The organism is Dolichospermum compactum NIES-806 (genome assembly GCF_002368115.1).
Taxonomy (GTDB): Bacteria; Cyanobacteriota; Cyanobacteriia; order Cyanobacteriales; family Nostocaceae; genus Dolichospermum; species Dolichospermum compactum.
The window spans coordinates 4648875-4698843 of record NZ_AP018316.1 but is presented as its reverse complement, the minus strand read 5'-3'; the positions used below and the strand labels follow the sequence as shown (position 1 = coordinate 4698843).

At 37.1% G+C, this 49969-nt stretch carries 49 protein-coding genes and 4 pseudogenes; 22 read left to right on the top strand and 31 right to left on the bottom strand.

Features of this window, described 5'->3' with window-relative positions; genetic code table 11:
* From CA730_RS21890 to CA730_RS21880, 3 genes are all read left to right on the top strand, one after another.
* On the top strand, nucleotides 1–322 hold a 322-nt coding region (locus tag CA730_RS21890; protein WP_157750079.1), incomplete at its 5' end, for a tetratricopeptide repeat protein.
* Nucleotides 323–529: 207 nt separating this feature from the next.
* Nucleotides 530–1474, top strand: coding sequence for a DUF4351 domain-containing protein (locus CA730_RS21885; protein ID WP_096670528.1), 945 nt, complete (start codon nucleotides 530–532; stop codon nucleotides 1472–1474).
* 319 nt (nucleotides 1475–1793) lie between these two features.
* Nucleotides 1794–2336, top strand: coding sequence for a DUF2808 domain-containing protein (locus CA730_RS21880; protein WP_096670526.1), 543 nt, complete (start codon nucleotides 1794–1796; stop codon nucleotides 2334–2336).
* 46 nt (nucleotides 2337–2382) lie between these two features.
* Here CA730_RS21880 and CA730_RS21875 read toward each other — a convergent pair whose 3' ends face one another.
* From CA730_RS21875 to CA730_RS21840, 8 genes are all read right to left on the bottom strand, one after another.
* Nucleotides 2383–2913 (bottom strand): protein-tyrosine phosphatase family protein, encoded by a 531-nt coding sequence (locus tag CA730_RS21875; protein WP_096670524.1) that lies wholly within the window; start codon nucleotides 2911–2913, stop codon nucleotides 2383–2385.
* Nucleotides 2914–2957: 44 nt separating this feature from the next.
* Nucleotides 2958–3908 carry a HEAT repeat domain-containing protein gene (locus CA730_RS21870; RefSeq protein ID WP_096670522.1) on the bottom strand — a complete coding sequence of 317 codons (951 nt, stop codon included), beginning with the start codon at nucleotides 3906–3908 and terminating at the stop codon, nucleotides 2958–2960.
* 10 nt (nucleotides 3909–3918) lie between these two features.
* Nucleotides 3919–4146: a 4Fe-4S dicluster domain-containing protein gene (locus CA730_RS21865; protein ID WP_096671728.1), complete on the bottom strand. Its 228-nt coding sequence runs from the start codon at nucleotides 4144–4146 to the stop codon at nucleotides 3919–3921.
* A gap of 30 nt (nucleotides 4147–4176) precedes the next feature.
* On the bottom strand, nucleotides 4177–5313 hold the full coding sequence (metX, locus tag CA730_RS21860) for a homoserine O-acetyltransferase MetX (RefSeq protein WP_456236408.1): 1137 nt from the start codon (nucleotides 5311–5313) through the stop codon (nucleotides 4177–4179).
* Nucleotides 5310–6620: an O-acetylhomoserine aminocarboxypropyltransferase/cysteine synthase family protein gene (locus CA730_RS21855; protein ID WP_096670520.1), complete on the bottom strand. Its 1311-nt coding sequence runs from the start codon at nucleotides 6618–6620 to the stop codon at nucleotides 5310–5312. Before CA730_RS21855 ends, metX begins: the two co-directional genes overlap by 4 nt.
* A 124-nt stretch (nucleotides 6621–6744) precedes the next feature.
* The gene (locus CA730_RS21850; protein ID WP_269076486.1) at nucleotides 6745–7062 is read right to left on the bottom strand and encodes a dienelactone hydrolase family protein; all 318 of its coding nucleotides are present in this window, start codon (nucleotides 7060–7062) and stop codon (nucleotides 6745–6747) included.
* Nucleotides 7063–7175: 113 nt separating this feature from the next.
* Nucleotides 7176–8891 carry a fumarate reductase/succinate dehydrogenase flavoprotein subunit gene (locus CA730_RS21845; protein ID WP_096670518.1) on the bottom strand — a complete coding sequence of 572 codons (1716 nt, stop codon included), beginning with the start codon at nucleotides 8889–8891 and terminating at the stop codon, nucleotides 7176–7178.
* A gap of 130 nt (nucleotides 8892–9021) precedes the next feature.
* Nucleotides 9022–10104 carry a sulfonate ABC transporter substrate-binding protein gene (locus CA730_RS21840; protein ID WP_096670515.1) on the bottom strand — a complete coding sequence of 361 codons (1083 nt, stop codon included), beginning with the start codon at nucleotides 10102–10104 and terminating at the stop codon, nucleotides 9022–9024.
* 200 nt (nucleotides 10105–10304) lie between these two features.
* Between CA730_RS21840 and CA730_RS21835 the strand changes: the two genes are divergently transcribed.
* Both CA730_RS21835 and CA730_RS21830 read left to right on the top strand, forming a co-directional pair.
* The gene (locus CA730_RS21835; protein WP_096670513.1) at nucleotides 10305–11375 is read left to right on the top strand and encodes an Mrp/NBP35 family ATP-binding protein; all 1071 of its coding nucleotides are present in this window, start codon (nucleotides 10305–10307) and stop codon (nucleotides 11373–11375) included.
* A gap of 73 nt (nucleotides 11376–11448) precedes the next feature.
* A pseudogene (locus CA730_RS21830) lies at nucleotides 11449–11550 on the top strand (SDR family NAD(P)-dependent oxidoreductase); the annotation flags it as partial.
* 788 nt (nucleotides 11551–12338) lie between these two features.
* Here CA730_RS21830 and CA730_RS24715 read toward each other — a convergent pair.
* Nucleotides 12339–12497, bottom strand: coding sequence for a hypothetical protein (locus CA730_RS24715; RefSeq protein ID WP_157750041.1), 159 nt, complete (start codon nucleotides 12495–12497; stop codon nucleotides 12339–12341).
* Between the two features lie 6 nt (nucleotides 12498–12503).
* Between CA730_RS24715 and CA730_RS21825 the strand changes: the two genes are divergently transcribed.
* From CA730_RS21825 to CA730_RS21800, 6 genes and pseudogenes are all read left to right on the top strand, one after another.
* Nucleotides 12504–12770 (top strand): hypothetical protein, encoded by a 267-nt coding sequence (locus tag CA730_RS21825; RefSeq protein ID WP_096670509.1) that lies wholly within the window; start codon nucleotides 12504–12506, stop codon nucleotides 12768–12770.
* A gap of 384 nt (nucleotides 12771–13154) precedes the next feature.
* Complete coding sequence (locus CA730_RS21820) at nucleotides 13155–13556, top strand: hypothetical protein (RefSeq protein ID WP_231939907.1); 402 nt, start codon at nucleotides 13155–13157, stop codon at nucleotides 13554–13556.
* The gene (locus tag CA730_RS21815; RefSeq protein WP_231939906.1) at nucleotides 13447–13926 is read left to right on the top strand and encodes a cadmium resistance transporter; all 480 of its coding nucleotides are present in this window, start codon (nucleotides 13447–13449) and stop codon (nucleotides 13924–13926) included. Before CA730_RS21820 ends, CA730_RS21815 begins: the two co-directional genes overlap by 110 nt.
* 80 nt (nucleotides 13927–14006) lie before the next feature.
* Nucleotides 14007–14843, top strand: a complete 837-nt coding sequence (locus CA730_RS21810) for a sulfite exporter TauE/SafE family protein (RefSeq protein ID WP_096670505.1) — start codon at nucleotides 14007–14009, stop codon at nucleotides 14841–14843.
* 2 nt (nucleotides 14844–14845) lie between these two features.
* Nucleotides 14846–15388, top strand: coding sequence for a DUF1634 domain-containing protein (locus CA730_RS21805; RefSeq protein ID WP_096670503.1), 543 nt, complete (start codon nucleotides 14846–14848; stop codon nucleotides 15386–15388).
* Nucleotides 15389–15651: 263 nt separating this feature from the next.
* Nucleotides 15652–15966, top strand: a pseudogene (locus CA730_RS21800) (hypothetical protein); the annotation flags it as partial.
* Between the two features lie 317 nt (nucleotides 15967–16283).
* Here CA730_RS21800 and CA730_RS21795 read toward each other — a convergent pair.
* Nucleotides 16284–16769, bottom strand: a pseudogene (locus CA730_RS21795) (SPFH domain-containing protein).
* 125 nt (nucleotides 16770–16894) lie between these two features.
* Between CA730_RS21795 and CA730_RS24710 the strand changes: the two are divergent.
* A complete protein-coding gene (locus CA730_RS24710) occupies nucleotides 16895–17041 on the top strand; it encodes a hypothetical protein (RefSeq protein WP_157750040.1) in 147 nt (48 codons plus the stop codon).
* Between the two features lie 275 nt (nucleotides 17042–17316).
* On the opposite strand, the gene CA730_RS21790 is transcribed toward CA730_RS24710, so the two are convergent.
* From CA730_RS21790 to CA730_RS21745, 10 genes are all read right to left on the bottom strand, one after another.
* Nucleotides 17317–17553 carry a DUF7219 family protein gene (locus CA730_RS21790; RefSeq protein WP_096670501.1) on the bottom strand — a complete coding sequence of 79 codons (237 nt, stop codon included), beginning with the start codon at nucleotides 17551–17553 and terminating at the stop codon, nucleotides 17317–17319.
* Nucleotides 17554–17561: 8 nt separating this feature from the next.
* Complete coding sequence (ssuE, locus tag CA730_RS21785; RefSeq protein WP_096670499.1) at nucleotides 17562–18128, bottom strand: NADPH-dependent FMN reductase; 567 nt, start codon at nucleotides 18126–18128, stop codon at nucleotides 17562–17564.
* 34 nt (nucleotides 18129–18162) lie between these two features.
* Nucleotides 18163–19332: an FMNH2-dependent alkanesulfonate monooxygenase gene (gene ssuD / locus CA730_RS21780; RefSeq protein WP_096670497.1), complete on the bottom strand. Its 1170-nt coding sequence runs from the start codon at nucleotides 19330–19332 to the stop codon at nucleotides 18163–18165.
* Nucleotides 19333–19487: 155 nt separating this feature from the next.
* Complete coding sequence (gene ssuC, locus CA730_RS21775) at nucleotides 19488–20333, bottom strand: aliphatic sulfonate ABC transporter permease SsuC (RefSeq protein ID WP_096670495.1); 846 nt, start codon at nucleotides 20331–20333, stop codon at nucleotides 19488–19490.
* Between the two features lie 77 nt (nucleotides 20334–20410).
* A complete protein-coding gene (locus CA730_RS21770) occupies nucleotides 20411–21448 on the bottom strand; it encodes a sulfonate ABC transporter substrate-binding protein (RefSeq protein ID WP_096670493.1) in 1038 nt (345 codons plus the stop codon).
* A gap of 60 nt (nucleotides 21449–21508) precedes the next feature.
* Nucleotides 21509–22372 (bottom strand): TauD/TfdA dioxygenase family protein, encoded by an 864-nt coding sequence (locus CA730_RS21765; protein ID WP_096670492.1) that lies wholly within the window; start codon nucleotides 22370–22372, stop codon nucleotides 21509–21511.
* 96 nt (nucleotides 22373–22468) lie between these two features.
* On the bottom strand, nucleotides 22469–23584 hold the full coding sequence (locus CA730_RS21760; RefSeq protein ID WP_096671724.1) for an aliphatic sulfonate ABC transporter substrate-binding protein: 1116 nt from the start codon (nucleotides 23582–23584) through the stop codon (nucleotides 22469–22471).
* Nucleotides 23585–24012: 428 nt separating this feature from the next.
* The gene (locus CA730_RS21755) at nucleotides 24013–24831 is read right to left on the bottom strand and encodes an ATP-binding cassette domain-containing protein (protein WP_096670490.1); all 819 of its coding nucleotides are present in this window, start codon (nucleotides 24829–24831) and stop codon (nucleotides 24013–24015) included.
* A gap of 530 nt (nucleotides 24832–25361) precedes the next feature.
* Entirely contained in the window at nucleotides 25362–26183 is an 822-nt protein-coding gene (locus CA730_RS21750) for an NADPH-dependent oxidoreductase (RefSeq protein ID WP_096671722.1), read from the bottom strand.
* Between the two features lie 214 nt (nucleotides 26184–26397).
* Nucleotides 26398–28179 (bottom strand): iron uptake porin, encoded by a 1782-nt coding sequence (locus CA730_RS21745; protein ID WP_096670488.1) that lies wholly within the window; start codon nucleotides 28177–28179, stop codon nucleotides 26398–26400.
* A 451-nt stretch (nucleotides 28180–28630) separates the two neighbouring features.
* On the opposite strand from CA730_RS21745, the gene CA730_RS21740 reads away from it, so the two are divergent.
* The 10 genes from CA730_RS21740 (at nucleotide 28631) to chrA (ending at nucleotide 38730) form a co-directional block, all read left to right on the top strand.
* On the top strand, nucleotides 28631–29671 hold the full coding sequence (locus tag CA730_RS21740; protein WP_096670486.1) for an NADP(H)-dependent aldo-keto reductase: 1041 nt from the start codon (nucleotides 28631–28633) through the stop codon (nucleotides 29669–29671).
* Nucleotides 29672–29752: 81 nt separating this feature from the next.
* Complete coding sequence (locus tag CA730_RS21735) at nucleotides 29753–30739, top strand: threo-3-hydroxy-L-aspartate ammonia-lyase (RefSeq protein WP_096670484.1); 987 nt, start codon at nucleotides 29753–29755, stop codon at nucleotides 30737–30739.
* 157 nt (nucleotides 30740–30896) lie between these two features.
* A complete protein-coding gene (locus CA730_RS21730) occupies nucleotides 30897–31553 on the top strand; it encodes a class I SAM-dependent methyltransferase family protein (RefSeq protein WP_096670482.1) in 657 nt (218 codons plus the stop codon).
* A 3-nt stretch (nucleotides 31554–31556) separates the two neighbouring features.
* Complete coding sequence (locus CA730_RS21725) at nucleotides 31557–32768, top strand: glutathione S-transferase family protein (RefSeq protein ID WP_096670480.1); 1212 nt, start codon at nucleotides 31557–31559, stop codon at nucleotides 32766–32768.
* Nucleotides 32769–32799: 31 nt separating this feature from the next.
* Nucleotides 32800–33240, top strand: a complete 441-nt coding sequence (locus CA730_RS21720; protein ID WP_096670478.1) for a beta-lactamase hydrolase domain-containing protein — start codon at nucleotides 32800–32802, stop codon at nucleotides 33238–33240.
* Nucleotides 33241–33450: 210 nt separating this feature from the next.
* Entirely contained in the window at nucleotides 33451–34251 is an 801-nt protein-coding gene (locus CA730_RS21715) for an SDR family oxidoreductase (protein WP_096670476.1), read from the top strand.
* Nucleotides 34252–34352: 101 nt separating this feature from the next.
* Nucleotides 34353–35978 (top strand): FAD-dependent oxidoreductase, encoded by a 1626-nt coding sequence (locus tag CA730_RS21710; protein WP_096671720.1) that lies wholly within the window; start codon nucleotides 34353–34355, stop codon nucleotides 35976–35978.
* Between the two features lie 141 nt (nucleotides 35979–36119).
* Nucleotides 36120–36449, top strand: a complete 330-nt coding sequence (locus tag CA730_RS21705; protein ID WP_096670474.1) for a 4Fe-4S dicluster domain-containing protein — start codon at nucleotides 36120–36122, stop codon at nucleotides 36447–36449.
* Nucleotides 36450–36478: 29 nt separating this feature from the next.
* Nucleotides 36479–37426 carry a D-2-hydroxyacid dehydrogenase gene (locus CA730_RS21700; RefSeq protein ID WP_096670472.1) on the top strand — a complete coding sequence of 316 codons (948 nt, stop codon included), beginning with the start codon at nucleotides 36479–36481 and terminating at the stop codon, nucleotides 37424–37426.
* Nucleotides 37427–37503: 77 nt separating this feature from the next.
* Nucleotides 37504–38730, top strand: a complete 1227-nt coding sequence (gene chrA, locus CA730_RS21695) for a chromate efflux transporter (RefSeq protein ID WP_096670470.1) — start codon at nucleotides 37504–37506, stop codon at nucleotides 38728–38730.
* Here chrA and CA730_RS25815 read toward each other — a convergent pair.
* The 11 genes and pseudogenes from CA730_RS25815 to CA730_RS21650 all read right to left on the bottom strand — a co-directional run.
* Nucleotides 38695–39276: pseudogene (locus tag CA730_RS25815) on the bottom strand (PAS domain-containing protein); the annotation flags it as partial. The gene chrA and the pseudogene CA730_RS25815 sit on opposite strands and share 36 nt — an antisense overlap.
* 60 nt (nucleotides 39277–39336) lie before the next feature.
* Nucleotides 39337–39504 carry a hypothetical protein gene (locus CA730_RS24705; RefSeq protein ID WP_157750039.1) on the bottom strand — a complete coding sequence of 56 codons (168 nt, stop codon included), beginning with the start codon at nucleotides 39502–39504 and terminating at the stop codon, nucleotides 39337–39339.
* Between the two features lie 134 nt (nucleotides 39505–39638).
* Nucleotides 39639–40166, bottom strand: coding sequence for an MgtC/SapB family protein (locus CA730_RS21685; protein ID WP_096670466.1), 528 nt, complete (start codon nucleotides 40164–40166; stop codon nucleotides 39639–39641).
* A gap of 317 nt (nucleotides 40167–40483) precedes the next feature.
* Nucleotides 40484–41791 carry an MFS transporter gene (locus tag CA730_RS21680; RefSeq protein WP_096670464.1) on the bottom strand — a complete coding sequence of 436 codons (1308 nt, stop codon included), beginning with the start codon at nucleotides 41789–41791 and terminating at the stop codon, nucleotides 40484–40486.
* 28 nt (nucleotides 41792–41819) lie between these two features.
* A complete protein-coding gene (locus CA730_RS21675; protein ID WP_096670462.1) occupies nucleotides 41820–42569 on the bottom strand; it encodes an SDR family NAD(P)-dependent oxidoreductase in 750 nt (249 codons plus the stop codon).
* Between the two features lie 136 nt (nucleotides 42570–42705).
* Entirely contained in the window at nucleotides 42706–43581 is an 876-nt protein-coding gene (locus CA730_RS21670) for a bile acid:sodium symporter family protein (RefSeq protein WP_096670460.1), read from the bottom strand.
* A 128-nt stretch (nucleotides 43582–43709) separates the two neighbouring features.
* Nucleotides 43710–46049: an arylsulfatase gene (locus CA730_RS21665; protein ID WP_096670458.1), complete on the bottom strand. Its 2340-nt coding sequence runs from the start codon at nucleotides 46047–46049 to the stop codon at nucleotides 43710–43712.
* Nucleotides 46050–46214: 165 nt separating this feature from the next.
* Entirely contained in the window at nucleotides 46215–47198 is a 984-nt protein-coding gene (locus CA730_RS21660; RefSeq protein ID WP_096670456.1) for a formylglycine-generating enzyme family protein, read from the bottom strand.
* Nucleotides 47199–47298: 100 nt separating this feature from the next.
* The gene (locus CA730_RS25025) at nucleotides 47299–47454 is read right to left on the bottom strand and encodes a hypothetical protein (protein ID WP_172891226.1); all 156 of its coding nucleotides are present in this window, start codon (nucleotides 47452–47454) and stop codon (nucleotides 47299–47301) included.
* Nucleotides 47455–47579: 125 nt separating this feature from the next.
* Entirely contained in the window at nucleotides 47580–48539 is a 960-nt protein-coding gene (locus CA730_RS21655) for a sulfurtransferase (protein ID WP_231939905.1), read from the bottom strand.
* Nucleotides 48540–48632: 93 nt separating this feature from the next.
* Nucleotides 48633–49304, bottom strand: coding sequence for a glutathione S-transferase family protein (locus CA730_RS21650; protein WP_096670452.1), 672 nt, complete (start codon nucleotides 49302–49304; stop codon nucleotides 48633–48635).
* Nucleotides 49305–49969: the final 665 nt, after the last annotated feature.

The window sequence follows — 49969 nt, the reverse complement described above, 5'->3', positions numbered from 1 at the left end:
AGGAGATAAGCAAGGAGCAATAGATGATTACACTCAGGCTATCAATATTGATCCTAACTATGTCAATGCTTACTACAACCGAGGAGTTATCCGTTCTGAATTAGGAGATAAACAGGGTGCAATTGATGATTACACTCAGGCTATCAAGATTAATCCCAATTATGTAGATGCCTACTACGACCGGGGATTGATCCGTTATCAATTAGGAGATAAGCAGCGTGCAATTAAAGATTTCCAAACAGCCGCAAATATATATAAAAAAGAAGGTAAAGAAACAGACTATCAAGATACTATGGAGATAATCAAAGAAATTAACAAATAATAAATATAAGTTAAGCCAGGTAAGAAAGATCCCCGACTTCTGAATTAAATTTTTTGTAAATAATGAAGATCATTCAAAGAAGTCGGGGATCTAAAAGTGTTGAATACAACACCAAAAATTTTCAAACATCCTCTTACAGAAAATTCATAACTGCTATATAATAGAAGTCTAAATTATTTCCCAGATTTTACTCAAAATTAAAATTTAATGACTAGGTTTATACATGATAAATTCGCCAAAGACTATCTAGAAGAATTATTAAAAGATTACGGAGAAGTCAAAGCATCAGAAAAAGTCTCAGGAGAAATTAAAGAAATTGATGTTTTATTCACACCTGCTAAACAACAAACTTCTAAATTACAAATACTGGGGTTACTAGGAAGACTTGCCGAAAATCCTGCAATAATAGAACCATACCGCAATCCAGCTTCTAGCGATGAAATCTGCGACTGTATTCTCAAGTTATTAGAAGTCAAGGCTTCATTGCGACGAGAAGCCAAAGCCAATAAAATCAAACTTCAGGAGTCAGAAATTCCTAAATTGTGGATTTTAACCCCCACTATATCTGAAACTCGTTTATCTAGCTTTGGAACTATCCAAAAAGAAGATTGGTTATCGGGAGTACATTTTTTAGCAGATGCCATGCGTTCAGCAATTGTGGCAATACACCAACTACCACAAACACCGGAGACTTTATGGTTGAGGCTTTTGGGTAGGGGAAGCGTACAATCACAAGCAATTATCGAGTTGCAAGCGTTACCATTAGATCACCCTTACCAAAAAGCTACCCTGGAATTAGTTTACAACTTGCGCGAAAATTTGAGAGTAAATCAAGAACTAGAAACAGATGATAGGGAGTTAATTATGCGACTAGAACCACTTTATCAAAGAGATAGAGAACAAGCTAAAGAAGAAGGAAGACAAGAAGGAAGACAAGAAGGAAAGCAAGAAGGAAAGCAAGAAGGAAAGCAAGAAGGAGAAAAAAACTTAATACTGCGTCTACTACATCGTCGGATTGGGGAAATTGATGCGTTATTAATCGAGCGAATTACAGGATTATCAATTGAACAGTTAGAAAATTTAGGAGAGGCGTTATTAGACTTTTCTAGTGTTGCTGATTTAGAAGGTTGGTTAACCCAACACTCAATTTAATTCATTTTGATTATTAGGGAGTTAATCATGCAATTATAACCATTTTTCAAACAACCTATACTTGTCATAATCTAAAAACATTAAATCAGGTAGGTTGGGGAGCCATCGCCTTGGACGGGTTTCCCGGCTTGTGGCGAATGGCGTTTGACGTTCTTGTTACCCAATATTTACGGACGTTTGTTGGGTTGCGCTGTCGCTTAACCCAACCTACAAAAACTCTTAACCAAACACTATTGTAATTATTAATAAGTTCCACTTACTAAACTAAAAGGGTGTAATGCAATAGAAAAACCTATTTAAAATATCAAATCCTAAAAACATGAACAACTTTAAAACTCTGTGTAAAACCCTAGCTATTAGTACAGGAATCTTTTTGCTATCTGTTCCTGCTACTTATGGAATACCAGTAACAAAATTATTGACTGCGAAAACAACTTACAATCAAACAGGTTCTTGGGACGCAACTTATTATTTTACAATCAAATTACCAGAATCTCTGGCTAATTGGCAACTGCAACAGGTTGTTTTAACACAAATAGAAGGTGTAGAAAATATTAAATTAAATCAGAAAGACAGTTTTGCTTTCATAGAAGCAAGTGGACAAAAAGAAAAGCTAGGTATTACTCTAACTAAGAGTTTAACTCAACCACAAACTGTCATTGCTACTTTTGATAAACCAGTTTCTGCAAATCAAACAATTACTATCGGTTTAAAACCTTTTTATAATCCTACGAGTGAAGGTATTTATCTATTTCGAGTTCATGTTATTTCTTCTGGTGAAAAAACAAATAATTTAGTTGTGGGAACTGCTCGTTTGCAATTTTACAATGATTTTGATGATCACCTATTTTATCAATGGTAAAGTGTTTATAAATTGCTGATTTTTCAGACAAATTCAGCAATATTCATCAATTATTTAAGAATGCTAGACGACAATTATTCAGCAGCATATTCAATTCTCCTGCAACTTGTAACGGATTTTTACTTAACATTACAGCTTCATGAGGATTCCTCCCTGTTCTTATAACGGCAGAAATTGCATCTTGATTAGAAAATCCCCGCACACTAACTAACCACGCTGCTAATATATGTCCAGTCCGGCCAATTCCACCAGCACAATGCACAACTACTTTTTCATTTTGTTGATTTGCTGTGATTAAAAAAGGCAGTATTTTTTGTGTGAGTGTTTCTAAATCACATAAATGAAAATCTTCAATTGGTGTCCAACAAATTTTCTCATTACCAAATTCTTGCCGATATGTATCTAAAAGATGGGCATAATTAGCTAGTTGTTTTTCACTAAGTAAACAGCAAATTCGCTGAATGTTTTGGGATTTCATAAACTCAATCCAATCATATACCTGATTATCAGTATATCTAGGTTGAGAAGCACCAAAAACTATTGTTTCTTGTTCCCAAGCAGGGGCAAATTTGTACATCTTCAACTTATCCAAATCCCGGACTTATCAAAGAAGTCGGGGATCTATCTCCTTATCTTTTTAATTGCTCTTTCTGCGTAAATAGAAACATCTCGATCAGGATCATCTAGTGCTTGCTGGAGTGCATTTAAAGCCTGAGTATTATCTAAATTACCAAGTGCTATAGCTGCCTCTTTTCTGACATCAGAATATTCGTCTGTTAATGCTTTAATCAAATCAGGTAATAAATTTTGATCTGACATTTTTTGTAATACCTGAAGAACAAACTTTCTCACTTGCCAATGTTCATCTTCTAGCGCAATTTTTAAAGCGGGAATTGCTGCTGAATTAGCATGAATTCCTAAAGATTTAGCTGCATTGCGTCGTACTTGCCAATCAGGATCGGAAGTGAGTGATTGAGTTAATAATTCTACAACTTCTTTATCTGCTAAATGTCCTAAAGTTAATGCTACTGCACGACGGACATTATCATCAGGATCATCCATCAAATATAAAGCTGGTGGACATATTTGCACCTGGTTTAAATAGCGTAGAGTTGTAATAGCAGTTTCTCGTAGTTGTGGATATTTGGAATCAAAGAAAGATAACACCACAGGTAGAGATTGAACATCATGTATCTTCCGCAATAAGATTAAGATGTTAACTTGAAGATTGATATTTTCTTGATGTAGTGCATCCAATAAAAGCAATAAATGATCTGTGGTGACTAATTCACCTAATGCTGATAATCCTTCGGTGCGAACGTCTTCATCTGGGGAAGCAAGAGTTTTTAATAAAGCAGGTACAGCAACAGGATTAGCAAGTTCCCAAAGTGCAGATACGGCAATTTTTTGCACTGCGGTGCTTTCGTCTTCCAGTGCGATAATTAAAGCGTCAACTGCTGTGTCTTCTCCAAGATGCTGTAGAGATTTTACCGCAACTAGGCGATCGCCCTCGCTAACTGAACGCAACATTTCCAACCATTGATTTAACTCTGAATCAGTATCTATAAACATTTCTGTACCTCTACCGCAACAAGAAAGGGATTTGTACTGTAATGGCGTTTGTTGGACATTCCTTCTCACAGGGTAGACAGAACCAACATTCATCATATTTCATATAGGCTTTTCCCGTCTCTGGATTTTTTGCTAATACATCCAGAGGACAAACTTCAATACAAGCAACACATTTTTCTAAACATTTAGATTCATCCACAATTACAGGAATATCTACTCTTTGATTAATTAAAGCCATAATTTTGTAACTCCCTAATTTCATTAAAAATTAACCAAAAAATTTCCATTCTTCCCTAAAAGAAACTACCATTTTATTCAATGCTTCCATATCAATTAAAAACGCATCATGTCCGTGAGTTGACTTGAGCAACCCCAATTGAGCATGAGGGATTAAATCTACTAATTCTTGTTGTTCTACTGGAGGATAAAGAACATCAGAATCAATAGATACAACTAAAGTTGGTTGTTTGATACTTTGCAAAACTGATTGATAATCTTTTCTGTTCCAACTAACATCATGACTATCCATTGCATGAGTTAATGTAATATAAGTATTAGCATCAAAACGTTCTATTAGTTTTTGACCTTGATATTGTAAATAACTGGCGATCGCAAACTTATTAGATTCATCGTACTGTCTTCCAAAACGATTTGTAAAACTCTCCCAATAACGATAAGTAATCATTGCCATCATCCGCGCTACTGCTAATCCTTGGACTGGTGGTGCATCAATTGTATAGTTTCCCCCTTGCCAATTTGGATCTATATAAATTGCCTGTCTTTGGGCTTCACTCAAGCCAATAGACCATGCTGAATGTCTTCCAGGTGCAGCCATTGGTGCGATCGCTCTCACCTTTTCTGGATATAATAAAGCCCATTCTAAAACTTGCATTCCACCCAATGAACCGCCAATTACTAACTGTAGAGATTGAATATCTAAATATTCTAATAGTGTAGCTTGGAGATGAACCATATCCCGAATTTTAATTCTGGGAAAAGATACACCATAAATATTTCCTGTATTTGGGTTAATGGAAGTTGCTCCAGTTGTCCCGTAACAACTTCCTAAAATGTTGCTGCACACAATAAAATCCTGGTCAGGATCAAAGACTTTTCCTGAACCAAACAAATCTCCCCACCAATCATCAGCATCAGCAGAACCAGTTAAAGCATGACAAATTAAGACCCCATTATCGCGGTTTGCGTTTAATTTTCCCCAGATACGATAAGCAACCTGAACACCAACTAATAGTTCACCAGATTCTAATTGAAATGGTGCTGACAATTGATACAACTGGGTTTTTGATGAAATGAAGTCTAAATATTTCATAGAGTAGGGAATAGGGAATAGGGAACAGGGAACAGGCAATTTTCCCTCTGCACTCATACTTTCTTTTACTGTCACCTGTCACCTGTCACCTTCTTAAATGCTTGCTCAAAATCCTCCTTAATATCGTCAATATGTTCAATTCCCACAGATACCCGCACCAAATCTGATGTGACACCAGCCGAAATTTGTTCACTATCACTTAGCTGTTGATGAGTTGTAGAAGCAGGATGAATGACAAGGGTTTTTGCATCACCAACATTTGCTAAATGACTGGCTAATTTCACATTACTAATAAAGGCTTTACCTGCTTCTAATCCCCCCTTAATACCAAAATTAAGAACGCCACCAAAGCCATGTCTGAGATATTTTTTAGCGCGTTCATGATAGGGATGATTGGGAAGTCCTGGATAATTAACCCATGCTACTTGCTCTTGTTGTTCTAACCACTGAGCTAATTCTAAAGCATTGTTGATATGACGTTCTACACGCAGGGAAAGAGTTTCTAATCCTTGCAATAAAAGAAAAGCGTTAAATGGACTTAATGCTGCGCCAAAGTCTCTTAATCCTTCTACTCTGGCACGAATAATAAAGGCAATATTGCCAAATTGACTACCTTTGCCAAACACTTCTTGAAAATTCAATCCATGATAAGCGGGGGAAGGCTCGGTAAAGAGAGGAAATTTGCCGTTACCCCAATCAAAATTACCAGAATCAACTATTACGCCGCCAATAGATGTACCATGCCCACCTATCCATTTAGTAGCAGATTCTACAACAATATCTGCACCATGTTCAATTGGTCGTGCTAGATATCCACCTGCACCAAAGGTATTATCTACAATTAAAGGAATACCATTTTCGTGGGCAATGTGGGCTAAAGCTGCAAAATCGGGAATGTTAAATTGGGGATTACCAATGGTTTCAACGTACAAGGCTTTGGTGTTTTCATCAATTGCCTGACGGAAATTTTCTGGATCATCTCCTTCTACAAATTTGACATTTATCCCTAATCGTGGTAAAGAAACTTTGAACTGGTTATAAGTTCCCCCATAGAGGAAACTGGTAGAAACAATATTATCTCCTGCTTGAGCGATCGTACTTATTGCCAAAAATTGTGCCGCTTGACCGCTCGCAGTGGCTAAAGCTGCCACACCTCGTTCTAAAGCCGCAATTCGCTTTTCAAATACATCCGTTGTCGGATTCATGATCCGGGTATAAATGTTACCAAATTCCTGGAGAGCAAATAACCGCGCTCCATGTTCAGCATCATCAAAAACGTAGGAAGTGGTTTGATAAATTGGTACAGCGCGGGCATTAGTACCAGGTGCAGGTTCTTGTCCAGCATGGACTTGTAGTGTTTCAAAACGATAATTTTCTGACATGGGTATTACTTCAGTAGGTTGATTATCAGTATAAATTTAGATGTAGAGACGTTCCATGGCACGTCTCTACAAAAACAAAAAACGCATCTACAAAGACAAAAAACGTCTCTACAAAGATTTTCACTCACACTCCATATTGTTGAAACCATTCCTGGAGACGTTGCCAACCATCCTGGGCTTCTTTTTCGCGGTAAGAAGGGTAAGAAGGGCGATAATCGGCAAAAAAGGCGTGAGGTGGATCAGGATAAACAATTATCTCTGATTTACTGCTGCTAGATTTGAGTTTTTCTCGTATTTGTTCTACTGTGTCCACAGGAATACCTGTATCTTGACCTCCATAGAGTCCCAGCACGGGGACTTTGGACACAATTGCACGAATTTCGTCAATGTTGCTTAATTTTGAGACATCATCAAATTCACGGCGTGTTATCTCTTGAATCATCTTTAAATTACCTTAAAAGAAACCTAACATTATCAATCTTTTTGTTGGGTGGTGCTGTTGCTTAACCCAACCTACTTTTTCTTGACTTAACCGTATTAACTTAATCATTCCATTTATCTAACAGCAACGTTATAAACTTCTTGCTGTAAATCAACCTCCACAACATAAGGCTCAACTGGACGCTTAAATAAGATCATTTCTGCTGCTTCATCTTTTTTCAAATTGACGTGACAGAACCACTCTTCATTATTCTTATTTGGATAATCCAACCGATAATGATATAAACCCCAACGACTTTCCCGACGATATAAAGATGCTCGTGCTGCCATTTCTGCACAATCACGAATAAAATGTACTTCCATACATCGCATTAATTCATGAGGATCACGCGCTCCCATTTGGGCTAATACTTCATGATATTGCACAAAATTATTTAGTCCAATTTCTATTTTATTACCGGATTTTGGCGGTTGTAAATAATCATTCACCAGTCGGCGTAATTTATATTCAACTTGGGTATGGGGAATCCCATTAGGTTGATTTAATGGTGCGTAAATTCTTGCTTTTTCTGCCTCCAAAAAGTCAGTATCAGGTTCTAAATGTTCTAAATTTTCAATATAATCAATGGCATTTTCTCCTGCTAACCGACCAAAGACAAATGCACCAATCATATAATTATGAGGAACACTGGCCATATCTCCGGCTGCATAGAGTCCAGGTACTGTAGTTTCTGCTTTTTCATTCACCCACACACCAGAGGCACTATGTCCACTACATAATCCTATTTCTGAGATGTTCATTTCTACCCCATGAGTGCGGTAATTTTCACCTCTACCCTCATGAAAACGTTCTCTACTCGGTCGTTCATTTGCCCATAAAACAGACTCAATTTCAGAAATTGTATCCTCATCCAAATGAGTCATTTTCATTTGAATGGGTCCTTTACCAGAGTTTAATTCTTTCCAGATTTCTAACATCATTTGTCCACTCCAATAATCGCAATTAATGAAGCGGTTTCCTTCAGAATTGGCGGTATATGCTCCATATGGTCCTGCAACATAGGCACAGGCTGGACCATTATAATCTTTGATTAATGGGTTGATCTGGAAACATTCAATATTGCTTAATTCTGCTCCTGCATGATAGGCCATTGAATAACCATCTCCGGCATTTGTAGGATTTTCATAAGTTCCATAAAGATAGCCGGATGCAGGCAAACCCAAACGTCCACAAGCACCTGTAGAAAGTATAACAGCTTTAGCTTTAATAAGTACAAAATCTCCACCGCGCACATCAAACCCAACTGCACCAATGGCTCTACCATTTTTTACTAATATTCTAGTTGCCATAACGCGGTTTGTAACCTTAACTTTATGGCGTTTAACTTGGCGGGTAAGAATGGTTTTTAAGTCTTTACCTTCTGGCATGGGTAAGACATATTTTCCTACCCGATGCACTTGTTTAACGTCGTAATTTCCTTGAGGGTCTTTTTGGAATTTAACACCCCAATTCTCTAATTCTTGAATGGTTTCAAAACCTAATTTACCCGTTGCGTAAACTGCTTTTTGGTGAAGAATGCCATCGTTAGCAATGGTGACTTCACGGACGTATTGTTCTGGGGTAGAATTGCCAGGAATGACGGCTGTATTGACTCCATCCATTCCCATTGAAATCGCCCCACTACGGCGTATATTTGCTTTTTCTAAAATTAACACCTCAGCATCAGGATTTGCCTGTTTGGCTTTAATCCCTGCCATTGTTCCCGCAGTCCCACCCCCAATTACTAAAACGTCGGTTTTTAGCCACTGTGTATTGATGTTTTTTACCATATACCACTCTTTTCAGAATTCAAAATTTTTTTCTCACGCAGAGGCGCAGAGGGCGCAGAGAAAGTCAGGGAAGATTTTTAGAAATAATTTATAGTTAGTAATTTTTCTATTACGAATTACCAACTATAAATTATTTATGTTCTTGCCAAACTACTTCTTTAACCTTGATTTCTTTAGGAATCAATTTGATTTTATAAAAAGTATCAGCAATTTCTTGTTGTTTGCTAATTACTTCCTCTGTTAGAGGTAGTACACCATAATCGCGCCGCCTTTCTGCTGTTTCTAAAACAGCCGCATCTATACCCAATACAGGAGAAAGTAACTGAGCTACTTCAGTAGGATTATTTTTTGCCCAATCGCTGACTTTATTTACCCCATCCAAAACTGTTTTTAAACCTTCTGGATTTTTATCTACAAAAGATTTAGCAGCCAAATAATAACCAAGATTGGGAGCTAATCCAGTTGCATCTGTGAGAGTGCGTGCGCTAGTTGCTTTTTCGGCTGCGGCTAAAAATGGGTCCCAAATTGCCCAAGCATCAACATTTTTACCTTCAAAGGCTACACGAGCATCAGCCGGTGGAAGGAAAGTTGGTTTGATATCGGTGTATTTTAATCCAGCTTTTTCTAAGGCTTTGATTACTAAATAGTTAGTATTTGATCCTTTCGCAAAAGCTACTTTTTTACCTTGAAGATCAGCCACACTTTTAATAGGTGAATCCTTGTGGACAATAATCGCTTCTGCTTTGGGAGTCCACGGATCATAAGCAACATAAACAAAAGGAGTACCTGCGGCTTGAGCAAAAATTGGTGGTGCTTCTCCGGTGTAACCAAAGTCAATACTGCCAGCGTTTAATGCTTCTAACATCGGTGGTCCTGCGGGAAATTCAACCCAAGTGACAGAACCACCAGAAGGTTTTAAGGCTGTTTCTAATTCCCCTTTTGCTTTTAGTGAGTAGAGGATAGTTGCTGCTTTTTGGTAGCCAATACGAATTACGGTATTGCTATTTGTTGCATTAGAAGTTGGACTCGGACTAATTTTTTCAGTGGTTCCCGTATTTTCGCTTGTGTTAGGGGAACAAGCAGAAATAGCTAAAGTCAAACTTAGCCCAACTGCAAATAGTAAGGAAAAATTGCGAATGTTCGGCTGTTGATATTTTTTCAGGAAGGTGATTCCAGCTTTCAATAGTCGAAATAGTGAGAACTTAGTCAACATTACTCTACTTGTAAAGGTCAATAAAATATTCAAACTTTAAGTCAATTCATGATAAAATACAGTATATCAGTCGAGTTACCGTACTTTATTCTTAAAATATCACATAGAGGAAATTGAAATGCAAGTTTTTCTTTAAAAAAAGTAATTATCCTGTCAGTTAGTTATTAATTTTGTGATTTTATATACCAGGTGACTGTAAAATGCTGAAAAAATCAAATTTGAACAATAGCCTTTTGCAAGCGGAAGTACAAACAGATTCTCCCAATTTCCGACAAGAAGAAGTTATCCAACTTCTGAAACAAGTAATCGAACCTACCCTAAAAAACGATATAGTTAGTTTAGGAATGGTGCGAAATCTGCGGATAGTTGATCAATATATTTATTTACGCTTGTATATAGGTTCTCGTCAGCAGCACTTAGAAGCAGAGATTAAAGCAGTATTATCATCATTAACTTGGTGTAAAAAAAACTACATTCAAGTTTGTACAATTCCAGGGGTAAAAACGACATTAGCCATATCTAGCGGTAAAGGGGGTGTGGGTAAATCCACAACCGCAGTTAATTTAGCCGCAGCGTTGAAATTAACGGGAGCAAAGGTGGGTTTATTAGATGCTGATGTTTATGGTCCCAACGTTCCTCAGATGCTTGGATTAGGACAATCTGAAGTTAGGGTTATTAATACTGCTAATGGGCAGAAATTTTTACCATTAGAAGCTCATGGTATCAAAGTCATGTCTGTAGGATTGTTAGCAGAACCGGATCATCCTTTAGCCTGGCGTGGACCTGTATTACATAAAATCATTACTCAATTTATACATGATGTTGAATGGGGAGAATTGGACTATCTGTTAATAGACTTGCCTCCTGGTACTGGTGATGCTCAAATTACGATTGTGCAAGAAAGCCCGATTTGTGGGGTGATATTGGTAACAACACCTCAAAAGGTCGCTGTTGCTGATGTGCGTCGCAGTATCTATATGTTTCGCCAAGTGGGTGTTCCTGTTCTCGGTATTATCGAGAATATGAGCTATTTTATCGGCGTAAATGGGAAAGAAATTCCGATTTTTGGTAGTGGTGGCGGTGAAACTTTGTCAAATGAACTCCAAGCACCGCTTTTAGGCAAAATTCCCCTCGATCCTCGGATCTGTAATGGTGGTGATACTGGGCAACCGCTTACCCTTTTTGATTCTAGTTTAGCTATAAGTCAGGTATTTATACACATTGCTACGGCATTGGAGGCTACTTTTCTTGCTTTTTCTAGTGATTTGTGAGATGCTTGATTTTAACTATACGGTAATTTGATAAAGTTACCGTATTTTAAATATATTAATCAATGGGTTCACTATGGTAAGTAAATTAGAAGGGAAAGTGGCTATTATTACCGGGGCTTCTTCGGGAATTGGTAAAGCTACAGCGATCGCTCTAGCAGCAGAGGGAGCAAAAGTGGGGACTGATGTGTTATCCATACAGACCCTTGGGCTTCATTAGGACAAGAAATATTACCGTCAGATATTTTAGCTACTACTGCTACTTCCAGCCGAATTATTTACAGTTTAAAACCAGCAGCAAAAGTAGCTTTTAAAGATGGTAATGAACAAGAAATTGAAATTCTAGAATTGTCAAATTATGTTACAAAATTGACTTCAGAATCAGAAGCCACAGCCGCAAAAATTAAAGAAGCAATTGTTTAATTGTTGTAGGGTGTCTCACTTTGTACATATTTTAGACACCCTAAAATTCCCTACTCAAAACAGACTCTACTGTTTTCCCAAACTGCCATTTTATACTATTGATAAGGCTTGCACTGTTTTTGTTAACAACATTTAGAGGCGATCGCAATCGCACAATCTTTAAACCACAACATATACATAAAGCTTGGCAGCGATTAGAACAGCAGAATTGGTTGGCTGCAAAATAAAAATATATTGGTGATTTACACCCAGGAAATGAGCGAAGAAATAGATGATTTAGTAGCAGATGTAGAAATTGAAGAATAGACAGTGGGAGATAGGGGATATGCATTTACTTGTAATGATTGGCATTGACACTGTTCCCTGTTTCCTCTTATCAACTTGTCAATTTAGTATAACAAGTACGGTAAAACCTGAATAATTACCCTTCTAAAATCTCTATAAATGAACCCAGCAATTACAGTCACCCAAAAACAACTCTCACAATTTCTGCTGAATGTAGCAGTAGTACGACCCATATTTATTTGGGTGTAATTCAGATTGTTAAAACATAAAATTAACAGCCGCGAATAATTTATCTAGTTCATAAATTGTAAAAGGAGTCATATTTTTGGTAAACTTATTATCTTCTAGTTTACCAAATTGCCATGTTGCGCCATTAGAAACAATCCCCCAAATAATGATTTGATAATCTCTAACCAAAAATTTATGGGACAATTAGAATTAATAGTTCGAGTGTCAGATCAAGACAAAGCAGAAATGTTGACAAAGATTCTTACGTTCTTAGATTTTGTCAACTCTGTAGAAATAATGGAAGATAAACCAACTACAGAAATAATTTTTCTGCCAAAAATAAAACGAAAACGTCATAATTATCTCTACTCACTGAACAATGAGCAATTTCAAATTACCACCATCAATTCAGATTTGCAACAATATCATTTTGATTGTTATGATACCCAGTCTTTGATCTAAATTACATATTTGTCTAGACTTATATTCCACTATATTTAAGGGTTTTCGTCATATATTACGCCAATTTCCTCACAACTATATAGTGTATTTTCCTATACTAATAACAATTATTTTAAAAATATTTTTATATATAAATTCATTCACCCGAACTCCGATGATCTTTTGAGGATTTAACAATTAAAAATAAATCCTCAAAAAAATAATCCGAAATACTTGCATAATACAAATACATCAGGTACTATTTGAGTTGTCAAAGAAAACACAAACAACAATGGTAACTGCAAGTAATAGATATGGGGGGTTTGGGTAACGCCCACGCAGCTAATAGAACTCAGAAGTGTTGCCGTCACAATATGTTCGCTTTTGACATTTTTTATCCCGGCAATGATGTCTTTTTTTTATATCAAATTATTCGTTTGTATGGGCTATTTGGGGGCTATTTGTAGTTATGGATTTTTAACTGTTTATATTCTTATTTCTGTTGCTGCTCCAGTCTATCTCTACAAAATCAAAAAACTCCGTCCCATAGATGTGGTGTTTGCTGTGTTAGCTGTGGTATTCATGATGATCCCAGTTATTGGTAGTGTGGGGATTCCTGGTAGTAGCCTATTTCCCACGCCGGAAGCTCCTTATAATAGCTTTCCTTATTTGTTCTTGTTGTATCTTTCTGCCACTTGTGGCTGGTTTTTTTGGCGGTTTAATCTTACCCCGTTCTTGGATTGGCTTATTTGGTTTAGTCCCAATCATCATGGGGATCAAAAGTTTAATGAATCAAGAAGAGGATGAATCAGAGGATGTGGAGACAGATACAGAAGTTGCAGAGCGATCGCTATGGGCGAAGTTCTTCAATTTGCAAACTTATAGTGTTGCGGCTGTGACATTTGCCAATGGAACAGATAATATTAGTATTTATGTGCCGATATTTGCCAGCAGTAATTGGCAAAGTCTATTAGTAATTTTGGGTATTTTCTTTTCATTAGTGGGGGTGTTGTGTTACGTAGCATATAAGTCAACTCATAATCAAGCTTTGGCTAACCTTTTTACCAAATATGGTAATTATGGTAATCGTTTTATGCCCTTTGTCTTAATCGGATTAGGTACTTTTATCTTCCTCGATAGTCCTAGTTTTAGTCTTCTCAATCTTATCCATAAATAAATTCTTTTCTTGTGTTTACGTCCTGCTGACAAAAATTATCAAGGTTCATAAATATAGATTAAACAAAAGGGGAATTCAAATTGAGCATATTAGCATTTTCTTTACTGGTTTGGTTGGGATCATTTAGTGCCGGCTTAGTCGGAGCATTAACTGGTTTAGGTGGTGGAGTCGTCATAGTTCCGTTATTAACTTCCGTCTTTGCTGTTGATATTCGCTACGCCGTTGGAGCATCATTAGTATCAGTTATTGCGACATCATTAGGTTCAGCATCTACATATATTAAAAAAGGCTACGCTAATCTGCGCTTGGGAATGTTCCTGGAAGTAGCCACCACCATTGGCGCTCTGATTGGGGCTTTAATTGCCACTCATGTAACCGTAAAAATACTTTCCCTGATTTTGGCAATTGTGCTAATTTATTCAGCATACCTGTCTCAACGCCCCAGACCAGAACAAACAGAAATTGCTCCACCAGATCCTTTGGCAGAATATCTCCAACTTAATGGTACTTACCCCACTCCTGATGGTGTAATTCCTTACCAGGTTCATGCTTTACCTGCTGGGTTCAGTATTATGTTAGTAGCCGGAGTGCTTTCTGGTTTATTAGGGATTGGTTCGGGAGCATTCAAGGTATTGGCGATGGACCAAGCCATGCGTCTCCCTTTTAAAGTTTCGACTACTACCAGCAATTTTATGATTGGTGTCACAGCCGCAGCGTCAGCAGGTGTTTATTTAACGCAGGGATATATAGATCCAGGTTTATCTATGCCGGTGATGTTGGGAGTGCTACCAGGTGCTTTTTTGGGAGCCAGAATTTTAATCGGTGCTAAAACTCAAATTCTCAGAATTATCTTCAGTTTTGTATTGGTAGTAATGGCATTAAAAATGGTCTATAACAGTCTAATAGGAGGGCTGTAATTATGTATAAATTAAATTCTGGTTTTCGCTGGACCTGCACAACACAGGTAGAAAGAAAAGTTGGAACTTTCACTTTTCAATTAGAGGAGCAAGATTCTGATATTCAACAGTTAGAAGAACAGCGGCTTAAAAATCATGATGATGAAAATTTAAGTAATCAAAAACTTACAAAATCAGCAAGTGAAAAACAATTAGAATATCTACTCAGTAACCTGCTAATGTATGGAGTTTTAATCGCTAGTTCTATAGTATTATTTGGGGGTATACTATATTTAATTCATCATGGCTCTGAGCCTGCGGAATATCAAATATTTATAGGCACACCATCTGAGTTTCACTCCCCCATAGGTGTAGTAAATGCTGTTTTCGCAGGTAGCCGCCGGGGAATTATTCAATTAGGGCTGTTAATACTCATTGCCATCCCCATTTTGCGCGTAATCATTTCTTTCTGCACTTTTCTTTTACAGCGAAATTTTATCTATGTCGTCATTACATCATTAGTGCTTGCTAGTCTAACTTATAGCCTGGTTGGCGCATATTACTAATATAGGACTCCTATTTGATTTTTGAACAAGACTCAGTAGGTATCAATTCTGTCTTTCCTGTTCCCTGTTCCCTGACCACACAAGTAAATATGGCTTCCGCCACGCTGCGCTATCAGGAATCAAACCGGATTCTTATATTTTCCACAGTCGTGACTATTTCTCAATGTTGGACATTTTCTCGTTTCCTAAGTTAAACTACACTAAGACGATAGAATTAGTGTAGTTTTATGGACAACATCCAAGTAGAAAGTCCAAAAGTCACCATGAATAGCGAAAACACACAAATCTCTTTAGCGCAGCCAAGCATGAATATTGGGAAGAAACTCAGAGGTGGATTCTTGTTAATGTTGGGATACTTGCTTTCTCCCCTATGTTGGTGGAATGACTTATTATTTAATCTACCCATTGCCTACTTTTTTGGGTATTTATGTAGTTTATTATCGCCAAAATTACTTTTTCCTTGTACTATTCTTGGCTACTGGCTATCAAATATTATAGGCATCCTGTTGATGCAATATGGTTCAGTAGATATGTTTCAACAAAAAAGCAAGGAACGTAATTTGAAAAAAAGAATTATTTAACCCACTTTCCGCACTTCATTTTGTAATACGCAAATATTTCCATAATTTTATTTTTTATCGTTTAATAAAACACATATTTTATCCATCATTTTAGGTATTAATATTGAACAATTTAACCCTTGTTAGGAATAATTCTTGAAAAGATGGATACTACATTGTGAAGTGCGGAATATGGGATTTAACAGTCTCATTTCTTCAACTGCATATACATTAGTTATTGTACTTTTAATTCAATTGAAGATTATTGATACTCCTGTTTTATTTACTAATGGGTAATTGAGAAGTGGTGGAATTACTCCACCATTTCCCTATTGTTAATTTCCACTGGCTGTAATTAACTCCTGAATATTCCCAAGCTTCAAATTATCTTTACCCATAATTAGTGGTAGCTTTCCATTCTGGGCAATGACTTCTTTTAATACCTCTTCAATTGCTGGATTTATAATAGATTCGATAACCTGATTTTCATCACCAATTTGTTGAAATATTCTATTAACTTTATTTGGTAAAAAATGCCAATTAAGAGCTACATCTGTAAAAACATTTTGTAGATCTTTAGAAGCTGCTTCAGTGGATATTTCCTACTTATGAATTCTGATACTTAATTTTTTGACTGTATTGACAACAGGTATGATTAAGTGGATACCTTCTCCTAATATTTGTTCTTGAATTTGACCAAATTTCATTAATACACCACGTTCACCAGCATTAACTATCACACAAGGTGTGAGCAAAATGGTAAGCAAACATAATAAAGCAGTCAATTTGCCAGGATTATTTAGCCTATTATATTTTTTCATCCCTAATTTCCATAACTAAGAGAATTTTGATTAGTGAGATAGAATTTTATCCAGTTAGAATGAACTTACCTGAATCTTTGGCTGATTGGCAATTACAATAGGTTGTTTTCACACAAATAGACGCTGTGGAAAATATTGAATTTGATCAAAAAAACAGTATTGGTTTTGGAGAAACAAATGGACAAAAAAAGCTAGGTATTACCCTAGCCAAAAATCCACATCAACCGCAAACTGTTATTGCTATTTTCAACCAACTAGTTACCGCTAATTAAACAATTACCATCGGTTTAAAACCATTTTATAATTCCACCAACGAAGGTATTTATCAATTTTGAATCCAGGTTATTTACCCTGGAGAAAATGTAAATAATTTAGTTGTGGGAACTGCTCGCTTGCAATTCTACGACAATTTTGATGATGGAACATACAAACGATGGTAATTTTTTTGGGTTTATTAGTTGGGGTAAGATCCCCGACTTTTTATTTGATGATGCCAATTAAATTATTAACCAATGATAGAAGTCGGGGATCTACTTTTTTTAGCAAATTAATATTTTTTCTTGGACATTTTTAACTGTTTCCAGAGAATATGTATTTGTTTATAAGCCTCTTCTGAGGAAAGTTTACCACCAGTTTGTAGACCAGAAATATAGTTCACTCGTTGCGAAAAATCTTGAAGTTGAGCATTAAATTCTAAATGTTCTGACTTCAAATCTCCATAATAAGGACTACGAGGATAAAGAAAATCAGATAGTTCCGATAGCAAATCAGAGTATTGATTCATAGATACCTTTAGTTACTATATGCTAATTCCTTGACATCAGGTTGAGACTTATTAACAGCTTGGACGAATTCTGTTAAAACCTCTTTGAGACGTTGATCAATTTCTTCATCCAATTGCAAACTACCATCAGCTTGAATTTGAATTTGCTTATCTACTGCGTAAACTGTACTTAAAATATGTCTTGCACCTAATTCACCTAAAACTGGTTTTAAGGCATATTCTATTGATAATAAATGAGCGATTGTACCACCAGTAGCTAATGGTAATAAAACCTTACCATTTAAAACTTTTTGTGGCAATAAATCTAAAAAAGATTTGAGTAACCCAGTATATGCAGCCTTATAAATTGGCGTAGCAATAATTACCCCACTAGCTCGTTCTAGTAGTGCTTTTGGTTTTTCTAAAGCTGGACTATTGTAACGTCCATAAACTAAATCTTCCGCAGGTAAATCCCGTACAGAAATAATATCTGTTTCTAAACCTTGTTGAGAAAGAATTTGAGTTGCATATTCTAAAATTCCATAGGTTCTAGAAGGATGAGAAGGACTACCCGCAATTGCTAAAATATAAGTCATCTGACAAAAACCTCTTGATTTAATTAATTTTCAACTAATCTACGGTGGCTACTGTTGTTTCTCTAAGTTGTTCTTGAAGCTGTTGAGGAAATTCCCGGTTAGCAACAATTTCACCAAAAGGACTTAATAATTGTGGTTCTATTGTTGGTAAATTATCCAAAGGTAAACGAGGAAAAAGCAATTCTGCTACCCGATAAGCTTCCTCTAAATGGGGATAACCAGAGAAAATAAAAGTATCAATTCCTATGTCCGCATATTCCTGCATTCTTTTAGAAACAGTATCGGGATCACCTACTAATGCAGTTCCCGCACCACCCCGAACTAAACCAATTCCTGCCCATAAATTAGGGCTAATTTCTAATGCTTCCCGACTGCCATTATGTAATTCCTTCATGCGGTTTTGTCCAACTGAATCCATTCTGGCATAAGCTTGTTGGGATTTTTTAATAGCCTCATCATCTACATAACGAATCAAATCATTAGCCGCATCCCAAGCTTGACTCTCAGTTTCTCTGACAATGACATGAAGACGAATACCAAAGCTTAATGTTCGGCCTTGTGCTTGTGCCAAACGTCTCACAGAAGCAATTTTTTCTGCTACTTGTTGAGGTGGTTCACCCCAAGTTAAATAAACATCAACGTGCTTCGCAGCAATTACTTGGGCAATCGGAGAAGAACCACCAAACCACAAAGGAGGATGAGGTTTCTGGATATTAGGGAATAGAATTTTCCCCTCTTTAATATTGAGATAATCACCTTCAAAGTTAGAAATTTTACCTCCAGCAATTTCTCGCCAAACTGTTAAAAATTCATCAGTTAGTTGATAGCGATCGTCATGACTAAGATGCAACCCATCACCAGCCAATTCAACAGGATCACCACCAGTCACGACATTAATTAATAATCTTCCGCCAGAAATTCTATCAAAAGTTGCTGCCATTCTCGCCGCTACTCCTGGTGACATCAACCCCGGACGGATTGCTACTAAAAACCGCATTTTTTTAGTGTATGTTACCAAAGTTGAAGCCAAAATCCAGGCATCTTCACAGGAACGACCTGTAGGTAATAAAGCCCCTGTAAACCCTAATTGATCAACCGCTTGGGCAATCTGTCGCCAATAATCAAAGTTAACTGAACGACCGCCTGTAGCAGTTCCTAAATAACGTCCATCGCCATGTGTGGGAATAAACCAAAGAACTTGCATAATTCTTATTTAAGTGTAAAATTTTTCAATCAATAACTACGTTAACTCTATCGGTAAACCGTATTATTTGGGTAATGCTTAAGAGTATTACACAAATGAATCAAGAAAAGCAATACTTTTGCAAAAATACTTTAACTCTATCGAGTATGAGTAGATTAACCCTTCAAATAACTGGGATTCCATTGCAACCAGTAGTTTTCCAGGGCTTTAGCAACTATATCAGCCAGCTTGCCGAACAACGCATAGATTACAATACTTAAAACGACAACATCAGTTTGCATAAATTCTCTAGCATTTGTTGCCATATAACCAATTCCAGAATCCGCAGCAATTGTTTCTGCCACAATCAGTGTTAACCACATAATCCCTAAAGAAAACCGCACACCTACTAAAATTGAAGACATTGCCCCTGGGAGAATAATTCGCCAAAATAAACCCCAAGTATTTAAACCGTAAATTTTACCCATTTCAATCAATCCGTGATCAACACTACGAATCCCATGAAAAGTGTTTAAATAAATGGGAAACATTACACCTAAAGATACTAGAAATAATCTCGCTTCATCACCAATACCAAACCATAAAATTACTAATGGAATTAATGCTAAGTTAGGAATATTCCGCAACATTTGTAATGATGTATCTAGTAACTTTTCCGCAATCGGAGAAACACCATTCAGCAAACCTAAACTAAATCCAATACTTCCCCCAACTAAAAACCCAGATATTGCCCTTATGGCACTAATACCAATATTTCTGAAAAGTTCACCTGTCTGAGTTAATTTAATAGCAGCACTAACAACTGCTAAAGGTGCTGGTAATATTCTCGTGGGAATAACCCCAATAGAAGACAAAAATTGCCACAATATAATTATTGTTATTGGTACAAGCCAAGGTATAAATGATTGAAAATAAGGATTTTTTATTAACTTCAAAGAAAACTTATTTTTTTTATTTCCATACTTTGAGGAAAAATCAGTAGCAGGAGAAGAAACTTTCATAATAATTTATTAAGTGATGAGGAAAATAATTATGGCGACGTTGAGCCGCCATGGTAAGAATCAGAAATAACTACAGGTTATTTCTTACTAATTCTTTGAGGTGTAATAGCTGCATATTGTTGAGAACTGAGAACAGATTCTTTGATGGTAATTTGTTTAGGAATAACTCCTTCTTTATAGAACAAATCAGCAATACGTTGTTGTTCAGCAACAAGAGATGAGTTAATTGGGCGTAAACGGAATGTACGTCTACGAACTACAACTGCTAAAAGTGCAGGATCAAGTTTTAGTTCTGGTGCGAGAATTTTTACAACTTCATTAGGATTAGATTCTGCCCATTCTCCTAACTTATCAACTTCTTCCAAAACTATCCGCACAACTTCTGGATTTTCCACAGCAAAACTCCGTCTAGCCATATAAAATCCGCCTTGAGTGGCAATTTTGGAAGCATTTCTCAAAACACGAGCATTAGCAGTTTTTTGAACAACCGCAATAAAGGGGTCCCAGGCTACCCAAGCATCAATTTTCTTTTGAATAAAAGCATCACGGGCTTCTGCTGGAGTTAAACTAACTGCTTGAATATCGCTATATTTCAAACCTGCTTCAGCTAATGCTCTTAGTAGTAAATAATGTGATGCTGATCCCTTTTGAAAAACAACTTTTTTCCCTTTAAGATCCTTAACTGTCTTAATAGGAGAATCTGGCTGGACAACAATAGCACTACCTTCACCTTTACTAGGTTTACGTCCAGCAATATAAGCTAATTGAGCGCCAGCAGCTTGAGCAAAAATTGGTGGTGTTTCTCCTACAGAACCAATATCAACCCTATTTGCATTCATCGCTTCCATGAGTTGTGGACCAGCAGGAAATGGAGACCATTCTACTTTGATACCTAAAGGCTGAAGACGTTTATCTATAACTCCTTTAATCTTGACAATATCTCCAGAAGTTTGATAAGCAAGTCGGACTACTTTGGTTTTAATTCCTGCTTTATTAGTTGTATTTTGGGCTTCGACTATATTACTAGCAATTGGAACAGAAAGAAAAACCAAAGTTAATGCTGAATATTGAACTAATTTCTGTAAAACTGTGCGTCGTTGTAGATTAAAGTTCATAATTATGTTTTCTCACTTAATTTCAATTCAAATTGTTTTATTACTGTTTGACTACAAAACCTAAAATGGGCGACTACCTGCTAAACTAATCCGTTTCATAACCCGACGTTGATGAGAATCAAAAGTTTGACGATAATGTAATGTAGATTGATTATCCCAGTAGACAATATCGCCCACAGACCATCTATGTTGATAATAAAATTGAGGCTGATGAAGATGATTTCTCAATTTTTCAATTAGTTCTTTACCCTCTTGGGGTTCTAACCCAACAACTTCAACTTCTGTGGTGTAATCTAAATACAAAATCTTTTTACCACTCTCTGGATGAGTTCTAACTAATGGGTGGGGAAAGACAGGACTAATCAAAGGAATATTCTTGTCCTCACGATATTTTCTGCGAGGTTCTCCTGGCTTATTTAAAAATGGATTATAAGTAATCAACCGCAAATCTGCAATTCGTTGTTTGGTTGATTCATCCAAAGTTTCATAAGCTAAAGTGAGATTTAACCAGGAAGTATCTCCACCTTCAGATGGTACTTCTAAAGCATAAAGTAGAGAACCACTAGAAGGATAGGGTGTCCATTTATGATCAGAATGAAAAGCTAATTCACCTGTACCTGTGTAGCCACCATCAACATTAGAAACGGGAATTATAACTGGTGTTACTCCCGGTTGAGAAGCGAGAACTGGAACATTTTCTGGTGGGACAAATAATGAACCAAAATTAAAACTAAAGTTCAAAAATTGCTCATCATTAAGATGTTGATTTTTGAAAATGAGAACATGATAATCTCTAAGTGCTTGTTTAAGTTGTAAAATTGCTTCAGGAGCAAGAGATTTTGTCGCATCTAATCCAGTTACTACTGCTCCTAATGCTGCATCAATAGGAGTGATTTGGAAATTAGTTAAAGTAAGTGTCGGCATAGTTGAAAATTTTGTTGAAAATCAAATTCAGTTTAATTAAAGTTTTATTCTTTCTTAATTTGGTTAAAAAAGAAGAAATAAAACTAGTATAAATTACTACTTTTTAGTAAGCACTTCATTAGGAGTAATTGCAGCATATTGTTGAGGAGTTAAAAAACCATCTCTAACATTTACTTTCTTGGGTATAAGACCTAAGCTATACCATTTATCTGCAACGTCTTGTTGTTTTTTGATTACTTTTTCGTTAATTGGCACTAATGCAAAATCATATTTATTGTGCATTTTTTCTAAAGTTGGTGCATCAAGTTGAGTTGCACTAGTTAGTAACTGAGCAATTTCTTTAGGATTCTTTTTAGACCAAACTTGTGCTTTTTGCAATTCCTCTAGAAAAATTTTAATTACTTGAGGATTTTCTTGATAGAATTTGCGATTGGTAGTATAAAAGTTGTTAGTATCTCTTAAACCATTACCACCATCTAGTAAAACGCGACCTACTTTATTTTGCACATTTCTGGTGACAAATGGTTCCCAAATAAACCAAGCATCTACTTTACCTTGGCTAAAGGCAGCATTAGCATCTGGAGGGGCTAAAAAAACTGACTTTATATCAGTGAGTTTTAAACCTTCTCTTTCTGCTGCTCTAACTGTGAGGTAATGTCCAATAGATGCTTTTTGGAACGCAATTTTTTTGCCTTTCAAATCCTTGAAACGTTTAGCAGATGAATTGGGAGGAACTAGAAGTGAAACTGCTCTACCATCCGAGGAATTAGCTGCTAAATATACGAGAGGAACTCCGGCCGCTTGAGAAAAAACTGGAGGTGATTCGGCTGTAGATGCAATATCAAGTCCACCTGCATTTAAAGCTTCTAACTGTTGGGGACCAGCAGCAAATTCAGGCCATTCAACTTTATAGCCTAAAGATCCTAATCGTTTTTCTAAAATGCCTTTTTTTTCTAAAACTGCCAGGGCTGTAAGTTGTTTGGAACGAACAATTCGGACTACTTTTTTATTATTATTAGCAATTAGTTTACTATTTATATTAGTTGTACCACCAGTAGATAAAATTGCTTGTTTCTGAATGCTATTTTGGGGTGTATTCCAAGTAAATACTGCGGCAGATAAGACTAAGCTGTAACTAAAAGCGGATAAAGCAGAACGACGAGTGATCTGTTTGTTTTTCCATGATTTCAATTTACTTTCCCAATTCAGCATGATTGAATCCCCCTTTTTTTGGAACATTTTCTAGTTTTGTTTAATACTTAAAAAAGTGAGGTAGAAAAAATAATCTACCTCAACAAGGCATGAGGAAACCTAAAAATAACTGACAGTAATGCTTGGTAAGCCATGTAGAGAATATCAGTTATCAGTCAAATACCAAGATTGTTTAAATTGAGAAAAATTAGCGATGAGGATAATACAAAAACTTTTCTCACTTTTCACCAGTATCACCTAATAATTCTAAAGAACCTCAGAAGACGCTGGGAGATTTCTGGGTATGAACTTCGGTGTTGGTCTAAGGATAACCTAGACAACACCACGAGATGACTACTTGAACGCCTATCTGTGCAGATTTGACTTTTTGCAGACTTTCTATGGCGATAGTCATAATTTTTGCTCCAAACAGTTTCTAGTAATGGCATTTAGGCAGACACAGGACTCAATAAATAAGATGATGATGAAGATCCAGATATCAATTCTGTTTGTGAGGATTCTTGTTTACCCATGACTCTATCTAAAATTCTCTCTACAGTCTTCGCAAACTTTGCGTCTCCTCTAGCCCGTGGACGTGGCAAATCAATTTTCACATTCATACTAATTTGACCATTTTCAATCAAAATTACTCTGTCTGCTAATACCACAGCTTCTTCTACATCATGGGTAATTAACAGTGCTGTAAATCCTTGTTCTTGCCACAAACGTTCTAATAATTGTTGCATTTCAATTCTAGTTAAAGCATCTAACGCCCCCAAAGGTTCATCTAGTAGTAATAAAGAAGGTTTACTGGCTAAGGCTCTTGCTAAAGCTATCCGTTGTCTTTGTCCACCAGAAAGTACAGAAGGCCATTCATGAGCGCGGTCTTCTAATCCTACTTCACGCAGCACTTGTAAAGCCGTTTGCTTGGCATAAGCTTTGGAATTAGCACCTATTAAACCTAATTCTACATTTGCCAATACTCGCTGCCAAGGTAACAAACGAGCATCTTGAAACATCATGCGGATAGCGGGATTAATGGGTTTATCAGAATATTTACCATTTAACAAAACATTGCCATCACTGGGCGCATCTAGCCCAGCCACTAGACGCAACATTGTACTTTTACCACAGCCACTGCGACCAACAATAGCCACGAATTCCCCTGGCTGAATTTCTAAATCAATTCCTTGTAAAACAGTTTTATTTCCAAAAGACTTTCTCAGACATTCAAGATTTAATTGCATTCCTTTTACTTTATTAGTCATGATCAAAACCTCTTAATTGTGGATGTTTGATTGTTTATTTGGAGTAAATCTGTCAAATAAAAATAGACAATGCTTGTGGGGAATTTTTCTGAGCCGAAATCCTGATAAAATTAACATATTTATTTTCTATTTATTTTTCGGCTTGAGGAAATTTTAAGATTGACAGAAATTACTCGCTTTTATTTACTTGAATCTCTCTGGACAAAAAGCTTTAGTAAACAAGCATCTGGTATTACTACCAATATGCTTGTTGTGCCAATCTGTGTCTCCCAGGTATAATCCACTGTAAATCGGTAGGAATACCGTAGCTTTAATTTAGTTTGGCATAACTCGATAAAAATTGCAAGTCTCTTTGAGAAGAAATTTATAAAAAATACCTATAAAAAAATCCCCACTTGTTTATGAGGATTTATTGCATAAAAAATCCAGCAAGTAATAAATTAATTGCTGACATCAAGAAATAAGAAAAATTCATTTTCGACTATTTGTTAACAAATTCTTGTGATTTATATTCTTGTTACAAAAGTTAATTATTGTAATTTAAACCCCAAATTATTCAGAATTTCTTTTAATCTATGCCGACCAGATAATGATTCAGCCGATGCTACTCTTTTACTAGAATGTTCCGACCAATCACCAGGAATATTCATGTGTTGTGAATTGTAAAAATTTGCCATGATTTGGTTATATTCTGATATGCCTTGCTCTTGTTCTGCAAGTTGATATGTTTCTCGATGTACTACCACTGATTGTGGTAAACGTGGTTTAATTGCCACCTTGACAACAGGATCAGCATAGCCCACACATAAACCAAAAACAGCAACTACATGAGGTGGTAAATTCAAAATTTTGGCTACATCTTCTGGTTTATTTCGTAATGCACCGATATACACAGTTCCCAATCCAATAGATTCTGCTGCGACTACCGCATTTTGTGCCGCTAATGCAGCATCTATCGCTGCCATCAAAAACATTTCTAAATAATCTAAACCTTCATGAGGTAGTCCACGATTTTCGGCAATGTTTGTGAGTCTGGCTAAATCTGCTAACCATACTAAAAAGAGAGGACATTGGCGAATATGTGCTTGATTATTAGTTAGTTTTAATAATTCTTCTTTGCGATTTGCATCTTCAACTGCTACTACACTCCAAGTCTGGAGATTGGAAGAAGTAGAAGCAGATTGAGCAGCAGCAATTAAAACTTCTAAAGTTCCTGGTGGTAAAGCATCAGGTAAATAAGCACGAATTGAACGATGGGATAACAGAGTTTCTAAGGTGTCACTCCAGGGAATATCTGGATTGAAGTTACTATTACCATAACGATGATTAAATAATTCAGTTGGGTTAGTCATAACTTGCAGAAAAATGATTATGAAAATGTCAGAATCAGGATGTCCAGGATTGAAGGATTCACAGGATAAAAATGTCAGAATCAGGATATCCAGGATTAAAGGATTCACAGGATAAAAATGTCAGAATCAGGATATCCAGGATTAAAGGATTCACAGTATTAAAGACTTTTAATAAATACGAAATCCTGCAAATCCTCAAATCCTGATTTATGGGTTAAAATCTGAAGGTGGTACGTAGCCAACCCACCACACTACCAGGATTAGTAGTATCGGAATTTGGTGCTGTCACCCAAATAAATCCAGGTGTAACTTCAATATTGTCAGTAAGTTTATATTGATACCATCCCTCAACGTGCAGAGAGGTATCTTTGTCGGCTTGACCTTTACCCGCTCCCAAATCTACATTTTTACTAAGTGTAGTTAATGTTGGAGCTACACCCACAAAAATAGCTCCTAAGCTACCTTTTTTGCCCAAGTCAGGAGATGTTAGTCCTACTCCCCAGTTCCAGACTTGACCATCTCCTTGTCCCAAATAACGATGGGCTGAATAACCAACAAAACTATTGATTGCTAGTCGGGGATTAAGTTTATATAATGCCCCAAGTCCATAAAGATTTCCGACTGTGCCCTTATCAACAATGCCCCTAGCTGCGTTGGCTGGGTTAGTGGAAATAGTGCTGTTTGCTAGGTTACTTCCAGCCGCAGGACCAAAGTTTGTTCCCCCTTGACCTAAAGTACCCGCTGGACTATAGGTGTTAGCATAACTTAAACCTAGCCGGAAATTCTTTTTGGGGCTAAAGTATGTTACCTGTCCAAATGCTACATATCTACCTGTAAATAAGCCATTATTAGGTGCGGGATTATCACCATTAGGCGCACTGTATGATGCACCTAATTGCCACTGTTTACTTAGGTCATGAAGTATGGCAATTCCAGGACCCGTATCTCCATAGTTATAGACCATATTCCGCCGGGAAAACCGAGAAATCCCGTTAGAAGCTGACCCTTCAAATGGGTTTGTTGGACCACTTAAACCAATCTCGTTTGCTCCATCAGATTGGGCAAAAATGTTGAATTGGGTCTTTTTACCAACTGGAAAACGATAACGAATACCGCCAAGAACAATCTGATTAGCTCCAAAACTAGGACTGGCATTATCGGCAGTTCTACTGTCAAATGTACCAAATATTCCTCCAGTGGGATTATTTGTGCTAAGTCCTGTTCCAGTTCCTCTAGGATTAGGTACTCCACCTAATGAGTTAATGTTTCCACCTGATAATGTTAACCGTAGTTGATCCTTCCCAGTAAAACTGGTATTTAATATTAAACGAACCCGCTCTGAAAATGTAATGGTGCGGGGTGCGGGTTGTTTGGTGACGACGTTATTACCTGCTAAAACTCCGCCAACTACAAACTGAGCTTCACCTTGTAGCTTAGTTGTTGTTGAAAATTGATTACCTTCTAATTCTGTGGTTCGTGCTTCTATTGTCTGTAATCTTCCGCGTAATACAGTAAGTTCGGTATTAAATTCTTCAGTTAGTCGTTGTATGCTTTCCAAATCTGTTTTTAGTGCCAAATCTGATGTAGATGCGGCAATAAGTTTGTTGACTTGATCTAAACAAGCATTTAACCCTGCGGCAAATTCATAGCGAGTTAAAGCCTGATTACCACGATATTTAGTATCAGAACCAACTAAACAATCGTAACGTTCTATGAGGGATTTTAATGCCTCATAAGCCCAGTCAGTTGGTTGGACATCTGAAAGCTGGGATACAGATGTAACTTGTGATTCCTCAGATGAAGAAGAAGATTCTTTTTGGGCAATTATTTGAGTAACGTTGTTAGAGTCAGGAATATTTATGCTGACGGGTGATAAAGTCTCCTTACTTATTGTCTCATTTATTTCACTGGCAAAAGTTTTTGTACTAGCTGCTAAGACCAATAGGAATACAGACATTGGCAAAGTAAGCAATAAATTCCAAGTAGTTTTTTTCATTTTGATAACCCCACACACACAAAGAATTTAATTCAGCACGAAATCATTGAGGATTTCGCACCACAGGGAAAATAAGGGAATTTCTCAGAGAGAATTTGCCTCTTACAGGTCTATTTAGACTAGTTTTGTATTCGTAATGACATTAAAGCCTATAGTAGTGACTAAATTACCTTACTTATTCAATAAAATACTGTAAATCGGTCAAGTTACTGTAGTCAATTTTTGATAGATAGCAGCATCTCATAAAAAATCTGTAATTTGAGTATTGATGGATACATTTTTTATAATTTTAAATTAATTGTTACAAAGGGTTGTCTATCTCAGTTATGTGTGATAATATACGTTTTCAGGTATTAACTCCGCTAAATCAATAGATTTAGTGTAGTTTCATAAATTAGTCATATTTTTAGTTTTTGTAGCAAAATGAAATGAGGAGAATCATTTAAACATTATGAAATACAACCAACTTGGTGCAAGCGACCTCAAGGTTTCCGATATTTGTTTGGGAACTATGACCTATGGAAATCAAAATAGTATTGAAGAAGCCCATGAGCAACTTGAATATGCTGTAGCTCAAGGAATCAATTTCCTAGATGCTGCGGAAATGTATCCCGTTCCTCCTCGTGGTGAAACTCAGGGAAAAACTGAGGCTTATATTGGGGAATGGTTAAAGAAACAGCAACGAGATAAACTGATAGTTGCGACTAAAATTGCAGGTCCTGGTCGTCCTTTTTCCTGGTTGAGGGGCGGAAATAACAAAGTTGACCGTGAGAATATTAATCAGGCAGTAAATGATAGTTTGCAGCGATTACAAACTGATTATATAGATTTGTATCAAATTCATTGGCCTGATCGTTATGTTCCCACATTTGGACAGACAAGTTATAATCCCGAATTAGAGAGGGAATCTGTGCCTATTACGGAAGAGTTACAGGCGTTTGCTGATGTGATTAAAGCGGGGAAGATTCGCTATTTGGGTTTAAGCAATGAAACACCTTGGGGGGTAAGTGAGTTTGTTCGCATTGCTAATGATTTGGGATTACCTAAAGTTCTGACAACTCAAAATGCTTACAATTTATTAAATCGTAATTTTGAATCTGGGTTAGCTGAAGTTTCTCGTTATACAGATGTGGGTTTATTGGCTTATAGTCCCCTGGGTTTTGGGTTTTTGACTGGTAAGTATATTGATAATCAACAATTGGAAAATACGAGAATAACTCTATTTCCAGGTTTTGGACAACGGTATTTAAAACCCAATGTCCAAGAAGCGGTTAAGGCTTATGTGGAGATTGCTGAAAAGTATAATCTCTCACCTGCTCAATTAGCGATCGCATTTGTCAAGAGTCGCTGGTTTGTAAAAAGTACAATTATTGGCGCAACAACTTTGGCACAATTACAAGAAAATATAGATAGTGTCAATGTGGTTTTGGATAAAGAGATTTTCGCAGAAATAGATGCAATTCATAGTCGTTATCCTAATCCAGCACCTTAACCGAGTTTTGTAAAAAAATACAAAGCGAGATTCTCACCTCACTTAATATTAGTGGTGGTGAGAGTTGCTTTATGAAAAACAATGCTACTGTCTAACTCTGTTAATTTTGCTGATATACAAGCAGCGCAACAACGACTTTTGGGTATTGCTCATCAAACAGCAGTTATTACCTCTGATACCGTCAATGAACTGACTCAAAGCCAAATATTTTTTAAATGCGAAAACTTTCAACGGACAGGAGCATTTAAGTTTCGTGGTGCTTATAATGCTTTAGTCCAATTATCACTAGAGCAGAAAATAAAAGGGGTGATTACCTATTCTTCAGGAAATCATGCCCAAGCGATCGCTTTAGCTGGAAAATTACTCAACGTTCCCACAGTTGTAGTTATGCCTGATAATGCACCGATAGTCAAACAAACTGCTACTCGCGGTTATGGTGCAGAAGTCATTTTGTACAGCCCTGACACAACTAACCGGGAAAGATTAACCAAAAGTCTGGCAGTAGAACGCGAATTAACTTTAATCCCCCCCTATGATCATCCTCATATAATTGCTGGGCAAGGTACAACTGCATTAGAACTAATTCAGGAAGTGGGACAACTAGATTACTTATTAGTATGTTGTGGTGGTGGTGGATTAATTTCTGGTTGTGCAGTTACTACAAAAGCACTTTTACCTAACTGTAAAATCATTGGTGTAGAACCAGAATTAGCTGATGATGCTACTCGCTCTTTTTACACCAAAACCCTGCAAACTGTCCACAATCCCCATACCATTGCTGATGGTGTCAGGACTCCCAGTTTAGGTAAAATCACCTTTCCCCTAGTCTTACAATACGTAGATGATATGGTGACAGTATCAGATGCAGCCATCATTCGCACCATGTTTTTTATTTGGGAACGCTTAAAAATCGTTGTTGAACCTACCGGAGTTATAGCCGCAACAGCATTATTAGAAGGTGTAGTGAAAGCACCGGGCGCGAGAATTGGCGTAATTATCAGTGGTGGAAATGTAGATTTATTGCAAGTTAGTCAATTGAAACAACTTGATCATCTTTTGCATTACTAGCTTAATTATCTAACTACTTGATTTTCTGCGAATTGATATGTTAGTCTGTACTTATATTTAATCTACGGTTCTTTGATAAACTTACCGTACTTTAATGATAAGGTGATCAAATACACTGTTGAGAATCTGAATTTTTAGTAATCGGAAATCTTCTTTTATGCCAAAAGATTGGTTAGAATGGCACGATCTTTACAACACTGAAGCCAAATTACAGCAGCGTCTAGAAATCGTGCAGGAATATATTTCCTATAGTTTGGATAACTCCCCAACAGGGGCTATTCGTATAGTTAGTGCTTGCGCTGGTGATGGGCGAGATTTATTAGGAACTTTAGCAAATCATCCTCGCGCTAAAGATGTATATGCAAGATTGGTAGAAATCAATCCTGAGTTAGTTGAACGTGGACGTGCAACTATAGAATCATTGGGTTTAACAAAACAAATTGAGTTTATTAACAGTGATGCCACAGATTCTACTAATTATTTAGGAGCAGTACCAGCAGATATTGTCATTGTTTGCGGTATTTTTGGGAATTTAGCTGATGAAAATGAACTCAATCGTTTATTGGGAAATTTGAGTTTTTTGAGCAAAAAAGGTGCTTTTGTTCTCTGGACTCGTGGACATTCTAACGGTATTGCTTATTCAGAAACCGTGCGTAAATACTTCCGTGATTTTGGATTTGAGGAAGTTAACTTTAAACTCACAGCCACAGGAGATATGGGAGTAGGGATTCATCGTTATTTAGGTGAAAATCTACCTACACCCAAAGAAGAAGAATTATTTGTATTTTCTGGCGTTCCAAATAAGGCAAGGTAAGAAATGGCTATTGCAAGCACTACCATATCCAGTTGGGATCAATTATTAGAAAAAGCTCGACAAAATACCCCTGTTCGTCGAGTCAAAAGACCAGGACAAGCGCCTTCTACTGCTCCTATTCCTAGTAGTTTACATAAACTTCCACCATATACAAAACCACAAGTATTGTTATATAGAGATAGTAACTCTTGGTGTCCTTTTTGCGAAAGAGTTTGGTTTGCCTTAGAAGAAAAACAAATTCCCTTTGAAACAGAATTTATTGATTTGAGTAATAAGCCTAAGTGGTATACTGATTTAGTGCCAACAACTCTTGTTCCCGCAGCAAATATTGAGGGGAAGTTAGTTTATGAATCTAAAGACATTCTTTTAGAATTCGAAGAACACTTTGGCGAAACATTGTTACCTGAAAATCCAGAAGAAAATGCTCTTGCTAGACAATGGGTTGAAGATGCAGAAACTAATGGTTTTCGGGATATTGCCTATAAATTCTTGAGACAACCTCCAGAAGATGCCAAAGAACTAGCAAATTTAGAAGCAGAATTTGAAGCTAAATTAGATGAAATTGAGAAAACTTTAGGGAGATACCCAAAACCCTATTTTTTATCAACATTTAGTTTGGTAGACATTATGTATAGTCCCCATTTAGATAGATTGGCGGCTAATTTACCAGTATATAGAGGATATCACATTAAAGGAAATCCTCGTTTTCCTCTCATCAATGTTTGGTTTGCAGCACTTAAAAAACGTCGTGCTTACAACCGAGTTAAATCAGACAATATTACTAATAATTTACTTTTACGGCGTAGATTTGGAGTAGAACCTATTGGTAATCCCTTGCCTTTAGATTTATTTGATGCTGAATTTATTGAATATCGGGCTGAAGCAGCAGAAAGATTAAGTGATAATCGAGAAGTTGCTATTGGCGATATTCTCAAAAATTCTGGAGTTCAATCTTTAGGTGATATCTCAATAATCAAAGAAATTGTTGATTTTCACCTCAGACTATTAGCTGATTATCTCCTTAATGGTAATAACGAACTATTACTAGGAGGAAGAACAGGTGGAAAAGAAAGTATAGATCCCATTATCGCCGCTACAGGGGCTATTACGCTGGCTTATGTAAGAAATAGAATTTGTGCGCCACGAGATATGAGTGCTGGTGCTGCAACTGCATTACGAGCCGCCGCAGATAAGGTTTTGGCATCTATTTATTAATTTTTTTTCACACAAATAGGAAGGAATTAAAATGACTGATTTTAAAAAGGTTAGCGATGATTTGAGTATTGCTGGACAAATTTCATCTGAGGAATTAAAACAATTGGCAATAGGAGGCTTTAAATCAGTTTTAAATTTACGTGATCCTGATGAAAATGGTTTTTTCCATGATGAAAAGCAAGAAGCACAAATTGTAGGATTGGAATATACAAACATTCCCTTAAATTCTCAAGCACCAAATCCGAAATTAACAGCACAAGCAATTCAAGCTGTGGAGAACTTACCTAAACCAATTTTAATTCACTGTGCCGGTGGTGCAAGAGCAGGAGGAATAGCTTTAATTACAGAAGCAATTAAAGCAGGTTTAACTTATGAACAAATTGCTCAAAAAGCTAATGAATTGGGCATTAATTTAGAACAGCCACATCTCAAGCAATTTCTATTAGAAAAATTTGCAGCTAGACAAAATTAAGTTGTAGGCTTTGGCGCATATAGCAATTCCCATTCAAGTCAGGTACAAGCGTTAATAATCAAACGCAGATGGACGCAGATAAACGCAGATAATTTTGTACTTCATTAGACTAGGAAATGCTATTAATAAAAATTAAAAATCTACAACTTTGCTTCTTTCCTCGAAATACATTAATCAATCCCCTGGGTAAATTTATCAAGTACAATTTCTATGAGTTTAGAACTAAATCTATCAGGTAAAACAGCAATTGTTACAGGTGGTAGTGCTGGAATTGGATTAGCTACCGCCAAAGGTTTATATAGTGAAGGTGTGAATGTAGTTATTGCTGCTCGCAACCAAGAAAGACTTGATCAAGCAGTAATTGATATTCAATCTTTAGATAATGCAAATGCTAAAGTTATTGGCATTACTGCCGACGTAACCAAAGCAGAAGATATTGACAAAGTTGTTTCTAAAATATTAGAACAATTTGGGAAAATTGATATCTTGATTAATAATGCTGGTTCAGCCCGTGCTGGTTCATTTTTAGAATTAAGTGATGAAGCATTTTTAGATGCTTGGAATTTAAAACTTTTGGGTTACATTCGCTTTGTGAGAGCCGTTGTACCTCATCTAAAAAAACAGGGTGATGGACGCATTGTTAATATTATCGGTGGTGCTGGACGGACACCCCGCCCTAATTTCCTACCAGGAGGAACAACAAATGCTGCATTGCTAAACTTTACACGAGGCATTTCTAAAGAATTAGCCCAAGATAATATTAGAATTAATGCCATTTCTCCAGGCTTAACAGACACAGAAAGAGCGAAAACTTTAGCAGTACAAAATGTCCAAAGTTTGGGTATTACGGTAGATGAATATAAAGCCCAAGCAGTGAAATCAATACCTTTAGGAAAAATCGTTAAGCCTGAAGAAATTGCATCTCTAGCTTTATTTTTAGTTTCTGATTTAGCTGCTTCTATTACTGGTGTAGAAATTCAAGTTGATGGTGGAAGTACACCGGGAGTTTAAGTTATTGCGTAGGTTGGGTTAAGCGACAGCGCAACCCAACATTTTCAGAATTTTGTTGGGTTTCCTTCCGTCAATTAATGTTACAAAAAAGAGGAACTTCCATGACTCAAAAACAATTATTTTCCCAAGATAGCGATGTTGATCAAACCTTATTAGCTGATGTATTAGTAATTGGTGGTGGACCTGCTGGAACTTGGTCAGCCTGGAGTGCTGCTAACTGTGGTGCAAAAGTGGTCTTAGTAGATAAAGGCTATTGTGGCACAAGTGGCTGTGCAGCCGCATCAGGTAACGGTGTGTGGTATGTGCCACCCGAACCCGACAGTAGAGAAGCAGCAATGGCTTCTAGAGAGGCTTTAGGAGGATTTTTATCTAGCCGTGATTGGATGCAACGGGTACTAGATCAAACTTATGCGAACGTTAACCAACTAGCTGACTGGGGTTATCCGTTTCCTACGGGTGAAGATGGTAAACCCTATCGGCGCAGTCTGCAAGGGCCAGAATATATGCGTTTGATGCGGCAACAAGTAAAACGGGCAGGAGTGAAAATTTTAGATCACAGTCCGGCTTTACAGTTGTTGGTAGATGCAGAAGGGGCTGTAGCTGGGGTGACGGGGGTTAACCGTCAGACTGGTGAAAAGTGGGTTGTGCGATCGCATTCAGTAATCATTGCTACCGGAGGCTGTGCTTTCTTGAGTAAGGCCTTGGGTTGCAATGTGCTAACAGGGGATGGATACCTGATGGCAGCAGAAGCGGGTGCAGATATGTCGGGAATGGAGTTTTCCAACGCCTATGGCATCGCACCTGCTTTTTCCTCTGTCACCAAAACCTTATTCTATAATTGGGCAACTTTTACCTACGAAGATGGGACCCCTATCCCCGGCGCTGGTTCACAAAAAGGGCGTTCTGTGATTGCCGAAACTTTGATAACTCAACCAGTTTATTGCATCATAGACAAAGCCTCAGAAGAAATGCAGGTAACAATGCGGTTATCTCAACCTAATTTCTTTCTACCTTTTGATCGTGCAGGTATTAATCCCTTTACTCAACGTTTCCCTGTGACTCTGCGTTTAGAGGGGACTGTCCGGGGTACAGGTGGGATTAGAATTACTGATTATACTTGTGCTACTTCAGTCCGTGGACTTTATGCTGCTGGTGATGCAGCCACAAGAGAATTAATTTGTGGTGGTTTTACTGGTGGTGGTAGTCATAACGCCGCTTGGGCGCTATCTTCAGGGTATTGGGCAGGACAGTCTGCGGCTACATACTCCCGTGATTTAGGTGTGCAAGCCAACCAAAGACCAGTTCAAGCTGTAGGTGGTGCAGGATTTATTTATGGTAGTCAGCGCCAAACTGACAGTGAAGAAATAATTAAAGCTACTCAAGCGGAAGTTTTCCCTTATGATCGCAACTATTTCCGTAATGAACGCAGTTTGATAGAATCACTGCAAAGATTACATTTCCTTTGGCATAAAATTCGTAACAGCGAGGTTGCAGATAATAGCAATATTGTCCGTACCAGGGAAGCAGCTGCAATGGTAGCTACAGCTAGATGGATGTATAGCAGTGCCTTGGAACGGAAAGAAACTCGCGGAATGCACAAACACCAGGATTATCCACAGCAAGATGCTAACCAACAACATCATTTAATTAGTGGTGGTTTGGATCAAGTGTGGGTGAAAGCTACACCTATCCAGGAAGTAAAAACGAAAGAACTCGTAACTGTTTAATTGTAGGTTGGGTTGACGCAAGGAAACCCAACATTATCAAAACTTTTGCTATGTTTCATTCTACTCAACATGATCATAACTTGTGTTGGGTTTCACTTCGTTCTACACAACCTACATCAATATTAATTTTTGATTTTTATTATGATTGAATTAGTTAGTGAATCGCGGTGCATTCAATGTAACATCTGTGTTAAAGTTTGCCCGACAAATGTATTTGACAAAGTACCAAATGCACCGCCGATAATTGCCAGACAAAGCGACTGTCAAACCTGCTTTATGTGTGAATTGTATTGTCCAGTAGATGCGCTATATGTTTCACCGGACGTAGAACCCTTAACGGGAATTAACGAACAATCATTAGAAGAAGCTAAACTTTTAGGCAGTTATCGCAAAAATATTGGTTGGGCAAAGTCTCTCACAACCACAGCTAAACAAGATTCAACATATCAATTGTTGAATAATATCAAATAGAACATGAAAAATAATTGGAGTTATCAGTTGTGAAACTCATTTTACCAATAGAAATTGCTCATGAAATTGAACCTCATTTACCTGAAAATGCTATTGTGGTGCGTGTAGATGGGGAAGGTAATATAGATGGTGATGCGACAGATGCAGAAGTTTATTTTAGTTGGTTTTATCTCAAGCCTACTACTTTACATCGAGTTTTAGATGCTGCGCCTTCATTACGTTGGCATCATGCCCCAAATGCTGGTGTAAATCATATTCTCACACCAAAGTATTTAGAACGGGATTTGATTTTAACTAATGGTGCAGGGACTCATGCTATTCCCATTGCCGAATTTGTGATTGCTTATTTACTGGCTTACAGTAAACAATTACCAACATTATATAAACTACAAGCTGAACATAATTGGCAAAGGGGTTGGCAATTTCAAGAACTACTAGATAAAACTTTATTAATTATTGGTGCAGGTGGTATTGGACAAGAAATTGCTGTTCGTGCTAAAGCATTTGGAATGCGTATTTTTGGCAGTTCTCGTCATCCCAAACAGTTACCAAATTTTGATAAAGTAGTCGGTGCAAATGAATGGAAAGAATTACTCCCAGAAGCCAATTTTATTGTTATTGCTGCACCTTTAACACCGGAAACAAAGGGAATGATTGATGTAGATACCTTGCGTTTATTCCGCCCCGATGCCTATTTAATTAATATTGCACGAGGGGCAATTGTTGATGAATCAGCACTCACTCAGGCTTTACAAGCAGGATGGATTGCTGGGGCAGCATTAGATACAGTTTTTATAGAACCACTACCACCTGAGAGTCCGTTGTGGACATTGCCAAATGTCTTTATTACACCCCATTGTTCTGGAAATTCGCCCAGAGTTAAAGAGAGAACACTTGCCCTATTTTTAGAAAATTTCACCCGCTATCATCAAGGGCAACGATTACGTAATGTGGTTGATAAAACTGCTGGTTATTAAATAATAATAATAAATATAAAATAACTGGAGGTCAACGCAAGTTGTCCTTTACATTTTCAACGTAGATTACGCAAATTATGCAGTACAACTTATTATTTAGTCGGTTGGGTGAAATAGCTACACTCTTTTTTAAACTGGGTGTTATTGGCTTTGGTGGACCAGTTGCCCATATTGCCATGATTGAAGATGAAGTAGTGAAGCGTCGTCGGTGGTTGACACAAGACCATTTTCTCGATTTACTAGGTGCAACCAATTTGATTCCTGGTCCCAATTCCACTGAAATGGCAATTCATGTGGGATATATTTATGCAGGATGGGCAGGGTTAATTGTCTCAGGTGTTTGTTTTATATTACCTGCCGTTTTAATAACAGGCATATTTGCCTGGATTTATGTTAATTATGGTAGTCTACCTCAAATTGCACCTTTACTTTATGGTATCAAACCTGCTGTTTTAGCGGTTATTGTAAATGCCCTTTGGGGTTTAGCAAAAAAAGCGGTTAAAAACCGTCAATTACTGATTATTGCTATAGCTGTAGGACTACTGATATTAGTTCGGCAAGTGAATGAAGTAGTTGCTTTATTGTTTGGGGGATTACTAGGTATGATTTGGTTACATCCTAGAAATCAAGACAAACCACCAGGAAATAAACCTAATTTATTGATTGCTGTTTTAACTACAGGCGCAACTTTACAGACAACATCTACAATTAGCACTGTGGCAAGTGGATCTATTCCTTTATGGCAATTAGGTTGGTTTTTTCTGAAAGTTGGTAGTGTTTTGTTTGGTGGTGGCTATGTGCTAATTGCATTTTTGCAAGGGGGATTAGTTCAAGAATATGGTTGGTTAACACAACAGCAGTTACTCGATGCGATCGCTATTGGTCAATTTACCCCTGGTCCAGTGCTGTCTACTGCCACCTTTATCGGCTATGTCTTAGCTGGTGTACCTGGTGCGATAGTAGCTACCATTGGTATTTTCCTACCATCTTTTCTCTTCGTTGCTGCCTTAAATCCGATTATTCCCCGTTTACGCAGTTCTGCTTGGACAAGATCATTTTTAGATGCTGTGAATGCCAGTGCTGTAGCACTGATGGTAGTAGCTGCCTTGCAACTGGGAATAGCTACTTTAAAAATAGCAAAACCACCCTATGTAGATATTCTGGGGATAGCGATCGCACTCATCTCCATAGTTTTGATTACTCGCTACCGCATCAATGCTGCTTGGCTAGTTTTAGGTAGTAGTTTAATTGGTTATGGTGCTATGGCTTTAGGTTATATCAAATTTAGCTTTATGAGAATTTGACTGCAACCGATGCTGCAAAATTAACAATGTATTTTCAATGCCTTCATGAATATCAACTGGTTTAATTTCTGCTTTATCTAAACGCGATGAATTTCGTAGAGAACTGACAATATTTCTAATACGTTCACTACCAAACCGTATAGAATTGAGTAGTTGTGGCAGATCGTTACTCACAAATCCCAGTTCAAATTTTTCTATTGCTACTTGAACTGCATTTACAGGTTGAGGATAGCATTGTAATTCTTCCTCAGCTTGTTTGCGTCGGGTAATATCAGTGTGACAACCTGCCATGCGGTATGGTTTATTCCCAACATCTCGTAACAATATTCCTCGGCAAAGTACCCAGAGATAGTTACCATTGTGATGTTGTAAGCAATATTCTTGTTCGTAAGTGGAAAGTTGTCCTTCAAAGTATTGTCGGAAGGTTGTCAAAACGCGATAGCTTCGCTCGCCGCAGGCATCGCTATCATCTGGATGTAACCGCTGTTTCCATTCTTGAAAATGATTTGGGATTTCAGCTTCTGTATACCCTAACATTTCTTTCCAGCGAGTAGAAAATAAGACTTCATTAGTTTCTAAATTCCAATCCCATAATCCATCATTTGATCATTTAACTGCTAGTTCAAAGCTGGAAGTTGTTTTACCAAAATCTTTATAAGGATGAACTTGCAAAACTTGAAAGCATTCATGAATTGATTGATAATTTAGGGGAATTGTCCAACCTTCTGATTTTGCTGCTGTGGCTGCTGGATGATTTTTTGGTAATTTTAGCACAACTGCATACCGCTATATTAGTTTTCAAGATTAAAATTAATTATAGAATTTCTTTATAATTAATTTGTTTTTCTTAGTTACTTGTGGAGATATTAATTATTAATTAGACAAGTATTTTTGTTACTTATTGAATGTTAATCATCATCAGTCGGATCATTTAGCTGTGAAGCAATTTCTTGACTATTTTGACCAATTAAAAATCTCACAAATCGGTCAAACCGCTTCACCCCACTCAGGGTAATTAAAGTCAAGAATCCTCCTAATAATCCCATTTGCCACAAACCACAACCAATGGCTGCTCCCAATCCTGCCGCCGTCCAAACACAGGCTGCTGTAGTCAAGCCCCGTACTTTTGGCACTTCAGATTTTCTGGGAGATTCTTGCAAAATTAATCCTGCGCCAAGAAAGCCTATGCCAGTAGTTACACCTTGAATGGTACGACTCAGGGCATTAGTTCCAACGAAGGAACTATCACCTTCAGCTTGTAAAGGAATCATCACAAATAATGCCGCTCCCATACTCACTAACATAAATGTCCTCATCCCTGCTGGTCTACCACCTTTCTGACGGTTCAATCCAATGATGCAACCGACTAAAAGAGCCAATATTAATCTAAAACCTATATGTACCCAATCATCGGCAGCCAAAAACATAGTAATCATGGATTGATTCCTCCTTAAGCGTATTTGAAGTTGAATAAAATTTTATAAAACAAAACTACTTTATGTTTATCGTAATTTAGTAGTTATGAATATTACTTTTGCACAAATAAATCTGAAAATCAAGTATTGTCTAATACATTTATTTTTTTATCAAGATTTATTTTTAGCATTTCAGCTAATGGTTGAATACTCACTGGTTGTTGGAAAAGTCTAATTCATTACCTGTTTTAGCAAATTTAAATATGTTAAAAAAGCTCCTACGTAGCCTTTTTAAGCATTATCCTTATTATATTCGCCTAAAACTTTTTAAACATCCTCTAAGAAAGTAATCCCATTTCTTGATATATTGGGTTTACCACTTTTCTAATATTTGATATTTGTCTAGCAAAAAAATACGTTCCCAAAATACAACAAACACCGCCAAACAATAAAGCATTAGCAACGCCAATATAATTTGCTAATCCTCCGAAAAATAAATTACCAAAAGGCAATATTCCCAAAAAAGTTGTCATAAATATACTGGTTACTCGTCCTCTTTTATCTTCTTCAACTAAAATTACTTGCAGAAAATTACTAATTGAAGCTAGAGTCAGTGTGTTAGTTAATCCCACAATAAAGATTAATACTAAACAAATTTCTACCTGTGTTGAACGAGAAAATAATATTAATGATACTCCCAAGACTAAAGTAGAAATTGCCATAACACTTTCTAGTCCTATTACTTTCTTGCGCTGCATAAGATAAATCCCCGAAAAGATAGAACCAAAAGCTGTAGCAGTCATCAGAAAACCCATTGTTTTTGCATTGCCTTTCAGCACTTCTTTAGCAAATATCGGCATGAGATTTACATAAGTCATTGCCATAAAGCAAACTATAATTTGCAATATTAAAATGGATTTAATAGGCAGGAAATTATAGACAAAAATAAATCCTTCTTTCAAGTTATGCCAAATTTTTGAAGATTTGGATGTTGATAAATAATTGGTATTTGGTTTTATCTGTATAGTTAAGATAGCTAATATAAAAGGTAAATAGCTAATAGCATCTACTAAAAAACATAAACCTACTCCATTTCTAGCAATTATCAAACCCCCAATCATGGGGCTGACAAATTTAGCTGTATTAATTAAAAATGAATGCACAGCCATTGCACTATAGGTCTCACTTCTATTTTCTAGTAACCTGGGAATAGTTACTTGACGTGCTGGTAAATCAAAAGCTTTTACTATGCCCTGAAGAATACCAATGATAATAATATCTGTAAAATTTATCTGATTACTAAAAGTTAAAAAAGTTAGTAATGAAGATAGAAAAATAGATACTATTTGAGTAGTTAATAAAACATACTTTAAATTCCATCTATCTAGTAATACTCCTACCAATGGTGTAATCACCAAACCCATAGCTTGATTGCTAAAGCCAGCTATACCAACTAACATAGCTGAATTTGTCAATTGATAAACCAGCCATACTAAGGCAATTTGTGTCATCCAAGAGCCGAAAAAAGACACACTTTCCCCAATGAGAAAACCAAATAAATTGGGTGATTTAATTGCAGGTAAATTTTTCAAAAAAGCAAATATTTTGTTGCTTTTCTTTAATGATGTGCTATTTTCTTCTAACATTAATATTACCTACTTTTCGGTATAATCATTACCGTTCTTGCTGAGTTGGACGAATCAAGATTTCATTCACATTTACGTGCTGTGGTTGACTAACAGCATAAACTATTGCTGCTGCGATATCTTCACTTTGTAAAGGTGTAATTGCTTTCCGTCTGGCTGCAATTTCCTGCTTTGCTACTACATCGGTAATATGCTGATCAATTTCTGTTTCTACTAAACCAGGCTCGATAATAGTAACGCGGATATTATCTTGATATACTTCCTGTCTTAATGCTTCCGAAAAGGCATTTACACCCCATTTAGTGACATTGTAGGCAGCCATTCCTGCTTTTGCAATGCGTCCAGCGACGGATGAAATATTAACGATATGTCCTGATTTTTGCGCTTTGAAAATAGGTAATACAGTGTGAGTTGTGTACATTAGCGCCAAAACGTTGATATCAATCATTTTTCGCCAGTTTGCGGGATCTGCATTTTCAATCCTGCCTGGAAATGAGATACCTGCATTGTTTACTAAAATATCTACGCGCCCAAATTCTCCATGAGCTTTTTGGATCAAATTTTTAACTTGTACTTCATCGGTAATATCTGCAATAACGGATAATGCTTGTCCACCATTTTCAGTAATATGTTTTGCTACAGCCAGCAACCTATCTCCCCTTCTAGCTGCAATCACTACTTTTGCTCCTTCTGCGGCGAGTGAAATAGCTGTAGCTTTACCAATTCCCGAAGAAGTTCCGGTAATAATAGCCACTTTTTCTTCTAATTTACTTACCATAGTGAACACCCATTGATTAATTAAATACGGTATCTTGATAAAGATGCTGTAGATATAAAATCAAGCATCTCACAGATCACTGAAAAAATCAAGAAAAGTAGCCTCTAGTGCTACGGATACAATCATTTTTATGTCATCACGAAACCTCTACCTTTTCTAAATCTACACCCTGTCCTTGATGTAATTCTGGTAACTTTTTTCCCAAAATCAGAACAGATATCATCATTAATAAACTCGTCACCATAATCACGCTGATCACATTCGGATCATCAAAATTGCTCGTACCTATTAACAACGCTGCGGCAAAATTGCGTTGTGCAGTTCCTACTCCTAAAACTCTTTGAGTATCAATCCCAGGACCACCCAATAAATAACCCACAGTAAAGGAGAAGATAATAAAAATAGCACAAACAAAGATTACACCAGTTTTCAATAAAATAATAATTTCATTGAAGTGTACTATCAGTCTCATACCTAAACCCAAAAGCAATCCAAAATTAGATATTTTGAAAGTAATTATTTGGATATTTAAAGCAATATTTTCGTATTTTGCCTTAATTAATAACCCAATTCCCAACGGTGTTAACATCATTAATATTAAAGGTTTAGCAATATCCCAAGAATTGACTTCTACTCCTTGCAAAACCAATGGTAATACAATCGGCATATAAAAAATAGTGCCGAACATTAACATCATCATCAAACCTGTAGAAAAAGCTAAATTCCCCTTCACTATTTGGGCAAGTTTAGGTAAAGCTGGAGGACCTGATGCCAATGCCATAATTATCAAACCATCTTTCACAGGTTCATTAACAGGTATTACTAGCACCAGTAAATATACAAAAAGCGGTACTAAAACAAAATTGGTCAGTAGCGATAAAACAACCAAACGGATATTATGAAGAGGTTGCCAAATCTGTTGTACAGTTAACTTTAAACCTGTACCAAACATAGTAGTAACAATAAAAGCTAGAAATGCTATTTTGTCAAGTATGGGAATAATTTGGTGCATAAATTTTTTATTTCGCGCAAGGTAACAGAGAAGCAAAGACGCAAAAAAGAAAACAAGAACTGAGCATAACTTTTAAAATATACTCTATCTTGCTCTCCGTGCCTCTGCGCCTCTGCGTGAGAAAACAATTACTTTAAATTCAAAGTAACCTTCTGTAAATTACCCGTGAAAGCAAACGGTACTTGATAAGTTTCCACAATAGGAGTACCTGTATCTCGACCAACATCAAAAGTTTCATTTAAAGCCAAACGGTAGGGTAAAGTTTTTTCAATTCGACCTTCAGCAACCTGTTGATCATTAATGAATAACTTGCCAATCCCACCAGCACCAACTCCACCACCCTCATAATCAAAATTAAATTTGATTGTTGATTTACCTGGTGCTATCTTTTCAGGAGATTGAATAATGTAACGTTCCGAATTAACAAAGTTGTAAACGTAAGTTGGTTTACTATCTTCGAGAAAAAATCCCCAACCAGCAAAACGTCCACCTTGAGTTAATAGAACACCTTCTGCACCACTTTCTGGAATTTCCACATCAGCCGTAATGCTAAAAGATTTATTTTTCAGACTTGGGGCGCTACCTTCGGGAATACTAACTGCACCAGAATAATAAGTAAACGTTGTGCGTCCTGCGGCTGGGGAAGGACGACTTTGGACATCAAAACGTTCAGAAAGGCGATCATCTAATGGGAGAACTTTGTGTTTACGTGCTTCTGATAAAAATAACTTTTTCAGTTTTTTCAGTTTTTCTGGATTTTCAGATGCTAAGTCATTCGCTTCGCTGAAATCTTCCTCAATGTTATATAGTTCCCAAGGATCTTTCTCGAAGTCAGCATTAATTGTACCCTGCCAAGGTAATCGAGGATGACGCGCCACAGCTATCCATCCATTATTATAAATAGCTCGGTTTCCGAACATCTCAAAATACTGAGTTTTACGCTCAGAAGCAGCTTCAGGATCATCAAATGTGTAAACTAGGCTAGTACCTTCAACTTTCTGTTGTTTCACCCCGTTAACTTGGGTGGGTGCAGTAATTCCCGCAGCTTCAAAAATAGTTGGCGTAATATCAATGACATGATGGAATTGGCTACGAAGTCCGCCTTGATCTTTAATGCGATCGCCCCATGCAATAATTAAGGGGTTACGAGTTCCACCAAAGTGAGAAGCTATTTGTTTTGTCCATTGGAAGGGAGTAGTACCTGCCCAAGCCCAAGCTGCATGATAATGATTAAAGGTTTTGGGACTACCTAAGTCATTCAAAGAAGCTAGGAGTTGTTCTCGGCTTTCGGGTACTTTATTGAAAACTTTTAATTCATTGACGCTACCTGCTAAACCACCTTCTGCACTAGCACCGTTATCACCAACGATGTAGAAAACTAAGGTGTTGTCTAATTCCCCAATTTGGTCAATGGCATTAATTAATCTTCCCACTTCATGGTCGGTATATGCTAAAAATCCCGCAAATACTTCCATTTCATGGGCATAGATTTTTTGATCATCTGGAGATAATGAATCCCATGCTGGCAATTCTTTGGGACGGGGAGTAAGCTGGGCATTAGCAGGAATTACACCCAGTTGTTTTTGACGGGCAAAGGTTTCTTCTCGTAACTTATCCCAGCCTTGATCAAATTTGCCTTGATACTTGTCTATCCAGGCTTTGGGGGTGTGATGAGGTGCATGGGTAGCACCAGTAGCCAAATAGGTAAAGAAAGGCTTATCAGGGGCTATAGACTGTTGAGAATGAATCCAGCTAATGGCATGATCTACTAAATCTGGGGTCAAATGGTAATCAGGGTTATTGATTGGTGGTGCAATCCGCTTAGTATTTTCTACCAAAGCTGGACTCCATTGGTTAGTATCACCACCTAAGAAACCGTAAAAATACTCAAATCCCAACCCTGTCGGCCAGCGGTCAAATGGACCAACCGCACTGGTTTCATAATCCGGTGTATTGTGCCATTTACCGAAAGCTGCGGTGTTATAACCATTCTGCCGTAATACTTCCGCTACAGTAGCAGCACTCTTAGGCAAGATTGTTGTGTAACCTGGAAAGCCTGATGCCAATTCTGCAACTACACCTGTACCAACTGAATGATGATTGCGTCCAGTTAATAAAGCTGCTCTGGTAGGTGAACAAAGGGCTGTGGTGTGAAATTGGTTGTAACGTAATCCTTTTTCAGCCAAACGAGTCAGATTAGGGGTTTCTATAACACCACCAAAGGTACTTGCTTGCCCAAAACCCACATCATCCAATAATACTAATAATACATTGGGGGCTTGTTCAGGGGCTTTAATTGGTGCGGGAAAATCCGGTGTTGATTCTTGATAAGTTATACCGATTTTACCTTTGAAAGATGGTGGATTAACTGGTAATACTTTTCCTGTATCTGCTAGTGCGGGACTTGTTACCATCAACAATATGATGAGAAAAGATAGAGACAGCGCCCGTAGAATTGAACGTGACATACAATAACCTTGGATAAAAAATCTGCAACCTTGCGCCTTTGCGTGAGGCTTATCTTTTAACTAACCACGAAGGAGCGTTCGCGTAGCGTCCCGATAGCTTGCGTGGCGACGCAGGAGTCATAGGGATAGAACACGAAGGGAAGAGAGTTTGAAAGATATTTTGCGTTAGTGTTGTAAGTTTTTCACTAATCGAAAGCCGATATGGGTTGTTCCGGTATCAGGAGATTCTGATTCCCGTGCTGCTGGACGGTAGCGGCTGCAATAGTTTGGCGCACATAGGTAAGAGCCGCCTTTGATGACATGAAGGGCAGTTTCTGTGGGTTTTCTGGGGTCAAAACTTTGGTTAACAGATCCCCGACTTCTTTGAGAAGTCGGGGATCTATCATTGAACCAGTCGGAAGTCCATTCCCAAACGTTACCTGTCATATCGTAAAGTCCATAACCATTGGCTGGAAAAGAGCCTACTTTTGCCGTTCCTACATAACCATCGGCTTTGGTATTAAAAAAGGGGAAGATTCCCTGCCAAGTATTGGCTTTTTTATCAGAATATTGATTGCCCCAGGTATAAGTTGCCCCATCCAATCCACCACGAGCAGCGTATTCCCACTGTGCTTCTGTTGGTAGTAATTTTCCGGCCCATTGGGCGTAGGCTAGAGCATCTTCATAGGCAATATACACAACTGGATAGTTTTCTTTACCTACAATTGTGCTGTCATTAGCAAAAGGATGCTGCCAGTTTGCACCGGGTGTCCAATGCCACCAACTGAGAAGCTGAACTTGCTTAACTCCTGGTTTTGGCATTTGAAAAACTAGAGAACCGGGTAATCTTTCTTCATCTGATAAGTCGGGAAACTGCTGTTTAGATAAAGGGCGTTCGGCAACTGTTACATAGTTTGTGGCTTTGACAAATTCAGCAAATTGGGCGTTTGTTACCTCATATTTATCAATACAGAAGGAGCTAACTGTGACGTTTTCTCCTGTTCGCTCTTCTACAAAACCAGAATCATTCGCTCCCATTTTGAATGTACCTCCAGAAATAATTGCCATTCCTGGAGGGCAAGTATTAACAGTAGCGGCTAATGCTGGTAGATTGGTAAATAGTGATATAAATGCAACTACTTGAATCAGCAGTAATATTAAGAACCGCATTTTATGCCGTTGGAACTTTTAAACCAAGAATTTTGACCAATATGTCTACATAAAGTTCTGTAGGATTGGCTACTACTTCGATGGGCGATCGCATACATAACTAAGCTCCTGAGCGATCGCTTGTAGAATCACTGGGAGGTTCGTCTTTACTACTTCTACAACTGACCAAGTTATCTTGATCGAGATTATTAGCAGCAAATACATATACTGGACTAAAGATGAAAATTGAAGCAGTGATTAGCAAAATTACTTGCATATCTAATGGATTTATTTTTCAAAAATTTGTTCGCGTAGCGTCCCGAAGGGACGAGGAGGCAGGAGTTAACATAGACTATGAGTTCATGCCAGAAATACTGGAAAAGACTTTTAACTTGTCTTCTTCTAAGTTAGTTTTTCCTCTCCTGTAGCCACTGGTAAATCTTTGTGAGTGCTATATTCTGTCCAAGAACCTTCATAAATTCTGACTTTGGGATAATTAAGTAGATGCTTTAAAACCACATATTGTAATGTAGCTTCCCGTCCTGTACTACAAGAAACAATAATGTCATTTTCAGGAGTAATCTTTTTATCTGCCAGAATTTTCTTAATCTCATCTAATGACTTTAATTTGTGAGGATTTTTAGCATCTGTAAATGTTACCCAAGGAATATTCCGCGCACCAGGAATATGTCCATTGCGTATCCAAAGATTTTCTTCACCCCGGAACAATTTTTCTGGTCTAGGATCAATAAAAACAATTCCTGGTTTACCAATAAGTTTTCTCACATCATTTAAACTCACACGCACTGAAGGATTATCTTTAACTGTGAATTTACTGACTGAGTATGTAGGAAATTCTTTTGTGATACCTTGATCAGTTTTATAACCAGTATAACCACCATCTAATACGGCAATATCTTTCAATCCAGAACGTTCTAGTAAATAAGCAACCATTGTTGCACCTAAAACATCTCTACCATCTGAATATACAAGTACACGACTGTTATTTGTTACTCCAGAATTTGCAAATATTTCCCCTAATTTTTGATTGTTCCAATATTGTACTGGTAATCCTTCTTTTGGACCTCTAAAAGCAGTATCAGCAATGTTTACAGCATTAGGAAGATGTCCTTCTATATAGTCGAGAGGAAAATTACGTACATCTAAAATTCTGAGATTAGGATCTTTACCATTTTCAGCTACCCAATTTGGCGAAACAAATTGAATGTTAGCGCGAGAATTAGCTGATAATACTGGCAAAGTTAACAAGGGAATACTTACTAAAAATGCAAAAAATACTGTCACCAAAGCGAATAAATTGGGTTTTTTAAACTTCTTTAAAGAAAAACTTTTAAACATCATTTTTGCCTTTATTTCTATTTCATCAAAATCTTCATTACTTAGTGAAATTACTTTAATTATCAGGAATATTAAAGTAATCTCAAAAACCGCATTCTACGCCGTTGTTACCGTTAAACCAAGAATTTTAGCGAATCTTTCTACATAAAATTCTGTAGGATTAGCAACTTTTTGAATAGATTCCCCTTGACGCAAATTTTCCCACCATTGCTGTACTTTGGGTGTTTTTGTTGGTAAAGTAAAATTACGGAACTTTTCTAAAACTGGTAATCTTTCAAACCAAGGATAGAAGCTAATATCAACTAAACTCAGATTTTCTCCTAACCAGTAAGGACCATTACCAGAAAGTTTACCTAATCCTTCTTCTTCAATATACAAAAGAGACTCTAAAAACTCCCTCTTTCCTTGTTCTTTTTCTTGGGTATCTTTACCACGCAGTAATTTATTAAAGGCTGGGACTAAACGAGTATTAGCATAGTCAATCCAAATTCTCGCAACCGCTTTTTTAGCAGAATCATGAGGTAACAAAGCGGGTTCTGGGAATACTTCCTCTAAATATTCATTGATAATTGTAGACTCATATATTTCTACATCTCCATGTTTAATTGCGGGAACTTTACCGTAACGAGAAATATCGGTAAAACCTTCTGGTTTGTGCTGTAAATCAATTTCAATGGGTGTAAAATCAATTCCTTTTTCCAGTAAAACCACACGGGTTCTTTGGGAGAAAGTAGAACCTTTAGTGTAATAAAGTTGAATATTACTCATTTTGTTGATTAGGATTTGTGGGAATTTTTAGTTAATTGCAAAAATCGCAAGTTGAATGACAGCCAAAGATAGAAGTGAAGCAATTTCACTCCTATGATTTACATTTTAAACGGGCAAACTACCAGGGCTTAAAATTAACTACGGTTTATTGATCGAATTAGCGTACTATATTAGGATTATTCCATAGTTTTTACTAAAAAACAAGTCTTTTAGCAAATATTCTTCTCCAAACGTAGAGCCAAAATGCCCAACAATTTAACACTTGTCCATAGTTTGCTTATCTTCAGTACAGCGTTCATTGCCGGGTCACTTAATGCTGTAGCGGGAGGTGGTAGTTTTATTACATTTCCCACTTTGATATTTACTGGTATATCGCCAATTACCGCCAATGCTACAAATAATATAGGACTTACGCACGCTCACTAATTTACCATGATATGAATGAAGGAAATTGCGTCGTTTTCGGCTTTGGGAATAACTTATTGAGTAGGGTGCGTCAGATAGAGGGAATCCGTTTTTTTGTCAAAATATCGTGTCTGATATTAATTCTCGTAATTGCTCACCTTCTCCTTCTCTACTTCCACAAATTCCTGCCCCTAAGTAAGTTATAAATACTGCTGTGTTTTGCGTAGTTATTCATAGGACTTACGCAAGTGTCACACTAA

Excerpts from the sequence above, each read along its gene's own strand:
- CA730_RS21885 (WP_096670528.1), top strand. The coding sequence starts at position 530 with ATGACTAGGTTTATACATGATAAATTCGCCAAAGACTATCTAGAAGAA.
- CA730_RS21855 (WP_096670520.1), bottom strand. The coding sequence starts at position 6,620 with ATGTCAGAAAATTATCGTTTTGAAACACTACAAGTCCATGCTGGACAA.
- CA730_RS21715 (WP_096670476.1), top strand. The coding sequence starts at position 33,451 with ATGAGTTTAGAACTAAATCTATCAGGTAAAACAGCAATTGTTACAGGT.
- CA730_RS21820 (WP_231939907.1), top strand. The coding sequence starts at position 13,155 with ATGATGTCTTTTTTTTATATCAAATTATTCGTTTGTATGGGCTATTTG.
- CA730_RS21655 (WP_231939905.1), bottom strand. The coding sequence starts at position 48,539 with ATGATGTTTAAAAGTTTTTCTTTAAAGAAGTTTAAAAAACCCAATTTA.
- CA730_RS21670 (WP_096670460.1), bottom strand. The coding sequence starts at position 43,581 with ATGCACCAAATTATTCCCATACTTGACAAAATAGCATTTCTAGCTTTT.
- CA730_RS21875 (WP_096670524.1), bottom strand. The coding sequence starts at position 2,913 with ATGTACAAATTTGCCCCTGCTTGGGAACAAGAAACAATAGTTTTTGGT.
- CA730_RS21720 (WP_096670478.1), top strand. The coding sequence starts at position 32,800 with ATGACTGATTTTAAAAAGGTTAGCGATGATTTGAGTATTGCTGGACAA.
- CA730_RS21740 (WP_096670486.1), top strand. The coding sequence starts at position 28,631 with ATGAAATACAACCAACTTGGTGCAAGCGACCTCAAGGTTTCCGATATT.
- CA730_RS21835 (WP_096670513.1), top strand. The coding sequence starts at position 10,305 with ATGCTGAAAAAATCAAATTTGAACAATAGCCTTTTGCAAGCGGAAGTA.
- CA730_RS21845 (WP_096670518.1), bottom strand. The coding sequence starts at position 8,891 with ATGGTAAAAAACATCAATACACAGTGGCTAAAAACCGACGTTTTAGTA.
- CA730_RS21825 (WP_096670509.1), top strand. The coding sequence starts at position 12,504 with ATGGGACAATTAGAATTAATAGTTCGAGTGTCAGATCAAGACAAAGCA.
- ssuD (WP_096670497.1), bottom strand. The coding sequence starts at position 19,332 with ATGCAAGTTCTTTGGTTTATTCCCACACATGGCGATGGACGTTATTTA.
- CA730_RS21790 (WP_096670501.1), bottom strand. The coding sequence starts at position 17,553 with ATGAATCAATACTCTGATTTGCTATCGGAACTATCTGATTTTCTTTAT.
- CA730_RS21710 (WP_096671720.1), top strand. The coding sequence starts at position 34,353 with ATGACTCAAAAACAATTATTTTCCCAAGATAGCGATGTTGATCAAACC.
- CA730_RS21745 (WP_096670488.1), bottom strand. The coding sequence starts at position 28,179 with ATGAAAAAAACTACTTGGAATTTATTGCTTACTTTGCCAATGTCTGTA.
- CA730_RS21880 (WP_096670526.1), top strand. The coding sequence starts at position 1,794 with ATGAACAACTTTAAAACTCTGTGTAAAACCCTAGCTATTAGTACAGGA.
- CA730_RS21680 (WP_096670464.1), bottom strand. The coding sequence starts at position 41,791 with ATGTTAGAAGAAAATAGCACATCATTAAAGAAAAGCAACAAAATATTT.
- CA730_RS21805 (WP_096670503.1), top strand. The coding sequence starts at position 14,846 with ATGTATAAATTAAATTCTGGTTTTCGCTGGACCTGCACAACACAGGTA.
- CA730_RS21685 (WP_096670466.1), bottom strand. The coding sequence starts at position 40,166 with ATGATTACTATGTTTTTGGCTGCCGATGATTGGGTACATATAGGTTTT.
- CA730_RS21725 (WP_096670480.1), top strand. The coding sequence starts at position 31,557 with ATGGCTATTGCAAGCACTACCATATCCAGTTGGGATCAATTATTAGAA.
- ssuE (WP_096670499.1), bottom strand. The coding sequence starts at position 18,128 with ATGACTTATATTTTAGCAATTGCGGGTAGTCCTTCTCATCCTTCTAGA.
- CA730_RS21660 (WP_096670456.1), bottom strand. The coding sequence starts at position 47,198 with ATGCGGTTCTTAATATTACTGCTGATTCAAGTAGTTGCATTTATATCA.
- CA730_RS21770 (WP_096670493.1), bottom strand. The coding sequence starts at position 21,448 with ATGAACTTTAATCTACAACGACGCACAGTTTTACAGAAATTAGTTCAA.
- CA730_RS21675 (WP_096670462.1), bottom strand. The coding sequence starts at position 42,569 with ATGGTAAGTAAATTAGAAGAAAAAGTGGCTATTATTACCGGAACTTCT.
- CA730_RS21665 (WP_096670458.1), bottom strand. The coding sequence starts at position 46,049 with ATGTCACGTTCAATTCTACGGGCGCTGTCTCTATCTTTTCTCATCATA.
- CA730_RS21755 (WP_096670490.1), bottom strand. The coding sequence starts at position 24,831 with ATGACTAATAAAGTAAAAGGAATGCAATTAAATCTTGAATGTCTGAGA.
- CA730_RS21730 (WP_096670482.1), top strand. The coding sequence starts at position 30,897 with ATGCCAAAAGATTGGTTAGAATGGCACGATCTTTACAACACTGAAGCC.
- CA730_RS25025 (WP_172891226.1), bottom strand. The coding sequence starts at position 47,454 with ATGCAAGTAATTTTGCTAATCACTGCTTCAATTTTCATCTTTAGTCCA.
- CA730_RS21735 (WP_096670484.1), top strand. The coding sequence starts at position 29,753 with ATGCTACTGTCTAACTCTGTTAATTTTGCTGATATACAAGCAGCGCAA.
- CA730_RS21705 (WP_096670474.1), top strand. The coding sequence starts at position 36,120 with ATGATTGAATTAGTTAGTGAATCGCGGTGCATTCAATGTAACATCTGT.
- CA730_RS21765 (WP_096670492.1), bottom strand. The coding sequence starts at position 22,372 with ATGCCGACACTTACTTTAACTAATTTCCAAATCACTCCTATTGATGCA.
- chrA (WP_096670470.1), top strand. The coding sequence starts at position 37,504 with ATGCAGTACAACTTATTATTTAGTCGGTTGGGTGAAATAGCTACACTC.
- CA730_RS21870 (WP_096670522.1), bottom strand. The coding sequence starts at position 3,908 with ATGTTTATAGATACTGATTCAGAGTTAAATCAATGGTTGGAAATGTTG.
- CA730_RS21760 (WP_096671724.1), bottom strand. The coding sequence starts at position 23,584 with ATGCTGAATTGGGAAAGTAAATTGAAATCATGGAAAAACAAACAGATC.
- CA730_RS21850 (WP_269076486.1), bottom strand. The coding sequence starts at position 7,062 with ATGATTCAAGAGATAACACGCCGTGAATTTGATGATGTCTCAAAATTA.
- CA730_RS21840 (WP_096670515.1), bottom strand. The coding sequence starts at position 10,104 with ATGTTGACTAAGTTCTCACTATTTCGACTATTGAAAGCTGGAATCACC.
- CA730_RS21750 (WP_096671722.1), bottom strand. The coding sequence starts at position 26,183 with ATGACTAACCCAACTGAATTATTTAATCATCGTTATGGTAATAGTAAC.
- ssuC (WP_096670495.1), bottom strand. The coding sequence starts at position 20,333 with ATGAAAGTTTCTTCTCCTGCTACTGATTTTTCCTCAAAGTATGGAAAT.
- CA730_RS21650 (WP_096670452.1), bottom strand. The coding sequence starts at position 49,304 with ATGAGTAATATTCAACTTTATTACACTAAAGGTTCTACTTTCTCCCAA.
- CA730_RS21865 (WP_096671728.1), bottom strand. The coding sequence starts at position 4,146 with ATGGCTTTAATTAATCAAAGAGTAGATATTCCTGTAATTGTGGATGAA.